The organism is Methanosarcina sp. 2.H.A.1B.4 (assembly GCF_000979385.1).
Lineage (GTDB): Archaea > Halobacteriota > Methanosarcinia > Methanosarcinales > Methanosarcinaceae > Methanosarcina.
Genome location: NZ_JJOV01000011.1, coordinates 1 through 57,671, shown reverse-complemented (window position 1 = coordinate 57,671; position 57,671 = coordinate 1). Strand labels below are relative to the sequence as shown.

The window sequence follows — 57,671 nt, the reverse complement described above, 5'->3', positions numbered from 1 at the left end:
CGCGTTTTGGCATCAGAGATCCCCTCCGAGGACCTTTACAACCTTGCCGAAGAATGTCTCCTCGGTATCCATGGGTCCCGCCTGGGCTTCAGGGTGGAACTGCACACTGAAAATGTCCAGGTCTTTGTGGGAGACCCCTTCAACGGTTTTGTCGTTTGCGTTCAGGTACTTCACATAGAGCCCTGTCCCTTCAAGGGAATCCGCATCCACGGCATACCCGTGGTTCTGGGAGCTTATGAAAATCTTGTTTTCAATAAGGTCCTTCACTGGCTGGTTTCCTCCCCTGTGCCCGAACTTAAGCTTGTAAGTCCTGGCTCCCATTGCAAGGGAAATAATCTGGTGTCCGAAACAGATACCGCAGACCGGAATTGTGCCTGCAAAAGCCTTTACGGCGTTGATCGCGTCTGTTGCTTTTTCCGGATCTCCCGGACCATTTGAGATAAAGAGAAGATCAGGCTCGTAGCCTGCAATTTCTGTGGGCTTTGTGGTTGCAGGGACCAGTGTAAGGTCAATTCCCCTTTTATGCAGGTTGTTTATGATGTTCCTTTTTATCCCAAGGTCAACTACAACTGCATGTTTGGGTTTACCGCTGCCCTTCCAGGCGCCTTCCGCTCCGGGGATAAAGCGGGGTTCCTTACATGTTACACTTGCGATAAGTTCTTCATCCGTCATCTGTGGAAAATTCCTTGCCACATCCACGGCTTCTTCCCCATCGTCACTGCCAGTGATCAGGGCTGCACGCATGGTCCCACGCTCCCTTGCCCCTATGGTGAGCATACGGGTGTCCACACCTTCGATTCCTGGTTTTCCTTCATCCTCTAAAAATTTGTGGATAGAACGGGCGGATTTGTAGTGATAGGGTTTTTTGCAGGCTTCCCGGACAACAAGCCCCTCCGCGTGGATGTTGTCGGACTGGAAACGCTCCCCGCTGACACCATAATTCCCTATAAGAGGGTAGGTGAACATTAAAATCTGGCCCTTGTAGGAAGGGTCAGTCAGAGCCTCCTCATATCCCGTGAATTGAGTGGTAAAAACAAGTTCGCCGCAAGCTGTGCCTTCGGCACCAAAACCGGTGCCCTTAATAATTGTTCCGTCTTCTAATCCTAGTACTGCTTTCATCATCTGAACCTGCGAGTAAATGACATAAGACATGTATAAGTGTTGCGATGATTTTTCTGATTACCTTATTTTTCTATTTTGTTCTATCTTTTAATATATAAATATTTCAATTAAATGTCTTCTTTCGAGACTCTGTCTTTCAAACTACAAATTAAAATCTCTCCCAGGAAACCCGGTATTCAGCAATAATATAATCAAAATGCATTAATGAAATGCCAGATAGTTTCTGAAAATTCATACTGTATTATCGTGGGAAAAATTCATTTTTATATAAAACGAGGTGTTACTTGAAACCATAATGTGCTAAAGTAAAGGTAAATTTCATACTTTTTGATCCTGAGTTTATATGTGATTTATGTCAGTTTATTCCGTGAAAATATTTGTGGTATATAAATATTCCGCAAAAATAGTATATATGATAGGGGCAACAGTATTGGTAAGAATAATAAGCTATTTAATCTATAAAAAATAGAAAGTTCTATTAAATCTATAGTATATCTATATTTTCAACTGTCTCAATTTACTTATATGGGCAGCGAATTAATTCGAGTAAAATATAGTTCTTATTAACCGGGTTTTTGTGGCAATTTTCTACATTTCTTAATTACTGTTAATAATTTTTTAAAAGCATTCGGTCAAACCGGGTATTATTATGAACAAAAATATAAAACTCGAAGTACGAAACATTACTAAAATTTTTGGCAAGGATCCCCAGAAAGTAATTTCTCTTCTAAATAAAGGTTTATCCAAAAATGAAATTTTTGAAAAGACAAAACAGACCATAGGGCTCAACAACGTTAACTTTGAGGTCTACGATGGAGAAATTTTCGTAATAATGGGGCTTTCGGGTTCCGGAAAATCCACCCTCCTTCGTTGCTTGAACCGCCTTATCGAACCAACGGGCGGAGATATTCTGATCGATGGGCAGAACATTACTGATATGGGCTCTGAGGAACTGAGAAGTGTCCGCAGGAGCAAGCTTGGAATGGTTTTTCAAAATTTTGCCCTGCTGCCTCACAGGTCTGTCCTGGATAACGTGGCTTATGGGCTTGAGATCCAGGGGATTCCTAAAGAAGAACGCTATTCGAAGGCGCTTGAAGCCATAGAAACCGTAGGGCTCAAAGGCCATGAAAATAGCAGGATAACACAGCTCAGCGGAGGCATGAAGCAGAGGGTAGGGCTTGCAAGAGCGCTTGCCAATGACCCTGACATCCTGCTTATGGACGAGGCTTTCAGTGCCCTTGACCCCCTTATCAGGAGCGATATGCAGGACGAGCTGCTTGCCCTTGAGGACAGGGTGCAAAAGACAATTATCTTTGTCTCCCACGACCTGGACGAAGCCCTGAAAATCGGGGACCGCATTGCACTCATGAAAGACGGGGAAGTTGTCCAGATAGGGACCCCTGAAGAGATCCTGACCGAACCTGCAGATTCCTATGTTTCGAAGTTCGTTGCAGGGGTCGACAGGTCAAAAATCCTTGTCGCTGAATCGGTTATGAAACGGCCTGAACCGCTCGTCCCCATCAATTCCGGGCCCAGGGTTGCCATTCAGTTGATGAAAGACCATGGGATCTCCTCGATTTATGTGGTTGAGGGGAAGAACAGGCGCCTGAAAGGCATACTTATGATAGGCGATGCCCTTGAAGCCCTGAAAACAGGAAAGAGCCTTGAAGCAGCGATGATTCCGGACATCCCCCGTGTGGCTCCGGATATGGCTCTTAACGAGGTAATCCCTCTGATTGCAGAAAGCCAGTACCCTCTTGCAGTAGTCAATGATTCAGGAAAGCTGCTCGGAATTATAGTCCGGGGCAGTGTGCTTGGCGCTCTTGCAATTTCCGGAGAGACCGGGCAGGACGAGGTTCCTGACGGAAAAGCTTCAGAAGAAAGAGACTCCAAAGAAAGAGACTCAGGAGAAAATATTCCTGAAGAGAAGCCTCCTGAAAAAATGGTCCTCATCGGCAAAAATGAAGGCGAAGCCGGACCTCCGCCCGCAGGCTCAGGTAGCCCTGGCAGTATAATTAACAACGGAATTGACAGTGGGCCTGTGCCTGTGGAGGCAGAAGCAAAGAACGAAGCCCCTGCCAAAGCCCCTGCCAGGTCTGATGCCCTGCCGGGTCCCGAGGTGAAAACATGCTGATTCCCCGGCTCCCCATCGGAGACACGGTCGAGTTTGCTGTTGACTGGATCGAAGGCAATTTCGGCACATTTCTTGACCTCACAAGCGATAAGCTTGATTTCCTTATCTCGGGTTTGAAAGACGCGCTTCTTTTCCTGCCTCCTGAACTTTTCATCCTCGGGATTTCCCTGATTGCCTACTTTGCGGGAAAGCGCAATATCAAGCTTGCAGCAGGGACTGCTTTCGGTTTTTTCCTTATCCATAATATGGGGCTCTGGGTGCTCTCGATAGAGACGCTCGCTCTCGTGCTCTCTTCTGCCCTGCTGACCCTGCTTATAGGGATTCCCGTGGGGATCCTTTCTGCAAAAAACACGACGCTTTACCATGTTGTAAAGCCCTTGCTTGACTTAATGCAGACCATGCCGTCTTTTGTGTACCTGATCCCCGCCCTGATCTTTTTCGGGCTCGGAAACGTCCCGGGCATGATCGCAACGGTTGTCTTTGCCATGCCTCCTGCAATCAGGCTCACTAACCTGGGGATCAAGCAGGTGCCAAAAGAGCTTATCGAAGTCGCAGACGCCTTCGGCTCCACGGGCTGGCAGAAGCTTGCAAAGGTGGAACTGCCTGTGGCTCTCCCGACCATAATGGCCGGGGTCAACCAGTGCATTATGCTCTCCCTTTCCATGGTCGTCATTGCAGCCATGATCGGAGCCAGAGGGCTCGGGTACCAGGTCCTTTTCGGGATCCAGCGGGTGGACATCAGCATGGGCTTCGAAGCAGGGCTTGCTATTGTCATAATAGCGGTTGTCCTGGACCGTATTACCCAGAAACTCAGCCCCAGGTAAAAACGTTCCACTCCTGATGCCTTCTTGAAACCGGCACTCTGGATTCAGAACTCTTCACTTTAACAGGGCCACTCCTTCCAGACAGCACCATACAGTGTAAAACAGTGTCTGGAAGAGGTGCATCACTCACTTCAATCCCCCTGAAATAATCCCAAAATAAGAATAAAAACCAAAAATAGAATGAAATTCAAAAATAGGTTGTAGATATTTTGACCAGTATAAAACTAAACCCTGAAGGAAAAAAGATCGGATCGATTTTTACAATTGTTCTGATCATAGGGCTTACCCTTTTTGCGGCAGGCTGTGCAGAACAAGGAGATGAAGCTGTAGAAGGAACAGAGGTATCAGAGTTAAGTGAACCTGTGAAAATAGGATATGTCTTATGGGACGGTGAGATTGCAAGTACCAATGTGATGCAGCAGGTGCTCGAACAGGCAGGGTATGAAGACGTGGAAATCATTGCAGTTGATGTAGGTCCCCTTTACCAGGGGCTCGCTGACGGGCAGTTTGATTTTACCACATCTGCCTGGCTTCCCTATACCCACCAGAATTACTGGGAAACTTACGGAGACCAGCTCGACTCTGTCCAGACAAACCTCGAAGACTGCAAGATAGGGCTTGTTGTGCCTTCCTATGTAACTATAGACTCCATTGAAGAGCTCAACTCCGAAAAGGACAAATTTGACGGTAAGATCATCGGCATTGATCCCGGAGCAGGCATCATGCAGGTATCCGAAAACGCAATTTCCGAGTATGACCTTGATATGGAGCTTGTTTCAGGCAGCAGTGCTGCGATGACCGCCTCCTTGAAAAAAGCCATTGACTCCGAAGAATGGGTAGCTGTGACCCTCTGGTCTCCCCACTGGGCTTTTAACCGCTGGGACCTCAAGTACCTTGATGACCCTAAAGGCGTTTACGGCGATGCTGACCACGTTGAAACCCTGGCAAGGCTCGGGCTCAAAGAAGAAAAGCCCAACCTCTACGGCATCCTTACTCGCTTCCAGTGGACCCATGAAGATATCCAGGCTGTCATGGTGGACATTGAAAACGGCATGACCCCTGAAGAAGCCGCAGCAAATTGGGTTGGAAACAACACGGAAACAGTTAACGGATGGATCGGAGAAGAGTAAATTTCTCTTCCATTTTCCATTTATCTTTTTTCGCCTAATTTTTCATTGTCTGTCTTTTCTTTCGATCTTTATTTTGTTTTATTTTCATCCTTTTCCAGGGTGGTTTGTTCGAATAGCTACAGGTCACAGCCGCCGTACAGTAGCAGTATAATATGGTATATTAGCAGTATAGTATAATGATACCGTATCATTGCACAGTATCATTGCACAGTATCATTGCACAGTATCATTACAATAGAATAGCAGCACAGTTAATAGCTTCAGAAAAAGCAAAAGACACGAATCCGGGGTCACTTTTATGGAAAAACCGAACTTCAGGACAGAGATGCTCAGAACCCTCGAAGGCAAAACTCCCGCTCAGATACCGGTTGGCACCTTCACAACCGCGCCTGTACTCGAGCTTATGGACATGAGCGGGGCAGCCAGGCCCGAGGCGGACAGCCAGCCTGAAAAGATGGCATTGCTTGCCTTTTCCCAGTACGTAAATGCCTCTTTTGAAACTCTCAGGTATCCCTTTGACGTAGTTGTGCTCGCAGAAGCTCTGGGTTGCACAATTGACCCAGGCACGAAAGCCAGGACCCCGGCTGTGCTTAAGGGCCCTATGGAATTTTCTCCCGCAGTTCCGAAACTGCCTGAAGACCTTCTGGAAAGGGGCAGGATCCCGGTTGTCCTGAAAGCTACTGAAATCCTCAGGGAAAAAGCCGGCTCAAACCTTCCCCTCATTGTAGGGATGGAAGGCCCTGCAGACCTTGCTAGCTCCCTTTGCGGAATCACCCGCTTCCTGAAATGGACTATAAATAAGCCTCATATTGTGAAAAGGCTTGTCGAACTCTGCACAGATGCCTGCATTGTGTACGGCAGGGAATGCCTGAAAAGAGGAGCCGATGTGGTAGTTATCGCAGATGCAGTCTCCTCCCCGGTCATGATTTCCCCGGATGCTTTCAGAGACCTGATAAAACCGGGCATGAGCAGGATCCCGAAAGCTCTCGGGAGCGGAAAAAGTGTGCTTCACATCTGCGGAGCTGCAGATCCCATAATTGCAGACATGGCAGAGTGCGGGTTTGACGGGCTCAGCCTTGAGGAAGGCATAAAGGACCTGAAAAGCGCCGTGCATATAGCCCATGAATCCGGTGTTGTGGTAATCGGTAGCGTTTCAACGTCTCGGACCCTATTTGCCGGAAAGCCGGAAGATGTAAAGAGAGAAGCTTTTGAGTGCCTGGGAAGCGGGGTGGATGTCCTTGCTCCGGGCTGCGGGCTTGCCCCGGAAACCCCACTTCGGAACCTGAAGGCTCTGGTGGAAGCAAGAAATGAGTTTTGCGGGAGAAACCGATGAGTTCAATCATCCGGATGCCCTTTTTAGTTATCTCAATATATGTTTTCAGTTATTCGGATGCCCTTTTTAGTCACTTCAATATATCTCACCAGTCATCCGGATGCCCTTTTTAGTCACCTAACTATATTTTTTCAGTTATTCGGATGCATATTTTAGGTATCCCGGTATACTTTATAGAAAAAGCCGCCGGCTTTGAGGCCGGAAATCAAAAATCAACCTTTTTCCGGAAGATTTCCCACTCCACCGGCCCGGAGAAGAGCCTCTGCCAGTTTTTTACCCGCTTCAAACGTTTTCCTTACAAGTTCTTCATCTCTAGAAACCGCTCCCCTATGGAAATACCCGGTCACCGGAAATTTTTCCACGACCTCATAACCCAGGGCTTCAAGGGGCATTCCGAGTGCTCCGAGCGTAAAACCCATTTCTTCGATTTCCAGCTGCTCGCAGACTGAAAAAACAATCGCCTTTCTCCCCTGCCCGGCAAGCCTGCTTGAATACCGCCTGGGGAGGTCGTTCGTGAAATTGTAGTAAGGGTAGAGCCGGTCGATGAAGGCTTTCATCTGGGCGGTTACGTTGTAGTTGTAAGTGGGAGAGCCGAGGATAAGGCCTTTTGCGGCTTCGATCTCGGGATAAAGGAATCCCATTCCGTCGTGGAACTTTATACAGGTCCCGGCTTTCCTGCACGCTTCGCAGCCGATGCAGGGTTCGATCGAATATTCCCTTAACAGGACTTTTTTCGTTTCAGCTCCTGCCGATTCCGCTCCTTTCAAAAAGCTGTCAAGCAGGATGTCGGTATTCCCTCCTTTCCGGGGGCTTCCTCCAACTCCGATAATTTTGATCTCATTCACCTTATTTCCCCATATTATATCGGGGCTGGCAGGTTAAATAGGTTCCAGAATGAAGTCCCATCCTGTTGTAGAAACTGAGTAGAAGTTCAAGTCAGGATTAATGAACCTGATTAAATCTCAGAACATTATTTATTATAAAACTCCAGATATTTATCTGGACAATTATCAGGTTTAAAAAACGAATTTTGAATGCAAATTCCGGATAATGCAGTTTCAGTTACGAATCCTAACTCCGGTGATTCTAATACTTATGGATGAGGCAAAAAATGGCAAAAATGGCAAACACACTCAGAGACCTTGACAGATTCGCCGAGGAGAGCTACGGCAAAGCCAGGGTCTTTTTCCAGATGGGCAAATATGAAGAGGCTCTTGCTGTTTATGGGAAAGCTGCTGATGCCTGGAATAAAATGGCAGACCTGCTTTTTGAAAAAGGGAAGGAGGACAGTGGACAAGAGTTCCTTGACAAGGTTATGGAGGTTCGGTCCTGTTGCGGAATGTCTCTTTTCAAGCTCGGAAAATATGAAGAAGCTCTTGAGATTGTTGATACTCTCCTGGAAGTAAAACCAGACAGCCCGACCGAATGGTCCAACAGGGGTTTTGTGCTCTCTGCCCTCGGCAGGAATGAAGAAGCTCTTGAATCCTTTGAAAAAGCGCTTTCCCTTGACCCTGCATCCCCCAAAATCCTGACCAGCAAGGGAGTTGTTTATTTCAGGATGGGGCTCCTGGAAAAAGCCCTGGAGACCTTCGATAAAGCCCTGGCAGCCGAACCCAAAAAAGCTTCTGATTGGGCATGCAAACTTCCAAGGTTCAGTTTCTTTTCCCGAAACAAGGCTCCCATCATGAGGCCTGACAATGCTGAGACCTGGTACTGGAAAGGCAATTTGTTTACGGAACTGGGGGAAAGAGAAAAAGCCCTGGACGCCTACAAACACGCTCTCGAAAGCGATCCTGATCACCTGAACTCCCTTTTCCGGGGCGGTGGACTCCTCTGCGAGATCGGGGAATATAAGGAAGCTTACAAATGCTATGCGCGGACCCTTAAGTTAAGCCCCGGAAACGAAGCTGCAAAACAGGGAAAAGAGTTCTGTGAAAAAAATATTACGTGAGCCTGGGAAGGAGGGAGAACTGTTATCCCGGAAAACATAGCTTCCTTTTTTCCGGGTTATCTGTTAGCAGAGTTTTTCCGCATCATTCTGTAAGCACGGATTTCTTTTTTCAGGAAGAATAAAGCTTCCTTTCCGGTGGAGGTTTCTTTTTATGGCAAAACCGCGGAAATAAAAGCAATTTTTTCTTCTATTTTTGACTGACCATCAGGCAAGCTGACTGAGGCGCTTATATGTACTGTGAATTGAAAAGTGGTTTCCGGGGGAAAGGAAAGTATTCTCTCAGACCGTGGGATTTTTTCAACATAATGCCTTTCTTAATTGCGGCACCGGTTTTTCGATTGTTTTTTCTAACCTGGCAGGCCGGCCCGGGTCTCGTGCAGCGCAGGAAGAGAATACTGAAAAATTCTCTCCCGGATTCCGGAATAGATCAACCAATTAATCAGGGACCACCATATTTTTTGATCAGTATTTTTTGATCAGTATTTTTAATCTGCATTGTCAGTACATTTTTCCGGACCTATCTGCTTTCCGGGCAGCGTCCCGTCTTAGACTGTATGGTGATGCACTGCCTGGATGGCAAAATAATAAATACAGGGCTGCGCTCGTGTATACCGGATAGAAATGACAGAAAAAAAGGTGTAATCATGTGCGGAATAGCAGGTTTGTTCGGAACCCCTGATAGTAATATAGATGTAAAGAAAATGCTTGCAGCCCTGGGGCACAGGGGGCCTGATGCCTGTGGAATCTATACGGCGGGAGACCTGAGCATAGGAAATACCCTGCTTAAAATAACAGGGGATATGCCCCAGCCCCTCACAGGGATAGGAGCTCTCGTACTCAATGGGGAGATATTCAATTTTCGTGAGCTTGCAGCTGAAATAGGGCTAAAAACCGATTCTGATACCGAACTGCTTTTTTCACTTATAGAAACAGGGGTAAAGGAGGGGAGCACGCCGATTAACGCTGTCTTTTCCGCACTTTCTAAAGTAAATGGGGACTATTCCCTTGCATATGCCTGCGGAGGAGAACTTGTACTTGCCAGGGACCCGTCGGGAGTAAAGCCTCTCTTTTACTGCTCTGGAAAAGAGGCAGAAAAGCCAGAAATAGCCTTTGCCTCCGAAAAAAAAGCCCTTACCTGTATTGGCAGAAAAGCAAGGCCCTTTCCTCAGGGAGGGATTCTGGGTTTCAATATCGAAAACGGGAAAATCTCAGAAAAAACCCCGGAAGGATACCTGAAGACAAAATCGCCTGAAAAGAGGATCCACGCCGAAAAAGAGGCTTTATTTCACCTGAAGGCAGCCCTTGAAAAGGCTGTGGAACTCAGGCTTACTCCAACTGCTGGAATTGCATTTTCAGGAGGAATCGACAGCACCTTCTTAGCAGCCCTTGCAAAGCGCATTGATCCTGATATATCTCTTTATGCGGTTGGGCTTCCGGATTCCCATGACGTTGCCCAGGCAGAGAGCGCAGCTGAGGCTATCGGCATGAAGAGAAACCTGAAAGTTCATTTCCTTTCGCCCGAAGAAATAGAAGCTGCAGTCTCTCAGGTAATTTATGCAACCGGATCCACTGATCCGATGACGGTTGCAATAGGGCTTCCTCTTTACATAGTTGCAAAAACTGCAAGAGAAGATGGGAAACGGGTCCTTCTGACCGGGCAGGGTGCAGATGAGCTCTTTGGAGGGTACAGGAGGCATGAAGGGTTTCTCGAGCAGGGCCCTGATGTACTTGACAGGGAGATCTACTCTGACCTTGAAAGCATCTCAACAATCAACCTTGAAAGAGATGATATGGTTACAATGGCAAATTCCGTGGAACTCAGGGTCCCCTTCCTGGATAAAGAAGTAATTAAAACAGGGCTTGCAATAAGTCCGGAACTTAAGGTCCTGAAAAAAGATGGCCTCTATACACGAAAATATATTCTCAGGAAGGCGGCAGAAGGCCTGGTCTCTCCGGAAGTTCTCTGGAAAGAGAAAAAAGCAATGCAGTACGGGACAGGAGTACAGAAGGTACTCGACTGGCTTGCCAGGGATTCGGGTTTTTCTAAAAAGCAGGGGAATCATATAGAAAAATACCTCATGCAAATTGCTTCGGAAAAAGCCGGTATAAATGAGTAAGTATAAACAGTTTGATGGTTATATCCGAATAGAAAATTATTACGTTTGATTTATAATCTTATTAAGTTTCATTTAGAATCAAAGTTTCATTTAGAACCAAAGTTTCATTTAGAACCAAAGTTTCATTTAGAACCAAAGTTTCAGGGGGAATTAAAATAAAAATAGCAATTACCGGAAAAGGCGGCGTTGGAAAAACTACTCTCTCAGGTACTCTGGCAAGACTGTTTGCAAGGGACGGATACGAAGTCCTGGCAATAGATGCAGACCCGGATATGAACCTGGCATCTTCCCTGGGGATAGAAAACCCCCCAAAGCCCCTCACTGATTTCAAAGACCTTATCCAGGAAAGGGCAGGTACCGAAGGCGGGGCTTTTATCTATAACCCGAAAGTGGACGACATTGCAGGCAAATACGGAGTAATAGGGCCTGATGGAGTCAGGATGCTTGTTATGGGTACTGTGGATAAGGGAGGAAGCGGGTGCATGTGTCCGGCATCAGCTTTCCTCAGGGCTCTCCTCAGGCACCTGATGCTTAAGGAAAAGAGTGCAGTTATCCTGGATATGGAAGCCGGAATCGAGCACCTGGGAAGAGGCACCACGCGCGGGATGGACCTTATGATTGTAGTGGTGGAGCCGGGAGCCAGGTCCCTTGAAACAGCCGAACGGATAAAAAAACTCTCTTCCGAGATCGGGATAAAACATATTGCTGCCGTAATTAACAAAGGAGGCGCCGGAAAAGTCAACTCCAGGCTTGAAGAGCTGGGCATCCCGGTACTGGGGGAAATTCCCTTTGACCAGCAGTTAATGCAGGCTGATCTGGAAAAAAGGGCTCCGATTGAAGCAGGCGGCGAAGCTGTTAATGCCATAGTGAAAATCAAAGAAAAACTAATGGAAACCGTTGAAGAGATAAGGAAGGAAGACGAGGCAAGTAAAAAGTAAAGGCTGAAAAACAGCCCTCTACACTTTTTTTACCCAATTTTCCTAATTTTCCTAATTTTCTCAAATTTTTCCTAATTTTCTCAAATTTTTCCTAATTTTCTCAAATTTTTTCATGCAATTTTTTTATATTTTTCAGGCTCAGTTAAAATTGCTGTCCGGGGAATCTGTTAGAGTTCCTTTTTTATAAATAAGCCCCAGAAGCCTCATCTGTTTCTCCCTGATAAGGACATCAGTAGGGTCTATTTCCAGAGCTCTTTCATAAGATTTCATAGCCTCTCCGTATCTTCCAAGATTTTCCAGGACCGAGCCTTTCTGGTACCAGGAAAAAACATCTTCGGAGTTGACCTTAAGGACTTCGTCATAACACTCTATGGCTTTTTCAAAATCCTTCAAGTTATTGTAGGCAAAACCCTTGAGGCACTTTATTCCCAGGTGATCGGGATCGATTTCAAGAGCCCTATTGTAACAGGTCAGAGCTTCCTCAGACCTCCCTATCCTATCCAGGACAAAACCTTTCTGGAGCCAGGCATCAAGGTACATAGGGTCCAGATTTAAGGCTTGATCATAGAGCCTGAGTTTGTCTTCATAATTCTCAACTTTGCCTGCTGTGATAAGGAGCTGCCTGGGGTCCTCGGTTTCTTCGGTTTTTCCTGCCGCTTCCAGCTCCTTTTGCTTCATCTTAGCGCTTTCGGTGGTATTTTTTTCCTCTGCCATTTCGGAATCCTCCGTTTTCAGATTAAGATTTATTCGGGCCCCTTTCGGAATCATGTCCCATCCTTATTTTTTCCATCTTATGTATGGAATCAGGGTTAAACTGGTATTGAGCACTTTCGTTTTCAATGAGATATACCTTTTCTGATTCGAATTTTACTGGATACAAAGCAAGACATAAGTTTATGCAGAAAAAAGTTATCAAGAGTCACTGGCTTTTTGCCGGCTGATTCTCGAAAGGATTTCGATCTTGATTTCAAGAGCAGGAACAAAGCCCGGTTTCAATTCGAGGGCTCTGTTGCAGCTTTTCAGGGCTTCTTCTTGTTTGTTCATTTCTAAAAGGACAAGTCCCCTGCCTGCCCAGAGGCCGGGATCTTCCGGGGTAGACTGAAGAGCCGTATCGTATGCTGCCAGAGCCTCCTCAAACCTGCCCAGCCTGGAAAACAGGCTGCTGATACATTTCAGGGCTTCCAGGTAATCAGGCCTGATTTTGAGGGCTGAACTGTATGCTTCAAGGGCTTCTTCTTTCCGGTCAAGTGCAGAAAGGATTGAGCCTTTTCCTGCCCAGGCTTCGGCATATTCGGGTTTTCTCTTGAGCACTTTTTCGTAGCCTTCAAGCGCTTCTTCAAGTCTGCCAAGCCTGGCAAGAATAACTCCTTTATTGTCCCATGCAATTTCAAAAGCCGGTTCAAGCTCAATTACCATGTCATAAGCACCTATTGCTTCTTCAAGCCGCCCCATTTCCGAGAGGATTACCCCCCTGTTGTACCAGACCCTGAAGTCATCAGGGACTATTTCAAGCACCTGCTCTGTAAGCTGCAGGGCAGCTTCAAACCTTCTTGCCTTATAGAGCAGTATGGCTTTCTGAAAGAGCGCTGTGGCGTTCTGAGAGTCCTTTTCAAGCATCTCAGTACAGGCCTGAAGTTCGTCGAAGAAAGGGAGGGAAGCATAAAGGTCCCTTACAGCCAGAAAAAGGGGGAGGAGTTCGTACTTTTTTTCCTCAACCGTCAAGGTTTTTGTTCCGGGATCGTATGAAAAAACCGCTGGCTCCTGCTGGCTGGGTTTTTCTTCCAGGAAATTTCCTTCTATTCTTTTACTTTCTCCTTCTATTCTTTTACTGTCCCCTTCTATTCTTTTACCTTCCAGTGTACGTTCCATTTCTTTAAACACTGTTTCCAGTCCTGAGAAGGCCGCAGGGTAAAAGGGAGAATCGTTTTTAATATAAAGTACTGATCTCAGATATTTCCTGATCTTTTTATTATTGCTGCTCCAGAGGACCTTTGAGATGTCTTCTGCTTCCTTCAAAAACTTCTGCAGACAGAGTCTCAAGGATAAGAGACTTTCTGAACGCTCAAGGGTGTTGAAAGCTGAAATCGCTGCTCTGGAATGTTCTCTGAGTTCGCTCAGATAATTCTCTGTTCTGGAGGGATTAACTTCCATCTTAAAGCCCTTCTTACCCTTTTCTTAATCGTTGTCGGAAATATAGCTGCATACCGATTTTCTGTCAAGGGAGGGCAAAGACTTACCTTTAGATGCAACAACCAGCTTTACGGCTGATCCTGGTGGCAGTTTTGTCCCTGGTTGTGGTTCCTGCCTGAGCACTTCCCCTGCCATAATTCCTATAGGTAAAACCTCTTTCTTTTCAACGACCTCTCCTGCTGAAAGCCCTGCCTCTTCCAGAGTTTTTCTGGCGTTTTCAAGGGGCTGCCTTATAACATTGGGAACCTCCACATTTCCTGTAAAAGTTCCGGGACTGGTTTTTATTTCCGGTCCCTGCGCACCTTCGCTTTCTCCGAGCACTTCTTCAAGCAAGTCGATTGCTCCACTGATTTTGAGAAGGGTTTCGCCCAGGGTGTTCTTCCTGTTTTCGAGTTCTGTAAGCTTTAAATCAATATCTGTGAGGATTTTCTGCCCGGATTCATATTCTGCTCTGAGCTCCACTAAACGCTTTTCAAGTTGTGCATCCATAGTGCTGTAAACCCCTTTAAATTTGTTATTTTTATAGTAAATGCGAATTGGTCTTCAGTTTTCAATCAGTTTTCAACTGTGGTTTATTATTGATATTTAGCTGTTTGCTTTCGACTTTTCCACTTTCTGCGGTTCTATATTCTCTTTTTCACGTTCTACGCTTCAATTAGTACTTAACCCATTTGTTTTATTCTCTTTACAATTTCAACCCAATACATTTTAAGTTTTATATTTTACACATGAGCGAGAATTTTAAGGAAGTTCGTCAATTTCACCGCATGAGTCAGCCATACCCTGAATGATTTATACGGAAACAACCCGGTCCAGAAAACGGATCATCCGGCTTTCTCTTCTTCTGCCACACAGGTTGTGGCCGGTCTGCTGCCAGGTAAGAAACAATGTCCGAACTTATTGGTAATACAATTAAGAGAACACGGATATCTTAAAAGAAGTAAAGGATTACAGGCAATAAAATAACGCCCATTGCATGGGATTTCCTTACTTTCATAAAAGACGGGAGCATGCCTATGGGGGTAGAAATTACAAAGAGGAAGAGCCCGAAAAACCCTGTAAAAAGAAAGACCGTTATTGCAAGCCCTGCAAGGACACCGGCACAGAGTTTTGTGTAGTCAAGTTTTTGAAGCATATGGTGGGCGTTATTCCCTATCCAGACTGTGGAAAAATACGAAAACAGGGAGGTAAGGAGGATAGCGGTAAAAAAGAGCAGTATTACCTGAAAACCAAGTGACCCGATACCCAGGATTTCATTCACAGCAGCCATTGCACCGCTTCGGGTCTTTCCTATAACCAGGAGGGCTACCAGCCCGAAAATAGCATTTGAAGTATTTACTCCGGAAACCGAGACAATGAACTCCTTTGAGCTTTCAAGAGTTTGGCGATCTGCATAGGGGTCGGAAAAAAGAGAGGATTTTTGTCCTCCGGGCACAGGTTCGGAAGTTTCTTTATTTATGGACCTTCTGTCGAAGTCAGACCTTACAAAGAGCCCTGCCAGAAGGGCAGCAATAGCAGAAGAAACTCCGGGCAGCCAGGCTACAAGGGAACCTGCAGTGCTGCCAGTAAATACTCCTCTCAGGATCCTTTTTCGAGAAAGTTCAAATCTTGAGACGGATTCTTTGGGAATCTCGGAGCTTGTGAGAAGGCTTATAATGAGCTGGGATGCCCCGAAAAGTCCGCTGAGGAGAGGGAGGAGCACGGATGCCTGCCCAAGGCTTATGAAGGGAACCAGCAGGCTTTCTCTGGAAAATGCAAAAAGCCCAAGAGCTCCTGTGATCAAAAACAGGAAGAGGGCAAAAGCTTTGGACCTGTATTTTGCAAGTGGACCCTGCCCCTCTACTTCCTCGCCTTTCTCGCTCGCAAGCATGATAAATACAATCGTGAGCAGAACCCATGCCATATACTCTTGCAGGTAAGGGTAAATAGCTCCGAAGAAAAGAGAAAAAGGCAATACAAAGAGCATGGATGCAACCACCGAGCCTGCACTTCCGAGGGCAGAGAGACGTACCGCTTCTGCACCTGCGCCTTCAAGTAAAAGCCTGTGTCCCGGGAGGACTGCAAGCGCTGTGTCTCCGTCAGGTGCTCCTAAAAACACAGACGGGATAATGTCATGAAACGTATGTGAGACAGCGTTTGAGAGGATTATAAGGGCAATGTAAAAAGGGGCAATTCCTTTCTCAGCCAGAAAAGGCGCAAGAGCTACAAGCGCAAGTGCAAAATTATTTGTATGTATGCCAGGCAAAAGCCCTGAAAATATGCCAAGCAGATAGCCTGCAAGAACAGAACAAAGGAGCAAGAATAAAGAAACTTCTTCCACTCAGCAGGCACCCCAGAAAATAATCTCTTTAAAATCCAATCAACTTCTTAGAAGAGTTTATACACTTACTATTAATACTTAATCTTGCTACGGAATATATTTTGTTTCAGAGAATGTATATTTAAAGTCTGAAACGGTTTATTTGAAACTGATATACATATTCATACCGCGAAGAAATCAGAATAAATAAATTGTAAGAGAACAGAACTAATAAATAGAAAGAGATTGAACAGAGAATGAGAAACATAGAACATAAGAAAGAGATGAAAGAAGAAACCGAAAAAATAACTTAAGTAAACTTGATCAAAATTTCAATTTAAGATCAGAAATTTTGGATTTAATTTTATAAATAGGTTTCCTTTATAATAATGCCCTTTTACTGGACGGATGGCTCTCCGGCGGAAGATATAAATAATAGGATTTGCCAGCGCAAACAATTTTAGTTTACCGATGCGATCAGCCACTTGAAAATTTTGAAGGTGCTTTATTACATCAAAGAAAAAGAAAAATCATTTCCACTTATGTTTTATATCTAACAGTTATACTATAACATGTAGTTCTAAATGCTAATATTGAATGGGGTTCATGAGAGCATTTAGCAAAAAACAGCAGATCAGGACAAATGAGGTTCGCCATTCCTCAATCCTGTTATGCGCAACCCGGAACCCTGCCCGTATGAGGTGACGATCGAGGTTTTTTGCCATTCCTCAGTCGCCGACACCGGGAGAGGTTTCACAGCCGGAAGCCGGATGGGGTTCGCCATTCCTCAACCGGCCCCCGCAGATATCAGAAGCAACGGAGAAGTGAGAGGCAAATCCCTCTCCAAAACTATTTTTACCTCTCACTTCACCCTGTTTTCTAAACTATCTCACTCTGTTTTCTAACTGCTTCTTTCTTTCAATCTTTACACCTTTAGGTCAGTCTTCTTTTTATTTTCTTTTATCTCCCTCTCTGATTACCTCTGCCTCTCCTGACTCTCCCCTGCCTGGATGATCCTCTATAATATCACTACCTCTCCCAGGCAGTTTCTCTTTTTTGTCACTTCCCCTTCCCAGTTGATTATGCCTCTTCTCATCCCCTCTTTTCGGTCTTTTTGCTTTATTCCCAGGATTTTTCCAATCTATTTTTTGTTCTATGATATTTTCTCTTACTCAAAAGAACTTATCCGGCTTCGATTCATGCCGCTGTTCCAGAGAGTGCTTCTCTTTACCTGAAAGAATCTCTTTTTTCAGCTGCTTTCACCTTTTTGCCTGTTTTTTGGACCCTTGCCGGGGAACATCAATAAGGAAAAATTCTGCAGGCGTGCCGGAAGAAACAGCTTCCATATGGATAGCCTGTTCCAGGTCAATGCGAGCCTGATCTCCCTGTCCTATCCTCTGGCCATTGACAGAGAGCTCACCGGCTGAAATGTAAATAAAAATGCAGCGTTTTTCCTGTGAATTAAAGTGGATAATGTTCCCCTTTTCGAGAAAGGATCGGAAAATTGTTGCATCGGCATTTATCTTCAGGGCGTGCTCAAAACCCTGACCTGAAGCAAGGGCAAGTAACTGGTTTTTCCACTCCGATTCCTCGAATTTTTTCTGCGAGTATGCAGGCTCAAGGCGGCTTCCTGAGGGTAAAATCCAGATCTTGTAAAAATGTAGAGGTTCCTTTCCTGTGTTCAGCTCAGAATGCTGTATTCCGGTACCTGCGGTAATGCACTGCACCTCTCCTTTCCCAAGGACTCCTTTATTCCCCATATTGTCTTCATGCGTTATCTCCCCTTCAAGCACAACCGATATAATTTCCATCTCGGAGTGCGGGTGAGTTGAAAAACCTTTGCCTTGCTGCACAGTGTCATCATTAAAAACGCGCAGGCTTCCGAACCGGACATTATCCGGATCATAATAATTTGAAAAAGAAAAAAGCATGTAACTCTTCAGCCATCCGGAATCCTCAAGATGCCTGGTTTCTGCCGGAATGATTCTTATTATAAAGAAGCCCCCTTTCCTATTTCCCCTGTAATTATTTGAATACTGAGTAATAAGTAAGGTTTGATTGCTGAAAAGGATATACCTTTTGGAAACATAGTTTAGGAATTAAGTTGATGAAGCTTTCTGAGGCAGATAAAAAATACTCAGGCTTCTCCAAAAGGCACGTAAAAAACCATATATACGAGGTGTCCCTTTCCTAAAGCAGCCTGTCACAATTAAAATTCTTCATGTCAACGAAAAATTATTTAAAATGCTCCTAAATATCTCTAAATACTCTTAAATCCCTCTAAATATTCTTAAATCTCTCTAAATCCCCCTAAATACTCTTAAATCTCTCTAAATCCCTCTAAATACATGCGACTACTTATAAATGTGCCCTGTACATATGTATTTCCCGTTTTTTCCAGATTATTCATAAGTAGAAAAAAAGGATTTCAAAAGGATTTCAAATGACAATTAAATGTAAAAAATGTAACCATGAAGCTGTTATTTTTCAAAAATACTCCGGTATGCATCTCTGCAAAAGACATTTTATAGAGGACGTTGAAAGGAAAATCAAGCTGACAATCCGGAAAGAGTACAACATCAAGAAAAATGATGTAATAGCCGTTGCTCTGAGCGGGGGAAAGGACAGCTCAGTTGCTCTCTATATAATGCATAAGATTCTGGGGGATAGGCCTGATATTCAGATTGTGGCAGTTTCAGTCGACGAGGGCATACACGGATATCGTCCCCACTCCCTTGAACTTGCAAAACAGCTTACAGAAACGCTCGGAGTCCGGCACATCATAAAGTCTTTTAGAGACGAACATGGGGTTACAATGGACGAACTGGCTGTAATGGATCGGGAAAAAGGTACATGCAGCTACTGCGGAGTTCTCAGGAAAAGCGTCCTTAACAGGGCAGCGCTTGAAATAGGGGCAACGAAACTGGTAACAGGGCACAACCTGGACGATGAAGCCCAGACCATTCTCCTCAACCACTTCAGGGGAGATATGGAACGAATGGTCAGGCTTGCTCCTTCTGCAGCAATCGAAGGGCTCGTAATGAGGGCAAAACCCCTGCGGAATATTCCTGAAAAGGAAGTGGCACTCTATGCCCTGATAAACTCCCTGCCTGTGGATTTCAGCGAGTGCCCGTATGCAGGAGAAGCCCTTCGAGGGGAAATCAGGGAACTGTTAAACAGCTTTGAGAAAAACCATCCCGGCACCAAGTATTCCCTTCTCCGCGGCTTTGACAAACTCGTAGGAGCCCTTGCAAAGGAGCTCCCTCCTGCAAAAATCGATAAGTGCAGGATCTGCGGGGATACCTGCACCGAAGATCTCTGCCAGGCGTGTAAACTGCTCGGCAGGACCTGAATAAAAGCAGAAAAGAAAAGAAAAGAAAGCAGAAAAGAAAGCAGAAAAGAACGCAGAAAAGAAAGCAGAAAATATAGGCAGCAGAATAAATAAAAAAGAAAATAGGAAAGAAATAAATCGAAAAAAGTGTGGATTTCAGGAGCCTTTTAGAACCCATCCGGATCGGAAAGCAGGTCATAATGATTATAAAGCTCCCTTTCCTCCCCGGCCAGGTAAAGGCGCGTCCACAGGACAGCAGTAAGCGGCTGCAGTACGAGCAGCGGGATGATATATGTAATTCCTGAGATCAGAGTGTTTTCCGAACCCAGAAGCTCCCCGAGAAGACCATTGGCTAAAGCCAGCCCGACGGTAATTATCCAGATTAAGAAAACATCGAGTTTATTCTTCTTGAAAAACCTGTATCCTGTTTTTAGAGCGTCAAGAGGATCAAGTTCGTCGATCACGAGGGCGTAAGGGGCAAGGGAAAGTACGATATTTATGGTCAGGCTATAGATTCCCCATACAAGTATTCCTATCGCGAGTGCTCCCATACCTTCCACAACTGCTTCCGGATTCATTATCAGACCGCTCAGGTCCCCGATTGTAAGGGCTCCAGGCACTATGAATACAATGCCCGCAAGAAGCATCATGGTGACCAGCAGGCTTGTGAGGAAAAGCCTGAAAGCGTTTTTCGAACCGGACCTGAACATATCGGATAGTACGGTATCTCCGGTTTCAGAAGCCTTTTTTGCCATCCCGATTGCCCCTGCTGTGAAAAATGCCTGTAAGAACATGCCAAGCAGGGAAAAAACGATAATTGCCAGCACCGAGATTGCCATGTTGTCCCTAAACCCTTCCCAGAGCATTTTATAAAGTTCTGCGGGAGGAAGAGTAGAAGGGTCAGCTATGCTTCCTGTGTTTGAGGCAAAGAGCAGGAAACCCATTAAACCAAAGAAAAAGACATAAACAATTAAACTAACAAAAAAATTAAGGATAAATGGAATACAAATGTTTAAATTCCTGGTCCAGGTCTTGAAGCCTCTATTAAGTGTTGTTCCAAAATCTTCATGCATGTGAAATGACCTTCCGCTTATAAAGGCAGTGTTCCTGCCTGCCTCCTGGAATTCCGCTTTTACTTATTGTAAAAATCGGGCTGGTATGAAGGCTTACAGATACCATTTTCGGATACATATGCAGAAGATAAATATATAATCTCTTATTCAGGAAAAAACTAAATAAACAAACGCAGTAAGTGATTATATGAAAAAACTGGAATATTACGAAATTTCACCTGTCCACGGAAAATCCGAAACAAGCGACACCATGGATGAAGTTGTTGTCGTTGGCCACTGTCTGCTTAACCCCCTTGCAAGGATCAAAGGCGTAAAACCGGCTACCCCTGTTGACGCAAAAGGAATGAACGTGATCCAGCTCCCCTGCCCCGAAGCCATGTACTTCGGAATGAGGCGCCGGGAAATCACGAAAGACCAGCTCGAACACCCCTCCTACAGGCGCTTCTGCCGGAAAATCTTCACTCCCCTTGCCGATCTCCTCGAAGACCTCGCAACAAACGGCACAAACGTCAGGATAATCGGCATCCCGAAAAGCCCCTCCTGCGCCGTGGAAATCACAAGCGTCGGCGGCGAGCCCGGAAAAGTAAAAGAATTCCACCACAGCCACGCCCCGGGACCGGGTGTGTTTATGGAAGAGATTATAAAAGAACTTGAAAAGCGCAATGTAAAGTTTGAGATAGAGGATGCCCACCAGTAAAGAAATTAAGTGAAAATGTCAGCATAAAAATAAGAATCCATTTTTTCGTCATTCAGCCAGAACCACCGGAGTGAATCGGCTCGAAACACCCCAGGCTCTCACCGGTCGTCGAAGGCGACCGGCTTTCTCAAAAAAATGCATAAACAAAAAAGTAAAAACCGGAACATTCCAACTTCGCGGTTAATCTAACTTTTTTTGTGTGACAGCAGCCCGAATTACCGTATTTTCAAGACTGCCGCCTTTTCCGTTTAAGATATAATTTAACAATTCCACCAAGGTCCAACCCCACACCACAAAATGTGGGATTCACTGAAACAACACTACGATTTTTTTTCTAGCAGAGTTTCTTCAGTATAGATTTTTCTTTGAAGTCCCTGCATAAAAAAATAATTGAATTTGAAAAATAGAGAGGGTTGTCAGCTAAATAATTTTCTATTTTGTAACATAAATCGCGGAAAAGCCGCGCAAAGCGCGGGAAATGAACGGTTTGAGATGCTAATCAGGCTATTTCGGTAATTAGAAAACAGATCAACAACGGTTAACTGGGATTTTATTACAATTTCACTTTTTCCATCGCAGATCCGATCATATTCTCAAGATCTTCAACCGTATTAATATTCGCAAAAGTCCTCAATTCAGGATCAAATTCCCGAATTTCCGAAACCTCAACAAAAACAACATCCTGCATTTCAAAAACCGGCGCAAGCACTGAATGTTTACCTCTTTCAAAGGCTTTTTTGATTTCAGGAATCAGTTTTCTGGAATAAACTGCATGCAGAGGCTCATACATTCTCTCCTCCTCCCACTTCGGGAGAGCAGCATCATTACCTTCTGCTTTTTCAAACAGCAGGTCTACAACCCTAACATTTACAAAGGGCATATCTCCGGCGCAGACAAAAGAGTACTCTGACCATGATTCAAGCAGCCCTGCCCGGATGCCTTCAAGGGGACCGGCATCCTCTTTGGAATCAAAACAGAAACGGATTTCACGGGAAGGGAATTTTTCAAGCACAGGGAGGAGTTTTTCTTTCTGAGCACTGTCTCGGACCGAGAGGATTACCTCGTCCACAACCCGGAAGAGGTTTTCAAGCAGGCGTTCGAGGATGGTTTTTCCTTCAAATTCGAGGAGGGCTTTTTCGACCATACCCATCCGGCGTCCCCTTCCGCCTGCAAGGACGATTGCACTTCTGGTTTTTGTTCTCCCCGGTTTAAGTTCTGTTTTTCCGCTCATTCAATTTCCGTCCCGGTTTTTGTTGCTCTTAGCTTCTCGTTTTTAATCGGCTCTTCTTTTCTTCTTTTTTTTCTGCTTTTTCTTTTTTTATTGTTATATTTTTTCCCTTCAGGCGTGTTCCCGGTCGTGGACCCAGAACTCTTCTTTTTCCGTGAACTCCTTTTTCCAGATCGGAGCTTCGGCTTTCACCCTCTCGATGGCTTCGCTGAGGGCCGGGAAAAGTTCGGTCCTGTGGGCGGATGCGATCACGATGTAGACTATGTCTTCTCCGGCTTCGATGACGCCTGTTTTGTGGTGGATCAGGACTTCGAGGATGCCTTCTTTTTGCTTTATTTCATCACGGATTTTGTCCAGGGCCTTTGAGGCTTCAGGCTCGTATTTCTCAAACTCGAGCCGGGCTGTCTTCTCCTCTCCTGCAAGCTCGCGGACGATGCCGGTAAATGTGCCGATTGCTCCTGCTTTCCGGATGGACGGATTTTTCCTGGCTTTCTTGATAAGCGCGTCCAGGGTGTAGCGGTCAGGCTGGGCAAGGGCCATTCCGACCAGAGAGGCTCTAAGTTCCTCATGAATATCGGAGTTTTCCGGAAGTCTCATAACGACGTTGGAGACTCCTTCAAGGTCGCCAAGTACGAATTTAGGGAGATTGCTTTCCTTAAACCCTTCCACAACCGCAAAATCAAGCCCCCGGTCGCAGAGCATATCAAGGGCATCTTCAAGGTCGGAGTCTCTGGAAAAACTGACAAGTTCAGAGCCTGTAATTCCTATTACCGTGTCAGCCCCAGCATCAAAGTGTCTGCCAGTATCGGTTTCCCCGGGGTTGAGGCGCTGTTCTCCCATGTGCTTTACAGTACCTACTGCCCCAAACCCGGAAAGTTCCCGGACCAGGGCTGAAACAAGGGCTGTCTTACCCGATTTCTTATACCCTACAACAGAAATGACCTTCATCAAAGAGCCTTATGGACTTACCGGTATAAGTAAGGGTCGGCATCTTTTCACCGTATCGGTTTAAAAATAACCATTTGAATGTCGAGAGATTATTCACGCGCTCCCAATTACTAATACACATTTGTTTTTTTAGACAAACTGGCCTATACCCGAAAAGATTCAAATATTAAAACGGTCAATAATAACTGTTACTAATATAACTTACTGTCAGCCCGAACAGTTACTGCCCATAAGGGCACAGTTTAATGCTCTGCACAGTTTAGTGCTCTGCACAGTTTAGTTGCTCTGCACAGTTTAGTGCTCTGCACAGTTTAGTGCTCTGCACAGTTTAATGCTCTGCACAGTTTAGTCGCTCTGTATACAACAGGAGTGCCAGTAATGAGTACCTGTTCGGTCAGGATGGAAGAGGGGGGATGGAATATGGAAGTTACAAAAATAAGGATTCATGACATTCCTGAGGAAGAGCGTCCCAGGGAGCGGCTCATTAAGAACGGGCCGGAGTCCCTTTCAAACGCTGAACTGCTGGGGATAGTCCTGAGGACAGGGTCAAGGGAAGAGAATGTTGTCAGCCTGTGCAACCGGATATTATCGGAATACAGCATCAAACAACTCAGCCTTGCAAATGTTTCAAAGCTTACACAGGTCAATGGGATTGGAAAAGCAAAGGCTACCCAGATAGCTGCAGTTTTCGAACTTGCAAGGCGGCTTGAGACTTTTGTGGAAGAGCCAAAAAGGAAAATTGGTTCTCCAAAGGACGTCTATACCCTGATGTATCCTAAAATGCGCGAACAAAAAAAAGAAAAATTTATAACACTGTATCTTGATACAAAAAACCAGATCCTTAAAGAAGAAGTAGTATCCATAGGCAGCCTGAACGCCAGCATCGTGCACCCGCGTGAGGTTTTTAAGTTGGCTCTTCTTGAATCCTCAGCATCGGTGATCATGGTCCATAACCATCCCTCAGGAGACCCCAGCCCGAGCAGGGAGGACATAATGGTTACTGAAAAACTTGTTGAAGGAGGAAAGCTCCTTGGGATCGACATCCTTGACCACATAATCATAGGAGACGGCAGGTACGTGAGCCTCAAAGATGAGGGCTTTGTAAGGTAAAAACAAAAATAAACAATGTGTCATTACAGATGATTTTTTTTAATGAGTTTTTTGCAAAAATGGCGGTTTCAGATGGAATTATTCCTGGTTCCCCAGTATTATTCTACAGGTGTGGCCTCTCAAATGAAAGCCTTAGTTGACCGGGCCAGTATGGTGCTGGCAGGAAATTATTGAAAAATTCATTGTAATTGAGATAATACAGTTAGATACTTGTATTGTTAGATGTTTATATTCGACTCCGGTTTACCCGGCAAACATCTATCTTATTCAACTTGCTAAACCTACGATACCTATATATATCTACAGGAAATGGGCATTTCGATCAAACAAATTAATCCTCCCACTTTCTATCCCCCGTAAAAAGGAGGTCTTCGGCATTACAAAACATATAAACGCCTGTGCACTGGATAACAGACAGACTGAGGAAATTACTCTAGACGACCCCTATACTGTGCCTTACCGGGGCATTTATGCGGTCTGTGACGCGAAAAACGAGTATGCGGAGATAATTGAACACTCCAACTGCTATAGCGGGGCAGCCTGGTCCCTTTACCATTATGCAAAAGCTCCTCTTATCCTGAAAGCCCGTTCAACGGGAAATATGATCCGCTATTTTATGAAAACCGGGACCTCAAAACTCGAACTCAAACCCTCGGTTGCAGCCGCAGGCATAGAATCCGTGATCGTGCAGGGGGACGAAGTGGAGATCACTTATGCAGGGCTGGGAGGCGGGGGTGTTGGTGCAACCCGCTGCAGAGCACTTGCAGACGGAGTTCTGAGCTACAGGATTTCCGAATCCGGAGGAGAGCGCTGTGCTAAGGGGGCAGTTGTGGTTCCCCGCAGGGACCGCGTCCTTATAGGCATAGATGACACCGATTCAAAGGATATCGGAGCCACCTGGACCCTGACCCACAACATCGCAAAGGAACTGGACTGCCAGGAAGCCGTTTACCTATCCCATGCCCTTGTCCAGCTCTTCCCTGTCCCGGAAAAGACCCAGAACTGTATGTCAACGGTCCTGGAATTCGGCTGTGTGGACGAAAAAGCGAAGTCAAAGCTCGTAGACTCTTTTAAAAAAGCCCTTGAAAAATACAGCGCGTCCAGAGAAACAGGGCTTGTAGTACTATCTGATTTTTATGCAAAAGGGCTTTATTCATACAGCAACCGCTGCCGGACCGAAAGGGTCTCGAAGGCAGACACCCTGCGCTGCGCTGAAGAAAATAATGTGGAAGTCCTGCTTGACGGCAACGGGGTAATAGGTGCTCTTGCCTCCCTGCCCTGGTTCGGAAGACCCGAAGAATCTATTGTCCCTGGAACCGAGATAAAGCCAATGAGCCTGGAAAAAACTAATTAAAAACTAATTAAAAACTAATTTAACGGTACCGGAATCTACCGAAACTCTTATAATTCCCGGACGGGGGGTCAACTTGAAAGAAGAAGCAGCACTATGTAACGGGTTTGAAGCCCTTTATCTTGCAGCCATTGACAGTGATGTTACACTTATAACAGGAGTCCCCGGATATCCTGTTACCTCCCTGATGGAACTTTTTTTGAAAACAGATAACCCATCAACCAACGCACACAGTCCAACTTATAGAGCCAGATGGCTTACAAACGAGAAAGTTGCGCTGGAGATAGCACTCGGAGCGTCGGTTTCAGGCAAAAGGGCTCTTGTGCTTGTAAAACACGTTGGGATGAATCTGCTTTCCGACCCCCTTATAACCTCGGTTACGCACACTATAGGCGCAGGTCTGGTAATCATTGCAGGAGACGACCCGGGTGTGAAAGGTTCTCAGAATGAGCAGGACTCCCGCTGGTATGGCCGGATAGCTGAAGTTGCGGTATTTGATCCGGCTGACCCCGATGCTGCATACAGGACTCTCAGGCGGGCTTACGAACTTTCTGAAGAAACCCGTGTTCCGGTAATTCTAAGGGTAACCGCAGGTCTGGAGAAGAGTAAAGGAAAAGTCCGGCGCCTTCCTGCGTCTTCAACTGTCCACCCCGGGTTTGACCGTTCTATCTGGGGACTCCGGATGGTGGAAAAACACCAGCATTTCCATTCTAAAGTTTATCCGGTACTTGAAGCAGAAGCCGAAAAGACTGACCTTAACGAAATTAAAGAAGGAACTCAAGAGATCGAAGCGGAAGCACAGACTTCTGAACAGAAAGGAGTCGAACGGATTAAAGGAGTCGAATGGATTGGAATTATCTCCTCGGGTTTTGCGGCTTCAATTGTGGAAGATACCCTGAAAAAATCAGGCTGCTATCCCGGAGTTTCTCATCTTGTCCTCAACCTTGTAAATCCCCTTCCTCTGCAGAAAATCGGAAATTTCCTTAAAAATAACCGGAGAGTACTGGTAGCTGAAGAGTCAGAACCCTTCATAGAAGAGCAGATCCGGATTTCAGGCAATGTCTGCGGCAAAAAGACGGGACACCTCCCATACGGGCAAATAATGCTTGAAGATATCGAGTTTGCCCTTGAGCATATCGAAGAAGATAAGGTTTCAAGACCTGCGGATTTCAAACTTATTGAATCCAGAAAGAAAGGCAGGGCTTCAATCTGCGAAGATTGCCCCTATCTCCCCCTTTACCATTTTCTCCGCATACTTGACATTCAGGTCGCCGGAGACATGGGATGTTCGGTCCGGAGCGCATCCGAACCCCTTGCTGCAGTTGATGTTAGCTTTGCCCTGGGCTCGGCAATCTCGGTTGCCTGCGGCTTTGAGAAAAAAGGCATAGCCGTAATCGGAGACTTTGCCCTTGCACATTCCGGCATCCTCGGGCTCTTAAATGCCGCAAGCGAAGGTTATGAAGTGCTTGTGCTTGTGCTCCAGAACGAAGTCGCAGCCATGACAGGAGGGCAGAAAGTCCCTGAACTCAGGAAAGTGGTGGAAGCTATAGTGCCTGATGTGTCTTTTTTTGATTTAGATGTAGAAGATGGAGAAGAAGGAAAAGAAAGCGGAGACAGAGAAAAAGAGGGTGAAAGTAATACCGGGCAGGAAACAGTAAAGGAGATGGAAAAGGAAGGAAAAAAGCTGACTCCCGGTTCAGAACTTTCGGACCTGATCCTGGAAAAACTCGCCCTTCCGGGAATTTCAGTTATTTTTATAAAAGGCCGGTGTAGAAAATATTGAGGCATAGGGCTCTTTAATTTTAACTAGCTTTAACTTTTGATGTACCTGAATCGATTAATAGATTCAAATACAGATTTTTCTGCCGGTTTTATTTTGCAGCTTTTCTCTTCTTGGCATGAAAGTACTTTCAACTTATTGGCATGAAAGTACTTTCAACTTATTTTAGAATCTGTGCCTGTTATTCTAAGAATTCATGTGTGTTTTTTTGTTTCTTCTTTTTTCGTTTCTTCTTCTTTTTTCGTAAGACCGCTCTCCTTCGTCGAGCGTGACAAAAACGACTCAAAACAGCGAATGATGCTTTATAGGTCAGAAAGCTCTCTAAATTAGTCTGCTTGAGCGAAGCGAAACAGACCTCGTGCTCCCGAAGCGAAACTCGGGAAGCGAAACTCGGGAAGCGAAACTCGGGTAGCTCAACGTTTGAGCGAATATACTTCGACCATGTGGTGCGGGTAGTATCGCATTTTTGCTTCTCTGAGGCCGCCGACGCCGAGGTCGCTCTCCCTGTTGATGTACTCCACCTCGCCAGCAAGAACCGCTGCAGTTTCCTCATTGATAGCCTTATAGATCCCTTCGCAGTCTGGCAGCCCTTTCTCGAAATGGATGAGCGCCGTATCCGCGTTGAGGAGTTCAAAGAGGGAGAAGGCGCCAATCTCTGAATCGACCCGGATCAAAAGGCCCCTCAGGGGAAGTTCGGAGAAATGCTCTACTGCATAGAGGGCTGCCTCTATTTCGTTGGCAAGGACTATATTTTTCTTGCACCCCTTCCACTCACACCACTTTTTCAGGAATTCCATCACCTCTTCCAGGTTTTGGGATGTTATCGGCTCGACAGTGTTCAGGCAATTTTTCCGGAACCTGTTGAGATGGCTGCGGATTTTGAGGTATTTCTTTCCCGGGAGTTCAGCAAGGTCGGCAGCTCTGTACACATACTCGAAGTTGTTCCGGTCCGGCACCAGCACGAGCCCGGGATCGAGCCCCTGCATCCACCTCGCAGTATCCGGATCGATGAGCACGAGGGGAGTATCGTCGCTCACATCCAGTGCCAGCCGTATAAGCGCACGCATAAGAGCAGGGTCCCGGGGGCCGATCGGCGGGTGGAACCGGGTAACTCCTTCGGTGGTGCACGAAATAATCACATTTCCGTTCACGTACGCGTACCTGTACGGTGTAAAATGGTTCCAGCAGACCATATTCGTGAACGTGTTGCTGCTGTGGGTTTGGGGGTAAAGCGCGTAATGACGCTCGAAAAAGCCCCTGTCGGTAAGAGTGACCGGTTTGAAATCTTCTTGACAAAGCATTTTAAACAAGACTCTGATTTGGCTTTAAATTTATTTGAATTAACAAAAACCATGTACGGCCAGTTAATTAATCTCCAAATAATAAAATTTTGCTAAATAATCTTTTATCCATTAGAATTTAAATGGATGAGGCTTGCTTCTATATTTACACTTACTTCTACAAATTACATTAAAATACTATCTTCAATCTAACAGGACTTACGCCCCTGAATAGTGAAATCGAGTAAATGAACCGCTTCAAACTTATTAGTATTATGTTAACTGATCAATTTAAAAAAAGTACTAAAATGGAAGGAATAAAAATGGCTGAAACTGAGATAAAACCCGGTTTGAATATCCGCACTGCACAAAAAGAGGACGCCTCTCTAATTCTTGAATTCATAAAAGGGATTGCCGAGTTCGAAAATCTCTCCTACCTGGTCACAGCCACCGAAGAGACCCTGACAGAGTCCCTGTTCGGGGAAAGGCCCTATGCCGAAGTTTTCTTTGCCGAACTCGATGGGGTGCCTGCGGGTTTTACGGTCTTTTTCCACAACTTCTCCACCTTTGTAGGAAAGCAGGGGCTCTATATTGAAGATATTTTTGTGAAACCCGAGTTCCGGGGAAAAGGAATCGGAAAAGCAATGTTTCTGCACTGCGTAAAGCTTGCAAAAGAAAGGAACTGCGGGAGAATGGAGTGGACAGTGCTTGACTGGAACCCTGCAAGGGAGTTCTACGAATACTTTGGGGCCGGGCCTGTTGACGGCTGGCACATTTACAGGATGGGTGCGGAAAAATTCGAAGATGCGCTTGAAAAATAAGCTTGAGAGAGTTTACTTACTCTCCTCTCCGCCCCTTTGATGCCCAGCTCTTGAAATATGACCCCCTTCCCCGATTACGCATCAGGGGTTCAGGTCGTGTCTTCTTGCTGGATAAAAGAGTGGTGTTCCAGGCGGTAGATTCTCTTTTCAAGGTTCTCTATTTGAGTCAGGATTTCTTCTCCTCCGGCTCCTTCCCCCAGTGCCGCAGCTTCAACTCCTTTCCCTCCCGATTTTTCAGCAAGTTCCTGGGCCATCTGCATGTACTTTTCTGCCTTCATGACCGGGAAGGTCTCGAACCTGCAGAGCCCTATAAATGGAAGGTTTGCAGCCGCATAAGCCTTCTCATCGTCAGCCTCATAAATCAGGAACATGCGGTAGCCTGTAAGGTCTACCCACTCGTCGATTACTTTCAAGCCCTTCGGGTATTCGTAGTTCATGTAGCAGTTCTTGACCTTTTCAGAGTCTTTCGGCTCCCAGGTTACGATATCCATCAATAACATTGTGCCTGACACCCCCTAGATTAAATATGGGTCCAAATCCTATTCAATCTAACTTGAAGCGGATTCAAAAATATATTTAGCAAAGTTTAGTATTGTTTCTCTTCAAATGGGCATAAACTTTCAGGAAGAAATGTTCAGAAAAAAAGGTTCGGAAAAAGACCTGAAATAGGATCTCTCCTGAAAAATCACGTAATTATCTGGAGAATTCCACCTTCCTGATCTAAAAGATAATCTTTTATGATACGGAGGCAATCATATTTTACAGAATTTTCGGTACGTTGCCGACCTGTCTATGGGGGAAAATTGTATGCAAATAACTCCATTTTTTGTGAGGGGCATAGCACACAGTTCATATATTCTTGCAGGGAAGCAAAGCTGTGCGGTCATTGACCCGCAAAGGGATATGGATGTCTATATCAAAGAGGCAAAATCCAGGGGCCTGAAAATTACTCACATCCTGGAGACCCATCTGCACGCAGATTTTGTCTCCGGGCATATGGATCTTGCTGAGCTTACGGGAGCACCTATCTACGCCCCGAAAGCTGCTAACTGTGAGTTTGAACATGTAGGGCTCGTTGAAGGGAATACGTTTGAAATCGAGGACACGATTGTAAGGATACTGGAAACGCCGGGGCATACCCCTGAACACATCTGCTATGTGGTTTCGGAGACTTCCCGAGGTCCTGATCCGGCTGCTGTTTTTTGCGGGGATGTACTTTTTGTCGGGGATGTGGGCAGACCAGACCTTTTCCCCGGAAAAGCCAGGGAACTGGCTTCCATGCTTTACGACAGCCTGCACAAAAAACTGCTTTCCCTTCCCGACTCCTGTGAGGTCTATCCTGCACATGGGGAAGGCTCTCTCTGCGGAAGGGCTATGGGAGCCAAACGTTCGAGTACAATCGGATATGAACGCAAATACAACTATGCTCTCCGGATCCCTGATAGGGAAGGGTTCATAGAAAACCTTACAACAAATATGCCTCCCGCGCCGGACCATTTTAGCCGTTGCACCGAAGTCAACCGGAAAGGGCCCACAAAACTCAAAGAAATTCCGCCTCTCAGGGAGATCCCCCCGGGGGAGTTTTTCAAATTTGCCGGAAGGGGGGATACAGCAATTCTTGACACCCGCCATTACGAAAGTTTCGGAGGAGAGCATGTCCCCGGTTCCTGGTGTATCGACCTCCGGAGCAACTTTGCTACCTACGCAGGCTGGCTCCTGCCTCCGGATAAGCAGATCCTGCTCGTCTCAGATAGTGAGGAAAATGCAAGGAAATCTGCGGTCTGGCTGTGCAGGGTTGGGCTTGACAGTATTGTCGGTTTTCTGTCAGGGGAAATGTTTGCCTGGGTAACTGCCGGATTAAGGGCCGCCCATGTGCCACAGCTATCGATTCCTGAGCTCTATGAAGGGGTCCAAAGTAAAAACCCTCCTGTAATTTTAGATGTCAGGGTTCCTTCCGAGTATGAGAGTTTCCATATAGAACATGCAGTAAATATTCCGGTTCAGGAACTGAGGGAAAGGCACATGGAACTTGACCCTGAAGCCGAATATGCAGTAATTTGCAGCACAGGCCACAGGTCAGGTATGGGGTGCAGCATTCTCAAAAAACACGGATTTTCCAGGGTGAATAACACTGCAGGCGGAATGACCGGATACAACGCTGCGGGTTTCGGACCTGAGTGTCCGATGTGTGCTCTTTCCTGGGCTGGAAAAGCAGGCCGGAAAGAGGCAGAGGTCTTCCAGAAAGTGAAGAATATATGAGCGTTATTTCCTTTATTAAGCCGCTCTTCCCGGTTCCTGTGGCGTCTGATGAAGAACTTTCTGAGACTTCCCTGCCGCGTATCCTGTAATTTTTGAGGGCAGGGCATCTGTTGAACTGTATAGCAAGTTAAAGGGCAAGCTCCTGAAAATAATAATTCATGGACTCCGGATTTTACCGGATGGTTTTAATTAATTCTCTCAATTGCGTTTTTTTCTTGTTTTTCCTCCTCAGGGAGGCTCACCGGAAGGTTTGAAGATCTCTTGATTCCGAATACTTCAGTCCTGTTTTTATTTCCTTTCCGATATTTACCTGTCACTTTTAGAATTAATATAAGGGGCTGAAAATAAATAAAACTGTCTAAAAATTAACGGGCGTGGTAGATAAATATTTATAATAAGTATAAGTAGTTTATAATGAGGTAAAAACAAAAAAGAACTTTATAGTGGGGGAAGACATAATGAAAATTAGAGTAGTTAGTTCCAGGGAAGAAATTTTTACACTTAACCCTAATGAGCGCGTTGTTCATCTTGCCTTCAGGCCTTCGAACAAGGACATCTTTGCACTGGTGGAAACCTGTCCGAAGATTGAGGTAATACAGCTTCCTAAATCTTACAGGCGCACAGTCTCAAAGTCCATAGAAATGTTCCTTGAGATGCAGAGAATCCAGCTTATCGAAGGAGATGTCTGGGGGCACAGGAAAGACATTAATGAATATTACAGTATCCCGTCCTCAGTGATTGAAAAGATAAGAGAACTGAAGATGGAGGGTACACCTGCTGAGAGAATCGAAGAAAAGGTTTCAAGGGAAAGCAAGCTGAACCCTGAAATGATTGCTTATATCCTGACCAAGGAAGCCCCTGCCTGAAAATCTTATCGGGACAGGATTTTCCTACAGGATTTTCCTACAGGATTTTCCTACAGGATTTTCGTATCCTCTTCAATGCAGATAAGGTAATGTTGAAATATTCAAAATTTTTCAAGAACCCTTGTTTGCGATACAATCTCCAGCTTAAAACTTTAAGTTTAAGGACTCTGGAAGGTACCCTGACTTGAGATAATAGTGAACATCTATCTAGCGAAAGCTATCAGGTCAGGGGGACTCCGGGGAGACTCCATCAGTTTTTCCTGTAAATGTTTAATTTTCAAAAATCTTTTTTAGGAGCAATAAGGGCTAATCCCCGCCATTTTAATGGTGGGATACAACCCGTCAACTTCGACACGTCAACTTCAACATAGTAATATTTATTTAACAGTTTTTTATAGTTTTTCTGAATCAAGTTTAAACTTTTTGCGAATGTTTTATCTAATTAATCCGGACTTATTAAAAGACTCTGCTTTTTTCCCAGGTAAGTTGGGCGAGGGAAGGTAATAACTTATATATTTTAGGCGGCTGTAATCTTTTTAGTCTTACCTGTAATTTTTTTTAGTTATTATAACACTAATAGGAGACTGAAGGGTGAAACTGGAACTTATAGAGCTGATTTTTCTTTCCGATAAGCGAAAAAAGTTATTGCTTTTTCTGAAAAGTGGACCCAAAAATATGGATGAAATTACGGAAGCCCTTCAGGCAACTTCCACTTCCATCCTTCCCCAGATTAAAAAATTAAAAGATATGTCCCTGGTTGTTCAGGAGGACAAAACCTATATTCTTTCTCTGATAGGAAAGGTTCTCGTTGAAAAAATGCAGCCCCTTGTCAGCACTATAGAACTTTTTGAAGATAACTTTGAGTACTGGTCGGAAAAGGACCTGCAGGGGACACCTTCTTCTTTTCGGAAGAGGCTGGGAGAACTTGGTAAATGTAAATTGATCCAGCCTGACATGGACCGCATGTTCGAACTCGACCCGGAAGTTGTGGAAAATCTGTCCAAGTCCAGCCATGTTCTTGAAGCCATAGCCTACTTTCATCAGCCTATGATTTATCTCTGCCAGGAGCTTGCAAAAAAGGGAGTTGAATTCTCTTTTCTAATGTCGGAGTCCGTTCTTCAGCGGTACTATACTGACTATATGGAGGACTTCCGAATTATGATGTCTCTTGATAATGTGAAATTTTTCCGGTATTCGGGAGAACTGAAGATTGCAAATCTTGCCGTTAGTGATAAGTTTTTCCTGATATCTCTTTTCCCGAAGAATCAGAAGCACTTTGAAAGAGAGAGCCTTATATGCTACGAACCCTCTTCCAGGCACCTGGGTACCGAACTTTTCAACGAGCTACTGCTGGATTCGACCCCTGTTACTGAAATTCCCCCGGAATAATTAAAACTCTGGCCATAAAAATATACTGTACAGGACTACTTATACAAATACCTCTACTACTTATACAAATACCTCTACTACTTATACAAATACCTCTACTACTTATACAAATACCTCTACTACTTATGCAAATACTTTATACCGAAAAACTCGGCATAGAAACATTGTAAATCCTTTCAAACAGGAGGTAGTATCATAATAGGTTTTTACGAACAGAGGGCAGCCTACGGTAAACAAATAAGATTGCTTAATTTTGCAGGTCTGTTGCTTATCCTGGTATTTTACATGTTTTCTCTCACAGGGCTTTTTGGCTTTGGTACTGATCCTGAGGAAAAGTACGCTCTGCCTCTTATCCTTCTCATTTACCTTGCTGCAATGTGGAGCTTTTTTGGCATGAGATTCCTGATAACTTCCGATAGCGTGGTTGCAGTTTTTCCACCATTCAGGTACAACATTCCCTTTTCAGATATCAGCTCTGTGGAGATCATGGACAAATTCCCCTGGTATATGGGGTGGGGCGTCAGAATACAGGGGCGCAGGCTAATTTTTGCGGGAAAACACGCAAAAGCTGTAGCAATCAGAAAAGATAATGGTTTTTTCAGGACTGTTGTACTGGTTTCTGAAAGCCCTGATGAATTCAGGAAACGAGTGGAAATGGCCATGAAATAATTCAGGCCACTCATTTTTTAACAGTCCAGGCTGGTTTATTTTATTGCTGCTTTTGTTACTCTGCCTTTTTGCTTTTATGCTTCAGTTTTTCTGCAATGTCAATTCCGAGCCGTTTGCATTCCTGCAGGTCCTTGTCTGTGGGCTTATGAAGGATCCGGAGTACGGGGTCCACAACACTCATTCCCATTTCCCGCATTTTTTCGGCTATCAATATGGGTGCTTCTCCGCTCCACCCGTAAGACCCGAAAGCAGCTCCGATCTTGCCCTGTGGGCTTGTGGAAACAAGGGTTTCATCCATGAACTTTTCCATGGGCAGCAGCATTTTGTAGTAAAACGTCGAAGAGCCAACTGCAATTGCTTCTGCTTCATTGAGCTCTTCGGGCTTTACATCATAGAAACTGACAACCTTTACATCCACATTCTTTGACTCAATCCCGTTCCCTATTGCCTCGGCCATAGCTTTTGTATTCCCTGAGGTACTGAGATAAACTACTATTGCTTTCAACCTGTATCCCCCTAGCGATCTAATAAAGTCTGATAAAGTCTGATAATGCAAACCCCGGAAAAATGAGAGCAAAAACCGGCAGTTGCGTATCTAAAGCTCAGAGCTTGAAGGCGTAACCCTGGGGCTTTCCTCGCTCCCCAATCCAGCATTATTTATAAAAATTATTTTAAATAAGGGTTTCGTCGTCCTGATATAGTTCGAGCTTCAGATTGGTTGCCTTTATAAAAGGTCTGCCTCTATGCGGATAGGGGCTATATGGGTAACTACCTGGAGGGCAACGCTCTCGAGAAAATCGCGGACGTTCTGGGGAATCGTGTCCACAGTATGGGAAGCAAAGTTCAGGCTGCCTATTATCTCTCCCCTGTGCTTCATAGGGATTACTGCAACTGTAGTGATCTTTTCTTTCCTTAGCAGATCTGCCATCTCTTCAGCAAAAAAGTCCAGTTTATAAATGGGTTTCTCGATCCAGACCTGCTTTGCTTCCGGGGAGTCTGCCCTGTATGCAGAAACACTTTTCACAAATTCGGAGGAGAGCCCTCTGTGCGCCACCAGGTTAATCTGGTCCAGAAGCTCGTCTTTCAGGTATATGCCTCCGGCATCGATCTCTTTTATTTTCAGGCAGGCATCAAGGATACGGGAAAGCATGGTCTGGAGGTTCCAGGTGTTACTCAGGGACATCCCGAGTTCTCGCTGAATCTCGAGCATTTCCTGTGCTTCTTTTCTTTCGGTAACATCAACAATTATTCCTTGAAAGTGAACCGGGATACCCTCCTTATTTCGCTTGATATACGTTCTCTCTTCAACCCAGCGAATATTGCCATCTGCGGTGAAAATTCTATACTCCATCTCAAAAGAGTCACACCCTTCTCGAATTGAGTGTGCAAGGTTTTCAGAGACCGAATTGATGTCCTCTTTATGAATTATGTCTCCGTAAAGGATTCTACCCGATGTGAAGTCTTCTACAGTATATCCAAACTGCGTTACATTTTCTGAAACGAACTCTACAGGCCAGTTTTCCACAGTTTTCCACAGGAAAGCTACTGCTGAGCTTTTGTTGATTATCGTTTTCAGCAGTTTCTGCATTTCGAGAGATTTTCTCAGGGCTTCTTCAATTTTTTTCCGGGGGGTTATGTCCAGCACTATCCCCTGAAAACCGGTTACGTTTCCATCTCCTTCTCTCTGGATAAAAGTCCTTTCGTTTACCCAGCGCAGGTCTCCGGCTTTTGTAAAAATCCTGTATTCTGAATTAAAGCTTACTTCCCCTTTCTGGACGTGTCTTTCGAGTTCTTCTTCAACCTTTTTCAGGTCATCGGGATGTATTATCTTTCCGTACAGGATTTTCTGTGATAGAAAATCGTCAACTGTATATCCAAACTGTATCACATTCTCCGAGACAAAAGCTGCAGGCCAGTAGTTTTCATCCCTCCACAGAAATACCACTGCCGGGCTGTTGTTGATTATTGTTTTCAACAGTTTCTGAATCTTAAGGACTTTATCCAGTTTTTCTTCACTTTTCTTCCGCTCGGTAATGTCGAGAACCACTCCCTGAAAGTGGGTTACCTCTCCTTCCGGGTTTCTCTGGATGAAGGTCCTTTCGTTTACCCAGCGCAGGTCTCCGGCTTTTGTAATTATCCTGTATTCCATATTGAAATCCGGAGCTCCATTCTTAATTCTTTTTTCAAGTTCCTCTTCAACTTTTCCAAGGTCATTAGGGTGTATAATGTCCCCGTACAGTACCCTGCCCGAGATAAAATCCTCTACCGTATACCCAAAGTTCCCCACATTTTTGGAAACAAATTCCGCAGGCCACTTTTCTTCGTTTTTCCAGAGAAATACCACTGCAGGGCTGTTATTGATTATAGTTTTCAGGGCTTCTTCTCTTTCCAGAGCTGCATGAAGAGCTTTTCCCCTTTCGCCATTTGCAGCATCTGCTACATGGGGATAAGTATCCGGTTCTTCTCTGTTTTCAGAAGTCTCGCTGTCCATTATCTTCTAACCGCCTGCACAGGGATGTTTTCAATAGCTTCTTCCGGGATAATGCGTTGGAAACTGTCGGTATGCCTGATCGCAAATTCGTCTGCATTCGAATTTACCGATCTGTAGATTTGCCGTCGACAAGTTTGCCTGTAATTTTCTGTCCGCTTTCTATTCTATAATTGTGTTTTTATCGAATATCAGTCTTTTTGATCCCGGAATCTCTTTTTCCAGTTTAGCTGCACTCTGTAAAGTTGAAAACTATTCATTCATAAATCTCCTGGTTCTCTCAAAACTGTCTTTGCCAGCCAGTAGAACTCCATCACCACATCACCAAAAATGATCGGCTGGAGAAAACTGTGAACCCGCGTGATCTGAAATAAAACTGTGGGTTTTAAAAGAAAGGAAAAAGAAAGGAAAAAGAAAGGAAAAAGGATGTATAAGTGAGAAAAATAATCTGGTGAACGGGTGCGACCCTGTTGTAGTTAAATTTTTTGTGGTGTGTTGCTTGGATGTGATCTTGTAGATGTAGTTTTTTGTGGTGTGTTGCTTGGATGTGATCTTATAGATGTAGTCCAGGGCAGATCCGTTCACTATGCTAAATTCAAAATCCCTGACCGGCTATATAAATATTTGGATACTATTATATAAATTGCCTTTTTGTGATATTATCTCTCGGTTTTAATGGTTCAAACGGAGATTTTTTTCCAGATTTTATCCTTCTATTGCCAGAAGGCAGGTATCATTCTTTCCAGAAAACACTTTTACCGATGTTTTTTGCTCCATCCTTCTTCAGTTGCCGTTTTCTGAACTTTTATTACCAACCCTTCTATAAGTTTTATAGATTTTCAGTATTTTTCTCTGTGACTTTTTTACAGCTTTTTCTTCCCCAACCTGTTTATACTATGAAGTTTTTTCCTATCTATACATTATAACGAATTACACTGATAGTTTTCAATATCGAGATCATAAGGAGACTTGCAATGAGAAGCGACATCATCAAAGAGGGGCCTGAACGCGCCGCCAACCGTTCCCTCCTCAAAGCAACGGGGGTTACGGATTCTGAAATGAAGAAGCCGTTCATAGCAGTTGTTAATTCCTGGAATGACATCATTCCTGGCCACATTCACCTGAATAAACTTGCTGAGGCTGTGAAAGCCGGAATCAGGAATGCTGGGGGAGTTCCTTTTGAGTTCCATACCATAGGGGTCTGCGACGGGATTGCAATGGGGCATGAGGGTATGAAATATTCCCTCCCAAGCAGGGAGGTTATAGAGGACACGATCGAACTGATGGTCAGAGCCCACCAGTTTGACGGTATGGTCCTAATCCCTACCTGTGATAAGATCGTACCAGGACACCTTATGGCAGCAGGCAGGCTTGATATCCCTGCCATTGTTGTGACCGGAGGGCCAATGCTTCCGGGATACGTGGACGATAAATACACTGACCTTATCTCAGTCTTTGAAGGGGTCGGAGCCTACAGGGCAGGCAAAATTTCCGAAGCCGAGCTTAAAAGGCTTGAAGATCTTTCCTGTGCAGGGGCAGGGTCCTGTGCCGGAATGTTTACTGCAAACACAATGGCGTGCATGACTGAAGCCCTCGGGCTGAGCCTTCCTGGCTGCGCAACTGCCCATGCGGTGGATGCAAAAAAGACGCGCATTGCCAAGGAATCCGGAGAGCGCATTGTAGAGCTTGTAAAAGAGAACATCACCCCAAGAAAGATTGTTACTCAAAGGTCCTTTGAGAACGCCATAATGGTTGATATGGCAGTCGGAGGAAGCACAAATACTACCCTGCACCTTCCTGCCCTTGCCCATGAGTTCGGGCTTGAGCTGCCCCTTGAGGCCTTCGACGAATTGAGCAGGACAACCCCCCATCTGATTTCCCTCAGACCCGGCGGCCCGAATTTCATGCTGCACTTTGACAGGGCAGGCGGGGTCGAGGCAGTCATGCAGAGGCTTGCTTCAAAACTCCACCTTGACCAGCTTACAGTTAACGGTAAAACTATCGGGGAAAACCTGAATGAGCTTGACATAGTTAACCCGAAGCTGAATAAGGAGATCATTACAACCCTTGAGAATCCAGTCCATGCCGAAGGAGGAATTGTAGTTCTCAAAGGCAGCCTTGCCCCTGATGGCTCGGTTGTAAAGCAAACCGCAGTTGACCCCAGGATGCGTGTCCATACAGGCCCTGCAAGAGTGTATGATTGTGAAGAAGACGCCATGCAGAGCATTCTTGCAGGGGATGTGAAGCCCGGAGACATTATCGTTATCCGTTATGAAGGCCCCAAAGGAGGACCCGGAATGCGCGAAATGCTTGCAGCCACAGCCGCAATTGGAGGTATGGGTCTGCTCGAGTCCGTGGCTCTGATCACTGATGGGCGTTTCTCTGGAGGGACTCGCGGACCATGTATAGGGCACGTCTCTCCTGAAGCCAGTGAAGGGGGACCAATAGGTCTCGTAAAAGAGGGGGACCTTATAGAAATCAACATTCCTGAAAGGGTCCTGAACCTGAAAGTCTCTGAAGAAGAGCTCCAGAAGCGGAAAGCTGCCTTTGTGCCCCCGAAAAAGGAAGTCACAGGTTACCTTGCCAGGTACCAGCGTTCCGTCCATTCCGCAAACACTGGCGGGATAGTGGACTGAAACCGTTTAATACTCTATTTTCAAGGAGGTCTTTTCCTCCTTTTTCTTCTTTGTTTGGATTCAGGTATTTTCTTTCAGGATTTCATTGTTTTCCCTATCTTTGACCTGCACCTGCTGGAAGAGCATCCTTAGAAGTATCCAGATACAGCCCTCCGGGAAACGTTTATAGTGCCCCAAAACTATCTTTTATGCAGCCTTAATTACTCAAAACCATTTATTCAGAACCATTTATTCAAAACCATTTACTCAAAACTATTTTTTTATTGAGAAATTCAGGAGGCTGAAATTCTGGAAGTAGAGGGTTTATGTTCAATCTGCGGGCGCCCGGCTAAACTTCATACCTGCCATTTATGCGGAAAACTTGTATGCGACCAGTGTATGGACCGTAGAAAAGGTGTCTGTGTCAGGTGTGCAGGTGGGAGGGAAGGTTCTGCACCAGGTTCAGGGGACACCGGGTTATTTAAGTAAATCAATCAAAAGTAAATCAATCAAAAGTAAATAAATCAAAAGTAAATCAATCAAAAGTAAATAAGTCAAAAAAATAGATTTTCGAAAGGAGTAGCCTGAAATCTTGACGTTTTTCCGGCTTACAAGCTTACTCATATTAGCTTACGCTTACCAGCCGTGGATTTCTCCTTCAGGTTCATCCTCATCAAGGTAAAAACGAAACTCTTTTTTTTCGGTATCTTCCACGAACACAAACTTCTCTTCAACCCCCACTTTAGCAAAAGAAAGGGCGTCATCCCCGTCCCTTACAGCCGGCAGGATGTCTACATCTACATGGTCATAGATCTCGCTCTCCGGCAGAAATGCTGTGATGATGAACCAGTCAATGTCCCCTGCATAATCCTTACTTACATAGCGGCTCTGGTCAGGTGGAATTTTGGTAGCTTTCTGGTGCATCTGGGCTCCGTCAGCCCTGTAAGCTACAAAACGGACGGTATGTCTTGTTTTATTTTTGATTATAGCCAGTATCTCACTCCCCTATCTTTTAAATTTTTTAAAATAACCCCATTTCAAGGAAATTTATATTATGGATTAAATTCTGCCGAGTAAATACTTTTGGAAGCAGAGTTTCTGAAAAGTGTTTTGTTGCTTAAAAGTGGATGCCGTTTTCACCTGTTAATAAATTATTAATGACATGGATGTTAATTGCAAGTTAAAGTCTACTAAAGCCATAGATGTTAACTTTGAATGGAAATCTTCTGGATAAAAGCTGGAAATGAAACCCGAAAATGAAACCCGAAAATGAAACCCGAAAATGAAACCCGAAAATGGGGGTCTGAAAACAGGAGTCTGAAAATGTGGGTCTGAAAATGACTGAAAACAGGACTCTGATAATAAGGGTTGAAGTGAAATAAGGGTTAAAATAGGGCTGGAAGCAAGAAGCTCTACGAATCAAATTTTTAAAAGGCAACCCGAAGGCTGCCATAATTTCGCTTAAACTGGTGGTTTCTTAAATAGTAAAAGGCGAAACCTGCAGTTTTGAAGAAATCAGACCAGCAGGTTAATCGGGTGCCTGGCTGCAGGTTCGATATCAAGGTCAGCTACTGACTCTGCAATCATTATGTCGCTCATGGCAGCCATGGGAAAAACGTATGGGGCATATTCTATGGGGCCGTAGAGAATAAAATCCCCGCCTGCCGCCTGTTGCAGGCAGGTTGAGCCTATATCGCAGATTTTATACAGGACCGGGTCTTTTTCTTTCTGCCGGGTCAGCCAGTTCCAGGCTGAGGGAGCGTTATGAATTCCAGAGCCTGTAGGATGCCCCCATTTTGCTTTTGCGGTAATGGTCATTCGGAGAGCTATTCCGGCCCCGTTTCCCATAGGGGTGATGCTCGGGTCGATAAGCTTGTTAACTATTCCACACCTGTCTGCAATTGAGAGAAGGCCCTCTTCTAACAGGCCTGCACCTGTTTCGAGCATTTCCATCCTGCCCTGGAGGGAGGAGTCCATTGCATTAAAACCCAGGATAATAGAACTGTCAATATCGGACTGCGCAAGAGCTTCTATTTCAGAAGCATTTATGCTCATGTTTATGGAGTTATAGACTGCTCTATCTGCAAGCCCTATTTCACTCACATACTGTGCTGCATGTGCACGCACGGTCCCTTCGGGGGAATCGATGAGAAAAGGAGAATCCGAGATCTCTGCAATAAAATCAATATAGTGCATGATGCTTTCGTTGGTAGTGCCAAAGATATGGACTATATGGGGATTTCCGGTAGTATCCGAACTCGACTCCTGCAGGTTTACGAGTTTTTCGGCAGCGGCCCTATCAAAAAGTCCTTTTGCCGCGTCTTCTACGATTTCGTGTTTATTATAAAAAATAGTCCCTGCAAGTACGGTAGGTAGTTCTCCAGGCTGTCCGCCTACCTTTACCCCCGCAATGTTAACAATTTCCTGTTCTTTCTGGAACTTAAACATCTTTACGCCCTCAAAATCCACACTTTTCAAAATTCACTTACTTCTTATGATCAATTCACTTACTTCTTATGATTAATTCACTTACTTCTTATGATTAATTCACTTATTTCTTATGATTAATTCACTTACTTCTTATGGTTTCAGGATTCGAATTGAATCTCTTAATTATGAAACATCCATATAAAACATACTAATTCTAAATATATTTTCAAATCAATATATCCCCGGATTGAAGGATCAAAGGCTTTCTGCCAGGCAGATAATTCCTGCCATTGAATCCATTACGAATTCTCCTGAGATTATTACATCCCCTGAAGTGGGAACTGCAAAAGAGGACTGCCTCTTTTTCGGGGCACAGACAACCATGGGCTCTTCAGGGTATGCTTCTTCCCTGTCCTTATAATCTTCAACGAGCTTCCGGATCTCTTCAGGGTCGTTTAACCCTATTCTGTCCAGGAGTGTAACCTGCTGCTGGAAACGGTCGACTGCGTCTCTGGAGATATTTTCTATAAAGGGAATTGCACCCTGCGAACCTATAATCCTGCCTTTTTCGTCGATCCCATTTGCGTGGATTGCAAGCAGGGAGTGGCCTGCCAGATGTCCCCTTGACTCGGTCCCGCAGATCAGGACATACCGGATATTGGAGTTTGAAATTACATTTACAATTATTTTTTCGACGCCCAGGTTTTCGGTCTTTGAACTCCCCCAGATGGCAGCATCAGGGCAGGCATCAAAGTGGCTTGCAAGGGTTACGACTGCGATCCTGGAATCCGGTTTTCCTGTGACGTAGTCCCCTTTTAAAGGGGGCCAGCTTTCTGCAATGGTCTTCAGTGAATCACCTTTTTTCTTTCCTTGTGAAGGTAGGATAGTGCACTTGCAAGCATGATGGCTTTTGTGAAATGCCCGCCTACCCTTGACGTGTCTACAAACACATAATCGTCCATTAATACCGGAGCTCCGAGTCCGTCACCTCCGCCAAGGAAGGCAATGGTCCGGAAAATAAGGTTGCCGGATATCCCGTCAGGGGCAATAATGAAGTTCGATTCCTTTATGGCGTCTTCAATAAGAATTGTATAGTGTCTGGCATTAATCCCGAGTTCCAGAGCTCTTCCTGTTACAAACTCCCCATCTGCGAGGGTTCTGTCCACGCGCCTGTCCCTTCCTATATCTCCCATCCTGCCTCCGGAAAGCACTCCTACTACGGGCTCGACTCCCAGCCTCCTTATATGCTCTGCACCAAGGGTAATCATACGGAGCTTATCTGCGATCGTGTTTCCTTCATCGATTCCAACAGGGGCGAGGAAGAAAGGTGTGCCGTCCGCTGTCAGAAGGAGGGCAAGTCTGCAAACCCTTTTCATGCCAAGGGCTTCTTTCAGGTTTGAGATCGTTCCTGATGCCTTTGCAGTGCCTCTTATAGCTGCATCCACCTTTCTTGAAACCAGGAGTTCCGAAAGGACTTTTTCGGGGTCGTCGGTATCCACAACCTCAAGTTCAGTCCCGATCTCGTCAATTTCTTTTTTGTTCCCTACAAGGACAACCTGTGCATATCCCAGTTCCTGGGCTTTCCAGGCACTCTCAAGAGTTTTGGGATTCGGTTCCCTTATTCCCATAGCTACCCTTGCCCTGTTCGTCCGGGCTCTTGCTTCGATAGCTTCAAGGAGGGCGTACATGCCGTTCTTTTCCATATCCATCCAGACTTTTATGTAAGATTTGAAGTAGTTCAAAGAAAAACAAACACACACATTAATTAATTTTGCCCTTCCCGAGTTGCGCCACCCGAATTGCGCCTCGGGATCACAGGAAATCGGAGATTTCCTGGGAGTTGCGATGTAATCGCAACAGTACGCGGTCCTTTTCGCTGCGCTCAAGAGGACTACTTGATGGGCAATTAACATTGTTTAGGTAGGAGGACTGAATTATAAGTTATGCTTTATTCTAAAAAGGGGTGCCGGGAATAATTGTAGGAGTACATGCGGGGAACTTGTCCAAAAAATTAGAACATATAAAGTTAATAATGAGTTCCTTTTTTATTGGTATGGTTTAAGATGATGTCGGCGATCGAATGGGCTGAAAAATACCGCCCCCGGACCCTTGGAGATGTCGTGGGGAACAAGAAGGCAGTGCAGGATTTCAGGGCATGGGCTGAGGAATGGCAATCCGGGATCCCTGAGAGAAGGGCAGTTATTCTCTATGGACCTGCAGGGATAGGGAAGACTTCAAGTGCTCATGCACTTGGCAGGGATCTGGACTGGGAGGTTATTGAACTCAATGCAAGCGACCAGAGGACTGCAGGTGTTATTGAGAAGGTTGCTGGCTCTGCAGCGTCAATGAATACGTTTTTTGGTGGAAAGCGTCTTATTATCCTTGATGAGGCGGACAATATACATGGGACTTCGGACAGGGGCGGAATGAGGGCTATTGCCGGGATCATAAAGGCCACACTCCAGCCGATCGTGCTTATTGCAAATGACATTTACGGGTTAACACCCACAATCAGGAACCTGTGCCTGGAAATTAAGTTCGGGTCCGTGCAGAGCCGTTCAATGGTCCCTGCTTTGAAGAAGGTTTGTGAGGCTGAGGGAATTTATTGTAGCTCGGAAGCTGTCCTGCAGATTGCAGAAAATGCGGGTGGAGACTTCAGGAGCGCCATGAATGACCTCCAGGCTGCAGCGAGCGGGAAAGAAGCGCTTGAAGTTGAGGATATCGGTACTGCAGGCAGGGATGTCAAGGAGAACATCTTTAAGGCGATGCAGAAGATCTTTAAAAGCACTGACTGTAAAAGGGCTCTTGAATCTGCACGCGGGCTTGATGAAAGCCCTGAAGATCTCGTGCACTGGATCGATGAAAACCTGCCTATCCAGTATGCCCGTAAGGACGGTGACCTCGAAGATATAAGGACGGGTTTTGAATATATTTCAAAGGCTGACCTTTATCTGGGGCGTGTAAAAAAGCGCCAGAATTACAGGATGTGGAGGTATGCCAGCATGCTTATGGTCTGCGGGGCTGCCCTTTCAAAGACAAGACCGTATCCCGGCTTTATCAAATACCAGCAGCCTTCACTCTGGAGAAGGCTCGGGCAGACGCGGTCGAAGCGGGACATGCGGGACAATATTGCTTCAAAAATCGGGGAGCACAGCTTTGAATCAATGCATTATTCGAGGAACAACCTTCTAGGGTTTTACTCGCGAATGCTGAAGGATGAGGGATCTGCAGTTGAAGTTACTGCAAATCTCGGGCTTGAGCTTGAAGAGCTGATGTACCTCTCAGGAAGCGCAAAGGCAAGTAAAAAACTGCAGAAAATTTACGACGACGCGCAGAAACTTCTTGATGAAAGAAAAGATAAAACCGAAGAACCGGAATTTTTTAAGGCTCCTGCTCCTACAGTAGACAATAAGCAGAGAACCCTCAGCTGCCCTGTTATAATTTCGGAGGACGAAAAGGAGACTCAAAAGGAGACTCAAAAGGAGGCTCAAAAGGAGGCTCAAAAGGAGGCTCAAAAGGAGGCTCAAAAGGAGACTCAAAAGGAGGTTCCCGCCTGCAAATCTGAAGCTTCTGATTCTCATCCTTCGGAAGACAAGCAGAAAACCCTTATCATGGGATTTGACACACCGCCGGAGATTCCCGAAAAAAAAGAGACTTCAGGAAAGATACTGCCTGGTGGGCCGGAACCTGTAGATAATAATTTATTTTCTTTTTCCGTCCCCTTGCCTGAAAATAAATCCCTTTCTGAATCTGTAGAGAAGAAAGCTTCTCCTATACCTTCAAAAAAGAAAGTTCCGACTAACAGCGACCTGTCAAAACAAAGTATATCTGACGAAGCTTCGCCCTCCGCAGGCACTCAGGATAATACAGGAGAAGTTTTGAAAAAAGCTGAGCCTAAAACCCAGAAAACACTTTTCGACTTTTAAATTTTTTAGAGCGCAAATCGTTCATTTTTTTCCATTCTGGATTCCCCAATCCAGAAAAATTCTTCTTTATTTTCCTTAAACTTTTTCTAAATCTTCAGGTTTTCTGACAGTCGGTTTATGTATGCCGCATTTTCGTACTTTACCTCGTTCAGTTTCAAAAGATGACGATATATGTTTTTTGTGGGTTTGACAGCATGTGTATTTGAAACTATTATACACAAATAAGCAACCATACACAAATAAGCAACCATACACAAATAAACAATCCGACTAAACAAATACACAATCCTCGCTGCTGCAAAAGAGGAACTGAGGTTTTATGTGAGCGGAACCAACTGGGTTGACTTTGAATTAAAGAAGAAGTTGTTGGTGTGTTTGGGAAGTTTGGATTGGAATCCGCTCACAAATGCAAGTATACAACTTTAGTTATAAATACTTATTTAATATATTTAGTATATTCTCTTACCTACCTGATTTAATGTTTCTTTACATGTAAAACTCTTTTTGTTTTATTATTTCGAGTTACAGTTATTTCAAAAGGTTCCCAGGAATTAAACCTGTAATCCGTATGATAACAGTTAAGATTAGTTAAGATAAGTTGAGATAAATTGCGATAAATTGAGAGAAGTTGAGATAAATTGAGATAAATTGAGATAAATTGAGATAAGTTGAAATTCTGCAGGTCTAATTGAGGTAACATATGGTAAAGTTGAGACAAGTCTGAAAAAAGTTAAGAAATGTTAAGATTATAATATTATTTTTAAATAAAGTTGAGAAAAAAAAGCCGTGAGAAAAGTTTGTGAGCGGGCTTGGGGAGTTGGGGGAATAGTTGGGGGAATAGTTGGGGGATATGGGTTTGGGGTTATACTATGGAAAAGAGGCCCGCTCACTTAGCATGAGTAATATTACATCCTATAAATAGCTTTCTATAATATGCATTATAATTTATAATTACAATTTTATAGTTCTTATTTTCTCAAACAGTTCTTCACAATAATGTTTTTCTGGAACCTGTGCAGTCAGATAATGGATCTCAGGGTTTTTAATAACACTGGAAGAAGCACGGATAAGAAGGAATAGCACTTACTTGATAGTCTGGTGGCGGCTCTCCTCACTGAAGAGGGCTGTTTGATTATTCAATTTCAGGACAAAAATATGTGCATTATTATCTTATTTCCGTGACAGCATTTCCATTATTATCTTATTTCCGTGACAGCATTTCCATTATTAATAGAGTTTAAAATAGAGTATTACCTGGTATTATCCTGAAATACGCCTGAATAACCCTGCAAAACTAGCTTGACTTCTAGAGTCATTTTTTACAAGCCTATCAATAGTATCCTGATAATAGTATCTTATTGACAGTATCCTGATGACAGCATTATATTATAAGATCACGTAAAAAGGTAGCAATAGAATTCTTATGAGCGGGTTGGGGAGTATGAATTGGGGTGTTGGGGGGTTGGGGTTATCTTACAAAAGAGAGACCCGCTCACATATTACACCATGTTAATCTCGTATAAATATATTTTGCTTGTATGAATTCTGATACAAAAAATACCGAAAGAATACCTGCAAAAGGCGGGGATTTTCATACTTTCAAAGCAGTAATTTTATATTTCCTTTTCAGTTGTTTCCAGTTGTTTTCAGTTGTTTCCAGTTGTTTTCAGTTGTTTCCAGTTATCTATCCGAAAGATGTAGGTCAATAACCCCAACTAAAGTGGGAGGCTTGTTTCGGCAAGCCTTGATTAATCAGTCAAAGTCTAATTGACTCCGTCGGATATGTCATGATACGTTTGGATGCTTCTTCAGTCCACTTCCCTATCATGTAGCATCAAAAGTCCTGAGAGGTAGGGGGCGGTGTGTTACATACGATAAGCATTTCCAACATTGGCAAGAGGAGGCGGTTTTCCAGAACCGTGTTACCTGCTAAGGAAATTCGTTTCCAAAGCAGAGTGGAGAAATCCAATAAAGTGGAAGGAATGCCAGAAAGTTGATTGTATTCCTTCCTCACTGAAGTAACGGGCATCCTGCCTTAGAGATCGTGAAATTATATGTGTATATAAATACCATCAGTTTAAATAAACTTACAATCCCTTTTCCGAACAAAAGACATATATATTACTAGTGACTTGTTGACTCTGCATTTCAAGCAATTGCTTGTAAAGCAAGCATCTAAGAAATGCGACTTATAGCAAACTGGGCTCGTGGTCTAGTCGGTCATGACATCGCCTTTACACGGCGGGGATCCTGAGTTCGAATCTCAGCGGGCCCACTCTCTGTTTCTTCCTTCTTTTCTGATTTAGAGGTTTTATAGACCTCCTTTTCTAAAGCTTCTATTCTTGCTTCAAGGTCAGATTTCACTTCTGATTGTGTAACTTTAAGTTCACAGTTCAGCTCTTCATCCAAAGAAATCACATAAACAGGCTTACCGTTTAATTCCGTTTTGAAAACATAAGCTGTTTCTCCGGCAAGGTTTATTTCAGATTGTGGGAGCCTTACTAAAGGATATGTAATCTCTGGTTTAACCCTATGTTTCATAACTTTGGACTTACCTAAAAGCTTCATTCTTCCACCTCTATAATATCAAACAAAAGGTTACTAAATATTTATGTAACTTTGCATTTTTTGATATATGATTAGAATTTGGAGGTGAAAAACTAATTTTTAACAACCAAGCCTATTGATAGTTAGGTATCAATCTGTATGGTCAGACACCCGTTCCCTGCGGTCACTCCAACGCACAACCTACAGGGTAAGGGCTGGAAAGTGTCGGATAAGTGCCGGGAAGAGGGAGTCAATAAACTCCACACTTCCAGAAGTTCGGGCAGTCCTCACAGCCTATAAAGTTGTTAACCTTCTCATAAACAGTGTGGCAGGGTATAGGGGGATAATCCTTTTTCATTATCTGCCCGATGTGGTACAGGGTTTTTTCTTTGTTATAGTCCGGCTGAGTTTCAAAGAACTTGCAGATATCTCCGGGTTGCATCCCTGCGCTTATTAGCTCCCTTGCTATGAATAAGCGGGTGAAGTTTCCTGCATCTCCCTTACCGTGTAACAGCATCTTAGAAGCTGTTAAAACGCAGGGCTTAACCTTGTACTCTCCTATGCTTACGGTGCTTACTGAGGGATTCTCTGTGGTTCTGGCGGCTTTCTTCCGGGCTTTCTTTGCTTCGTCTACATAAGCCTTGTAACCTGAAATATCAATGAATTTTATCTCAAGGTTTGAAATCTTCCGAAGAAACTTTCCTTCCTGCATTATCTTTGATTTCTGCCCGCTTTTGATTCCGAGGGGAAGCTTAACAAAGTTCCCGAACTCGTCCGGGTTTATGTGCTCCTGCTTCGGGAATACCTCTATATCTGTGTTCGGTTTATATCCCAATTCCCTTATAATGTCCCTGCCAAAAGCATAAGCGGCAGACGCATCAACCGGCTTAAGGAATATCCAGAAGTGGTAAGAGTGTTCCCTTCCTGAAAGTTCCAGAACAAAAGGAATGTTCAACTTATTCAGGAATTCCTCAAGCTGTCCTTTCTGCTTCTCTGCTTCCTCTATACAGGCTTTTATCTCTTCCTTTGTTGCTTCCGGCTTAGGGTGTGCATCCACATCGAAACATAACCATTTTACAAGATTGGTCTTGTTGTCGATCTGGTAGCCTCCTATAGTCATTTTCCCGGAAAGGTGGTCTTTAATGTCTTTGCTGGAAATGCTCTTTTTTACATCAAAATATCGAGTTGTTACAGGGTTATAAAGTTTATAAAGATCTTCCCTGTTAATGATTAATTTAAGGAATTCCTCGTTAACTGTGTAAACTTTGCTCTCCAAATCGGAAAAACCGTCTATAATATTACATAGACGGTTCTTTGAATTTAGAAAGACTTTTTTAGACAGTTTTCTATGATTTCCAGCATGTGTAAGCATCTCTTCAAAGTTTTTGCAGTGAATTGTTTTTGGTTGAGTAATTCCTGAACCTTCATATTCTATGGTTAATTTGTTCCTGCATCCGTTCCGGTGTTCCTCTATCCCGGTTATCTGCCTGTTAAATCCCCACTTAACACAGGCTCTTACATCGTCTATACAGCATCCAAGGGCGAATACTACAGAGGGGTTCTTTCCGTTTGGGTCTTTCACTCTGCTCCAAGCCTGCCATGTGTCGCAGTGTACCGACTCGTATAAAAGTTTTTTAGACTCTTCTACTGTTTCGGTGATTGAGTCGAAGGCGTTTAAGGGTTTGTTTGCTATTCCTATAGCAATCATTATTCGGGCTTCCGAGGTAACGCCGATAGTTTCCGAGCCTTTATAATAAATTACAGGGTGTGGTCTTCCTGCCTGCTTAAGTCCCCTCTCTATACTCCGGGCTTCCTCCTTGCTAAGTGCAATTATAAGTACTTCCTCTTCCTCGTAGGATTCCAGAATATCAATACATCGGCTGATAATCTCCGGGCGCATCTTATAGCGTGACCTGTCGCCTATGGCGTTGTATTTCTTGTTATCTGCAAGAATTAACATTTTCTCGTTGTTGTTTGTGGGGTCGCCATGTTGCCCGAATGTTGTTTTAAGGGGTGAAACCTTCCCCATAAAAAAGTCTGAATAGTCCTTACTGCAAAAAGTGGCAGTAGTTAATATTATTCGCCTGCCTTCTCCCTGCATGCTCATAGTAAATTTTCTTATAGTGTCCACATACAAGAAATCGAGAGCGGATACTTTTATCTGAATAATCCCTCTATCCTTGATAGCATTGATAGACAGCTTAAAGCTTTTCCCGATTGCGTTAAATTGGAGAAGGGCTTTAACTTCCTCCATACTTAGATTATAGTCCTCTCTGTGCTTCGTAAGCTCGATCAGTTCTTTAATAAAGCCTGCTGTTTCCTTTCCTCTTGCGTCTCTCTCCTGTCCTGTGAAAGCTGGATTCTGATAATCAAGGCTAAGGCGGTGATTCCAGTATTTCGGACTCTCCGCGCCTCCGAGGACTTCATGAACTTTTATCTTAAAAGTGTCGTCCTCTGCTATTGCTTTCATTTGCTCTATAACGTTCTTGATATATTCGAAGTCCTGACAGGCAGAGCTATATTTATTAAAGTCTGTCCTGTATCCGTTTTTACTATCATAGACTATGTATTCCTGTTGTCTTCCGTATTGGAGTTCGTGGACTTCATCGAGAATAATATTCCGGCTTCCCGCGATACTGTTTAATATCTTCTCTGCCGTTGTCCCTTCCCTGAACATAACTGCAAGCTGTAAGGCGGCGACCTTCGCATAAGTCAATACAAAACCGTCCGCGTTAGGTCTTCTTAGTGGGGCTGTAATCGGGCAGGTGTCGTAATGTTCGCAGTCCTCGCACTTGTCAGCAAGTGGCAGGTATTGAAGTTCCTTAAGGTCGGGGTATTCCTCGCATAGTTCCTGATTCTTAATACAGTTCATGTTAGATTTTACGTGTATAACATCGAGTCCCGGCTTCTCACAGAAGTTTATAGAGTCCCTTACAATCGTCTCATCTGCAATTTTGTTAGTAGGTACTATACAAGTAAACCGTTCTTTCCTGTTTCCTGACTCTGCATTTAAGGAAGTGGTCGCGCCTGCCCTTGTAGTTTTATATACCTCTATGTGTCCCTGTTGGAACATCTCGTATATTTCCCAAGCTGAAACCGTTCTCCTGTCCTGACTCTTCCGGGGACAGCCTTCTATAGGTTTCTGTGTTGGTTTTCTTTCACTTAATCTCTTCATTCTTATCTTTTTTTCCCGAAAACAAAGACAGAAGGCTCTCCACCAACAGCGAAAAGACTATATAGAATAGAGTAATAAATATTCCATTGTGAGATGGTTTTTAACTTACTCTTACTATTGAGTCAGTCAGCAGGAAGCAGTTTTAGGGTCGCCAAACTATAAAACTGTCTTCTGCCTTTGTTTTCTTTTCTTTTTCTTTTGTTACTCTCAGTTATATCTTCGTTATAAAATATTACTTTTAGTAATAATCGTTACTTCTTGACTTCTTTTAATTCTTCTGTTTGGTCTTATATGTGGTGCTTTCTTCCGGGGCTGGTCATAATTGTAATTATGGCAGTTCGGGCAGGTCTTCGGCGTTCTGTTTGCGAACCTCTGCGGCCAGGAGTAATTACAGTGTAAACATTTTTTCATTACTGGAGTTCTGTCTTCAGTCATCAAACTAATTAAACATTCAGGGCATAAAAAGTATATGCTCTTTTGAAAGAATTTAATACTCTGTGCATGTATAGCAATGTTAGAAATAGTTATCAAAATATAAAGTTTCTTTTACATTCTTTTAAACAGTTAGAAAAGAATTATTAAATTATATTAATATGCATGCCGTGACATTATAAAAGAGATAATTTAAATATATTGATACTGCTTCTATATTTGCTATTTACTTATCAGATAAGGTCTTAAAATCCTGCTTGGCTGTCAGTTGGGCAGGGTTTAGAGACATATATACACTGTCCCAGTTTAAACGAAGCCTTTAGGATTCTTTTAGGAAGCTTATAAGAATTTTGTTAAGCACTTCTCCTAGATTCGTTTCTCCTAGAATAATCACTGGATCAGTGTTTGATATAATTTAATCCATTTCTCAGCCTCTTAAACGTTTTAAAAAGGTTTATTTAAGGAAGGTAGTAAAATCTTGTTATTATCGGGAATATTTGTTTGAATTTAGAATGGTCTTAAAATTAACGGAGAGATTATTATTAAAACTGGCATAATTGTTATCGGTATGATAATTTGCACTCTAGCCTTAGGCGGGACTATCTATGCGATGGGAGTAGGAGGAGGAGGTGCGGCGGTAGATGTGTTAATGATTTCTCAACACGATGTATTTGGCCCACAACCTGAGAACATTACGCAAGATGTACAGGAAAGGGCCCAGCGGGTAGAAAACTCAGTGTATAATGCATTATCAGGTCAAATAGGAACTGAAGGAGTTAGTATAAGCATTGAAAGCGAGATAGTACGGTCTTCAGCATACAGCATTTCATATAAGGGAGACGATTTTGAAATCCATAAAAGATATAGAAACTTTTTAAGGGAAGCCAAGGACGTCGTTTCTATTACGGAAAGTGGTAATCTAACAAACCAAACAACCATCAATAAAATTGATAAAGAACTTGCTCAGATGGAAGAAGCAAAGCAAGAATTATACTAATTTTCTTTTTTTTCTTTTTTCCGTACTTCTCTCTTTTCCAGACAATTTCTGCAATCTGAAGTCTGAATAAAGGAAACTTATTTACTATTTTTATACAATACTATTTTACATCCTGCTTTCGGCAGGTCGACATAAAAATCCATTCTATATTTTTATTGATATCGTTTTTTTCAGAACTTTTGAAATTCAATTTAAATCAAATTTTGCTAAATGTTAACCATGATATCATTAATATATATTTATACTAAATTAGATAATTGGAAAATTTGATTACATATATAGTTCACATGACACTGATTTTTAAATTAACCTACAAAAAACAACACTCGAAAATGTTTAAATGTTGAGATGTGCTTACTGCCGAATGTAGGTTACATACCTGTTATTGACCAATTCAGCCGGATAAGTAAAGTCAAAACTATTACGCATTATTATTATTTGCGAAATAAAGAAACTGATCAGGATGATCATCAGAGGCAAACGGAAATATAGACTAAGATGGTTAGGTCTTGGTTAAAAGATCATCCGGTGAAAGATGTTAAAAGGCCTATACGTGAATTTGTTCCTTACAGTGTTCTGGAAAATGATTATGTAACGCTGTGTGTAGCTTATAGATATCGTATACATTCAGGACATATCTTGTAACGGCGTGGTGTTCTTTGAGTTACTGTTTTTTTGAGACGATCGAATAGTATTTTGAATAAAATCCGAAGTTTAATATAGATTGCGATAAATTGAAAATAGTAATGAGGAAGTGCAAGTTAAAAAAAGTAGATACAGTCGATGACTCAAACTTAAAAAGATCACGATTGGTTGAATTTACAGTTAAATATGAAATTAAAAATAATGGCAATGATATAGAATTACATGAAATCGATGCTAATGAACTTGCAACCTCTTTATTAGGAATATCTAATTTATTAGAAGAGGCAAATTCTGTTCTTGATGTTGGTTCTAAATTATCTATAAAAGTGCGTGGCTCTTTTAAACCTGGATCTTTTATTGTAGATATTGCATCTTTTTACAGCACAAACATTATTCAAACCGTTTTTAATTCAGGTTACGAAATTGGAGTTATTGCTAGTGTTGTTGGGATTGTGGGGTTTGTTCATTCGGCTGGTAATGGTATAGTTAATACACTTATTTGGTTTTGTAGGCTTACAAAAGGTAAGAAAATACTTACTAAAAAACCAGTTGGAAATGATACTAGTGAAGTATATGTGGAAGGTTGTAATAGTCCAATAATAGTGAATAATCTTGTTCTTAATTTATATGAGGATAAAAGATCAAGGCAAGAATTAGAAAAAACAGTTTCACCTCTTAATAATGAGAAAATATTGGATATAACTTTTATAGTGGATGGGAAAGAACAAGAAAAAATTTTAAGAGAAGAAAGAGATTATTTTTCTTATATAAGCAATGAAACCATTGAAGAGAGTGAAGATATTTCATCTTTTTATATAACGCAAGCTAATTTTGATGGTAAAAATATAGGGTGGCGTTTTAGTTTTGGTGACTCTTCAATATCACAAAACAAATCAAGTGATTTTCCAGTTAAAATATTAGATGAGAAGTTTCTAAAGAATGTTTCAACAAAAAAGGAGATAATAAGCAATGATGGTACGGCAATAATAAAAGCCAGATATAAAAGAACAACTCATATATCTGAAAAGTTAGTTACAAATTGGGAGATATTAGAAGTTTTGGGAACTGTTGATTCTCCAAAGAAATATGTTAAATTGGAATTAGATGATTTCAATTAAATAAGAATTATAGAGTATTGTTGACTGTTTTAATGCTTTTAATGTTTTTTTAAATTCCCTGCTGGCAGGACTTCTCTTTTCTGCATGTGTCCCTCCTATCTACAGAGAAGCTTGGTATACTGCATTTCCTGTAAGTCCTGGAGTACCTTAAAACCTGGGAGTTCCTAGAAACAGCAAATCCCTGGAAAACTGGGCTTTATCTAAGGCTCTGTAAAAGGTCAAAAGGTTAAGATTGGTACTACAGGCTTATACTATTGTTGCTTTTCCTGGGCAGGAATTCGGGGATACAATACTTTTAGGGACTATGTGTTTCTTACTATTTTTTTACTTTAAAGTTTAGGGGTATCGAAGGCTAAAATATAACCCTCTTTATTTTAATGCCTATTGATAGCGTTTTTAACCATACTTAAAATTTGTTCCTATAGTCTCTTACACGCTTCTTAACTCAAACACATAGGCAGGCTTTCCTGCTTGCGTTTATTTTTTCGAGTTAACAAGTCATAGGAAAAATACTCTATTTTCAGGTTTCACGCTTTCCAGTGGAAACCGAGGTATAGTATATAAGTGAGTAACACAAACGCTTAAATTCTTCATACTAAGCGTGTGACCATAGAGTGTTCAATTTTTTGTTAATTCTCATAAGGTGCTCTTCCCGTGGAACATCTTCAAGGTCAAAAGGAAATTCAGGCAGTACTCAATGCCGAAAACAGTCCAAGTTGCTCCATGAAGTTATAGTATAGTGTATACAAACTACTAAGCTTATATAGTATGTATACATAATACTACTTGCACAACAAACATGGAGCATAACAAACATGGTTTACAAAAATATAAAGACTGCGACGGCTCAAGAATTAGGTAGAATCGCAGGTGTACAGCATCATGCATGGGGAATAAGAAACACAAGCGGCGAAAAGTCAAGATATTCAAGACCAAAGCCCTTTGAAATTTGGTTTAATCAGGGTATAGTTTTCTATGAATCGAAAGGATACAAATTTCAATGGCTAAACCTGATTACTCTTAAAGTGACTCTCCCGAATGGGAAAACAGGCACAAGAGACTTAAGCGACTTCGAAAACGAATACGAAAACGAATATAAAAAGCAGTTCCCCAACTGCTATTGATTTTTTAAGGAGTGATTGAATGATGGATACTAAAAAACACTATCAAGGACAGAAAAAGGCAGAGGGAGAATATTATAATAAACGCAAGCTGTGCCCTCTCTGTAATGCGATTTTAAAGAACGTGTACATAAGGGAGACAATTCCAGATACCAAAAAGAAAACATTTACTGTTGTTGGTCTTGCCTGTCCTGACTGTGACCACATGGAAAGACTCAAACCGGAAAATATTGGAGATTCCTGCAAGGATCAATAATCCTGAAATTCTCAAATCCCGGAGGTGCTAACATTGAGTATAATAAAGCGTGTCCTCAGTTTTGCATTCTTGATATTTCTGCTCAGGCTGATTATCAAGGGCTTCTTAATTCTGGTAAAGGCGTTTTGGTTCGTGTTTTATTGGCTTTGTTGGTATCCTCTGTTTATCGCCTTCTATATCGGGCTGTACCCTCTTATCTGGCTTTATAAGCGTGTCTTCTGAGATATGCCTATGTTCCCTTTCCCTTTTTTAATAATGGCTCATATGGGCTTATAGTGCCCTTATACGTGCCCTCTCTGGCAGGCTGTGCGGGTGCTCTATGCCCTACACATAAAGGTAATGATATATCTTTAATACGGGTCTATGCATGTTACTGTATAGGTTTACTGTATAGGTGATATATATTCAGCATATCCCATTCATTTTAATTTTTCGCGATCAAACATATTTACTACTCCTACATATTCTACCGATAGTGATTACTATCAATTCGCAATGCTTATAATATAGATCTTCTTTTATTTAACTGGTGATAATTTGTCTTTAATAAAAACAGTATTGAAAGGCATTCTTGGAATGTTTGTTTTATTAATAGTATTAGGAGCTGTATTCGGAGGTTCATCTGATGATACAAAAGACGTTTCTACAGAAGATGATACAGAAGATGTTTCGGTAAATGATGAAAGTAGCGATACAGAAGATGTTTCTACAGAAGATGTTTCGGCAGATGATGAAGCGGTAAGTGACGAACCCGAAGTAGTTAGTACTTCTTTCTCAGATTTTACTTATCTCGATCCAGATTCAACTCAACTACAGAAAGAGAGCTTTTTCGATGAAAATTTTAAAGATAAATATGTAACATGGTCGGGTACTGTATCGACAGTAACTGAGAGTTCTGGCTCATATGCAGTTCAAGTGGTACACAAATCCAGTACATTGATATCGGACGTTCGTGTTGAATTTAGGGCTGACCAAAAAGATAAATTAATACAGTTAAAAGAAGGAGATCCAATAACTTACACCGCTAAAATGACCAGATATGGTGAAATATTAGGAATGTCTGCTGAAGACGGTGTGGTTG

46 protein-coding genes and 1 tRNA gene (1 of these 47 running past the window's edge) are annotated in these 57,671 nt (G+C 43.5%); 26 read left to right on the top strand and 21 right to left on the bottom strand.

Features of this window, described 5'->3' with window-relative positions; translation table 11 throughout:
* Positions 1 to 13, bottom strand: the 5' end (the start) of a protein-coding gene (gene carB, locus EO92_RS02435) for a carbamoyl-phosphate synthase large subunit (protein ID WP_048169015.1). 3,200 nt of this gene lie to the left of the window's left edge; only the first 13 of its 3,213 coding nucleotides appear in the window; the start codon lies at positions 11 to 13; its stop codon lies off the left edge, out of view.
* Entirely contained in the window at positions 13 to 1,119 is a 1,107-nt protein-coding gene (carA, locus tag EO92_RS02430; RefSeq protein WP_048169013.1) for a glutamine-hydrolyzing carbamoyl-phosphate synthase small subunit, read from the bottom strand. The genes carB and carA overlap by 1 nt, the downstream gene beginning before the upstream one ends.
* Positions 1,120 to 1,771: 652 nt before the next feature.
* Here carA and EO92_RS02425 point away from each other — a divergent pair.
* From EO92_RS02425 to mtaA, 4 genes are all read left to right on the top strand, one after another.
* A complete protein-coding gene (locus EO92_RS02425) occupies positions 1,772 to 3,256 on the top strand; it encodes a glycine betaine/L-proline ABC transporter ATP-binding protein (RefSeq protein ID WP_048169011.1) in 1,485 nt (494 codons plus the stop codon).
* On the top strand, positions 3,250 to 4,080 hold the full coding sequence (locus tag EO92_RS02420) for a proline/glycine betaine ABC transporter permease (protein WP_048161419.1): 831 nt from the start codon (positions 3,250 to 3,252) through the stop codon (positions 4,078 to 4,080). Before EO92_RS02425 ends, EO92_RS02420 begins: the two co-directional genes overlap by 7 nt.
* Positions 4,081 to 4,289: 209 nt before the next feature.
* Positions 4,290 to 5,210 carry a glycine betaine ABC transporter substrate-binding protein gene (locus tag EO92_RS02415; RefSeq protein WP_200896724.1) on the top strand — a complete coding sequence of 307 codons (921 nt, stop codon included), beginning with the start codon at positions 4,290 to 4,292 and terminating at the stop codon, positions 5,208 to 5,210.
* 298 nt (positions 5,211 to 5,508) lie between these two features.
* Positions 5,509 to 6,543 (top strand): methylcobamide:CoM methyltransferase MtaA, encoded by a 1,035-nt coding sequence (gene mtaA, locus EO92_RS02410; RefSeq protein WP_048169009.1) that lies wholly within the window; start codon positions 5,509 to 5,511, stop codon positions 6,541 to 6,543.
* A 212-nt stretch (positions 6,544 to 6,755) separates the two neighbouring features.
* On the opposite strand, the gene EO92_RS02405 is transcribed toward mtaA, so the two are convergent.
* On the bottom strand, positions 6,756 to 7,388 hold the full coding sequence (locus tag EO92_RS02405; protein ID WP_082107919.1) for a flavodoxin family protein: 633 nt from the start codon (positions 7,386 to 7,388) through the stop codon (positions 6,756 to 6,758).
* 266 nt (positions 7,389 to 7,654) lie between these two features.
* Between EO92_RS02405 and EO92_RS02400 the strand changes: the two genes are divergently transcribed.
* From EO92_RS02400 to EO92_RS02385, 3 genes are all read left to right on the top strand, one after another.
* Positions 7,655 to 8,494: a tetratricopeptide repeat protein gene (locus tag EO92_RS02400; protein WP_048169036.1), complete on the top strand. Its 840-nt coding sequence runs from the start codon at positions 7,655 to 7,657 to the stop codon at positions 8,492 to 8,494.
* A gap of 644 nt (positions 8,495 to 9,138) precedes the next feature.
* On the top strand, positions 9,139 to 10,611 hold the full coding sequence (locus EO92_RS02390) for an asparagine synthetase B (RefSeq protein ID WP_048169034.1): 1,473 nt from the start codon (positions 9,139 to 9,141) through the stop codon (positions 10,609 to 10,611).
* A gap of 149 nt (positions 10,612 to 10,760) precedes the next feature.
* Entirely contained in the window at positions 10,761 to 11,549 is a 789-nt protein-coding gene (locus EO92_RS02385) for an AAA family ATPase (protein WP_082107690.1), read from the top strand.
* Between the two features lie 138 nt (positions 11,550 to 11,687).
* Here the strand turns inward: EO92_RS02385 and EO92_RS02380 are convergent, their stop codons facing one another.
* The 6 genes from EO92_RS02380 to EO92_RS02355 form a co-directional block, all read right to left on the bottom strand.
* Positions 11,688 to 12,263: a tetratricopeptide repeat protein gene (locus tag EO92_RS02380; RefSeq protein ID WP_048132342.1), complete on the bottom strand. Its 576-nt coding sequence runs from the start codon at positions 12,261 to 12,263 to the stop codon at positions 11,688 to 11,690.
* Positions 12,264 to 12,461: 198 nt separating this feature from the next.
* On the bottom strand, positions 12,462 to 13,700 hold the full coding sequence (locus EO92_RS02375; RefSeq protein ID WP_048163513.1) for a tetratricopeptide repeat protein: 1,239 nt from the start codon (positions 13,698 to 13,700) through the stop codon (positions 12,462 to 12,464).
* 24 nt (positions 13,701 to 13,724) lie between these two features.
* Positions 13,725 to 14,228, bottom strand: coding sequence for a PASTA domain-containing protein (locus EO92_RS02370; RefSeq protein WP_048163511.1), 504 nt, complete (start codon positions 14,226 to 14,228; stop codon positions 13,725 to 13,727).
* Positions 14,229 to 14,670: 442 nt separating this feature from the next.
* A complete protein-coding gene (locus tag EO92_RS02365; RefSeq protein ID WP_048163510.1) occupies positions 14,671 to 16,059 on the bottom strand; it encodes a tripartite tricarboxylate transporter permease in 1,389 nt (462 codons plus the stop codon).
* A 707-nt stretch (positions 16,060 to 16,766) separates the two neighbouring features.
* Positions 16,767 to 16,904: a hypothetical protein gene (locus EO92_RS17410; RefSeq protein ID WP_156161356.1), complete on the bottom strand. Its 138-nt coding sequence runs from the start codon at positions 16,902 to 16,904 to the stop codon at positions 16,767 to 16,769.
* A gap of 393 nt (positions 16,905 to 17,297) precedes the next feature.
* Complete coding sequence (locus EO92_RS02355) at positions 17,298 to 17,969, bottom strand: pirin-like bicupin family protein (RefSeq protein ID WP_052734241.1); 672 nt, start codon at positions 17,967 to 17,969, stop codon at positions 17,298 to 17,300.
* A 512-nt stretch (positions 17,970 to 18,481) separates the two neighbouring features.
* On the opposite strand from EO92_RS02355, the gene EO92_RS02350 reads away from it, so the two are divergent.
* Positions 18,482 to 19,390: a TIGR00269 family protein gene (locus EO92_RS02350; protein ID WP_048169003.1), complete on the top strand. Its 909-nt coding sequence runs from the start codon at positions 18,482 to 18,484 to the stop codon at positions 19,388 to 19,390.
* 146 nt (positions 19,391 to 19,536) lie between these two features.
* Here EO92_RS02350 and EO92_RS02345 read toward each other — a convergent pair whose 3' ends face one another.
* Positions 19,537 to 20,442: a hypothetical protein gene (locus EO92_RS02345; protein ID WP_048169001.1), complete on the bottom strand. Its 906-nt coding sequence runs from the start codon at positions 20,440 to 20,442 to the stop codon at positions 19,537 to 19,539.
* A gap of 187 nt (positions 20,443 to 20,629) precedes the next feature.
* Between EO92_RS02345 and EO92_RS02340 the strand changes: the two genes are divergently transcribed.
* On the top strand, positions 20,630 to 21,139 hold the full coding sequence (locus EO92_RS02340; protein ID WP_052734240.1) for a hypothetical protein: 510 nt from the start codon (positions 20,630 to 20,632) through the stop codon (positions 21,137 to 21,139).
* 553 nt (positions 21,140 to 21,692) lie between these two features.
* On the opposite strand, the gene EO92_RS02335 is transcribed toward EO92_RS02340, so the two are convergent.
* Both EO92_RS02335 and EO92_RS02330 read right to left on the bottom strand, forming a co-directional pair.
* Positions 21,693 to 22,370: a molybdenum cofactor guanylyltransferase gene (locus tag EO92_RS02335; protein ID WP_048163505.1), complete on the bottom strand. Its 678-nt coding sequence runs from the start codon at positions 22,368 to 22,370 to the stop codon at positions 21,693 to 21,695.
* A gap of 108 nt (positions 22,371 to 22,478) precedes the next feature.
* The gene (locus tag EO92_RS02330) at positions 22,479 to 23,315 is read right to left on the bottom strand and encodes a molybdopterin synthase (protein ID WP_048169000.1); all 837 of its coding nucleotides are present in this window, start codon (positions 23,313 to 23,315) and stop codon (positions 22,479 to 22,481) included.
* A 420-nt stretch (positions 23,316 to 23,735) separates the two neighbouring features.
* Here EO92_RS02330 and radC point away from each other — a divergent pair, with 420 nt between their 5' ends.
* From radC to EO92_RS02315, 3 genes are all read left to right on the top strand, one after another.
* Positions 23,736 to 24,425: a DNA repair protein RadC gene (radC, locus tag EO92_RS02325; RefSeq protein WP_048163534.1), complete on the top strand. Its 690-nt coding sequence runs from the start codon at positions 23,736 to 23,738 to the stop codon at positions 24,423 to 24,425.
* Positions 24,426 to 24,813: 388 nt separating this feature from the next.
* A complete protein-coding gene (mmp11, locus tag EO92_RS02320) occupies positions 24,814 to 25,779 on the top strand; it encodes a methanogenesis marker protein 11 (RefSeq protein WP_369793106.1) in 966 nt (321 codons plus the stop codon).
* 73 nt (positions 25,780 to 25,852) lie between these two features.
* Entirely contained in the window at positions 25,853 to 27,559 is a 1,707-nt protein-coding gene (locus EO92_RS02315) for an indolepyruvate ferredoxin oxidoreductase subunit alpha (RefSeq protein WP_048168997.1), read from the top strand.
* Between the two features lie 410 nt (positions 27,560 to 27,969).
* Here EO92_RS02315 and EO92_RS02310 read toward each other — a convergent pair whose 3' ends face one another.
* Positions 27,970 to 28,749, bottom strand: coding sequence for a DUF2156 domain-containing protein (locus EO92_RS02310; RefSeq protein WP_235283134.1), 780 nt, complete (start codon positions 28,747 to 28,749; stop codon positions 27,970 to 27,972).
* Between EO92_RS02310 and EO92_RS18395 the strand changes: the two genes are divergently transcribed.
* Positions 28,732 to 28,953: a hypothetical protein gene (locus EO92_RS18395; RefSeq protein WP_235283137.1), complete on the top strand. Its 222-nt coding sequence runs from the start codon at positions 28,732 to 28,734 to the stop codon at positions 28,951 to 28,953. The genes EO92_RS02310 and EO92_RS18395 overlap by 18 nt on opposite strands.
* Positions 28,954 to 29,159: 206 nt before the next feature.
* The gene (locus EO92_RS02305) at positions 29,160 to 29,657 is read left to right on the top strand and encodes a GNAT family N-acetyltransferase (protein WP_048163499.1); all 498 of its coding nucleotides are present in this window, start codon (positions 29,160 to 29,162) and stop codon (positions 29,655 to 29,657) included.
* 89 nt (positions 29,658 to 29,746) lie between these two features.
* Here EO92_RS02305 and EO92_RS02300 read toward each other — a convergent pair whose 3' ends face one another.
* Entirely contained in the window at positions 29,747 to 30,157 is a 411-nt protein-coding gene (locus EO92_RS02300; RefSeq protein ID WP_048168993.1) for a DUF3303 domain-containing protein, read from the bottom strand.
* 307 nt (positions 30,158 to 30,464) lie between these two features.
* Between EO92_RS02300 and EO92_RS02295 the strand changes: the two genes are divergently transcribed.
* The 4 genes from EO92_RS02295 to EO92_RS02280 all read left to right on the top strand — a co-directional run bounded on the left by EO92_RS02295 (position 30,465) and on the right by EO92_RS02280 (position 34,840).
* Positions 30,465 to 31,916 carry a rhodanese-like domain-containing protein gene (locus EO92_RS02295; protein WP_048168991.1) on the top strand — a complete coding sequence of 484 codons (1,452 nt, stop codon included), beginning with the start codon at positions 30,465 to 30,467 and terminating at the stop codon, positions 31,914 to 31,916.
* A 458-nt stretch (positions 31,917 to 32,374) separates the two neighbouring features.
* Positions 32,375 to 32,782 (top strand): DUF1699 family protein, encoded by a 408-nt coding sequence (locus tag EO92_RS02290; protein WP_048134979.1) that lies wholly within the window; start codon positions 32,375 to 32,377, stop codon positions 32,780 to 32,782.
* A gap of 675 nt (positions 32,783 to 33,457) precedes the next feature.
* Positions 33,458 to 34,171 (top strand): winged helix-turn-helix domain-containing protein, encoded by a 714-nt coding sequence (locus EO92_RS02285; RefSeq protein WP_235283133.1) that lies wholly within the window; start codon positions 33,458 to 33,460, stop codon positions 34,169 to 34,171.
* Between the two features lie 264 nt (positions 34,172 to 34,435).
* Entirely contained in the window at positions 34,436 to 34,840 is a 405-nt protein-coding gene (locus tag EO92_RS02280) for a hypothetical protein (RefSeq protein WP_156161355.1), read from the top strand.
* 55 nt (positions 34,841 to 34,895) lie between these two features.
* Here the strand turns inward: EO92_RS02280 and EO92_RS02275 are convergent, their stop codons facing one another.
* Positions 34,896 to 35,345, bottom strand: a complete 450-nt coding sequence (locus EO92_RS02275) for a flavodoxin domain-containing protein (protein ID WP_048163492.1) — start codon at positions 35,343 to 35,345, stop codon at positions 34,896 to 34,898.
* Positions 35,346 to 35,564: 219 nt separating this feature from the next.
* Positions 35,565 to 37,331 (bottom strand): PAS domain-containing protein, encoded by a 1,767-nt coding sequence (locus EO92_RS02270; protein WP_048168989.1) that lies wholly within the window; start codon positions 37,329 to 37,331, stop codon positions 35,565 to 35,567.
* Positions 37,332 to 38,302: 971 nt separating this feature from the next.
* Between EO92_RS02270 and ilvD the strand changes: the two genes are divergently transcribed.
* Entirely contained in the window at positions 38,303 to 39,964 is a 1,662-nt protein-coding gene (gene ilvD / locus EO92_RS02265) for a dihydroxy-acid dehydratase (protein ID WP_048168987.1), read from the top strand.
* A gap of 615 nt (positions 39,965 to 40,579) precedes the next feature.
* Here the strand turns inward: ilvD and EO92_RS02260 are convergent.
* The 4 genes from EO92_RS02260 to mtxX all read right to left on the bottom strand — a co-directional run bounded on the left by EO92_RS02260 (position 40,580) and on the right by mtxX (position 44,076).
* Positions 40,580 to 40,867, bottom strand: coding sequence for a hypothetical protein (locus tag EO92_RS02260; RefSeq protein ID WP_048134989.1), 288 nt, complete (start codon positions 40,865 to 40,867; stop codon positions 40,580 to 40,582).
* Between the two features lie 591 nt (positions 40,868 to 41,458).
* On the bottom strand, positions 41,459 to 42,391 hold the full coding sequence (gene mtrH / locus EO92_RS02255) for a tetrahydromethanopterin S-methyltransferase subunit H (RefSeq protein ID WP_048169032.1): 933 nt from the start codon (positions 42,389 to 42,391) through the stop codon (positions 41,459 to 41,461).
* 237 nt (positions 42,392 to 42,628) lie between these two features.
* On the bottom strand, positions 42,629 to 43,222 hold the full coding sequence (locus tag EO92_RS02250; protein WP_082107917.1) for a tetrahydromethanopterin S-methyltransferase subunit A: 594 nt from the start codon (positions 43,220 to 43,222) through the stop codon (positions 42,629 to 42,631).
* Positions 43,219 to 44,076 (bottom strand): methanogenesis marker protein Mmp4/MtxX, encoded by an 858-nt coding sequence (gene mtxX / locus EO92_RS02245; RefSeq protein WP_048163485.1) that lies wholly within the window; start codon positions 44,074 to 44,076, stop codon positions 43,219 to 43,221. Before mtxX ends, EO92_RS02250 begins: the two co-directional genes overlap by 4 nt.
* 360 nt (positions 44,077 to 44,436) lie before the next feature.
* On the opposite strand from mtxX, the gene EO92_RS02240 reads away from it, so the two are divergent.
* Entirely contained in the window at positions 44,437 to 46,299 is a 1,863-nt protein-coding gene (locus EO92_RS02240) for a replication factor C large subunit (RefSeq protein ID WP_048168983.1), read from the top strand.
* A gap of 2,201 nt (positions 46,300 to 48,500) precedes the next feature.
* Positions 48,501 to 48,574: transfer RNA gene (locus EO92_RS02235), tRNA-Val, on the top strand.
* A 522-nt stretch (positions 48,575 to 49,096) separates the two neighbouring features.
* Here the strand turns inward: EO92_RS02235 and EO92_RS02230 are convergent.
* Positions 49,097 to 52,021, bottom strand: coding sequence for a hypothetical protein (locus EO92_RS02230; protein WP_156165705.1), 2,925 nt, complete (start codon positions 52,019 to 52,021; stop codon positions 49,097 to 49,099).
* Positions 52,022 to 53,063: 1,042 nt separating this feature from the next.
* On the opposite strand from EO92_RS02230, the gene EO92_RS02225 reads away from it, so the two are divergent.
* The 5 genes from EO92_RS02225 to EO92_RS02200 form a co-directional block, all read left to right on the top strand.
* On the top strand, positions 53,064 to 53,450 hold the full coding sequence (locus tag EO92_RS02225) for a hypothetical protein (protein WP_156165704.1): 387 nt from the start codon (positions 53,064 to 53,066) through the stop codon (positions 53,448 to 53,450).
* Positions 53,451 to 54,259: 809 nt separating this feature from the next.
* Positions 54,260 to 55,213, top strand: coding sequence for a hypothetical protein (locus tag EO92_RS02220; protein WP_162197438.1), 954 nt, complete (start codon positions 54,260 to 54,262; stop codon positions 55,211 to 55,213).
* 815 nt (positions 55,214 to 56,028) lie between these two features.
* Positions 56,029 to 56,337 carry a hypothetical protein gene (locus tag EO92_RS02215; RefSeq protein WP_048168978.1) on the top strand — a complete coding sequence of 103 codons (309 nt, stop codon included), beginning with the start codon at positions 56,029 to 56,031 and terminating at the stop codon, positions 56,335 to 56,337.
* A gap of 19 nt (positions 56,338 to 56,356) precedes the next feature.
* Positions 56,357 to 56,590, top strand: a complete 234-nt coding sequence (locus EO92_RS02210; protein ID WP_048168977.1) for a hypothetical protein — start codon at positions 56,357 to 56,359, stop codon at positions 56,588 to 56,590.
* 537 nt (positions 56,591 to 57,127) lie between these two features.
* Positions 57,128 to 57,671 (top strand): hypothetical protein (locus tag EO92_RS02200; RefSeq protein ID WP_048168973.1); only part of this gene is annotated, 544 nt, incomplete at its 3' end.

What these genes read in the sequence shown, in the direction of transcription:
- EO92_RS02340 (WP_052734240.1), top strand. Translation starts at nt 20,630, where the DNA reads ATGAAAAAACTGGAATATTACGAAATTTCACCTGTCCACGGAAAATCC.
- mtaA (WP_048169009.1), top strand. Translation starts at nt 5,509, where the DNA reads ATGGAAAAACCGAACTTCAGGACAGAGATGCTCAGAACCCTCGAAGGC.
- EO92_RS02350 (WP_048169003.1), top strand. Translation starts at nt 18,482, where the DNA reads ATGACAATTAAATGTAAAAAATGTAACCATGAAGCTGTTATTTTTCAA.
- EO92_RS02210 (WP_048168977.1), top strand. Translation starts at nt 56,357, where the DNA reads ATGATGGATACTAAAAAACACTATCAAGGACAGAAAAAGGCAGAGGGA.
- EO92_RS02380 (WP_048132342.1), bottom strand. Translation starts at nt 12,263, where the DNA reads ATGGCAGAGGAAAAAAATACCACCGAAAGCGCTAAGATGAAGCAAAAG.
- EO92_RS02400 (WP_048169036.1), top strand. Translation starts at nt 7,655, where the DNA reads ATGGCAAAAATGGCAAACACACTCAGAGACCTTGACAGATTCGCCGAG.
- EO92_RS02345 (WP_048169001.1), bottom strand. Translation starts at nt 20,442, where the DNA reads ATGCATGAAGATTTTGGAACAACACTTAATAGAGGCTTCAAGACCTGG.
- mtrH (WP_048169032.1), bottom strand. Translation starts at nt 42,391, where the DNA reads ATGTTTAAGTTCCAGAAAGAACAGGAAATTGTTAACATTGCGGGGGTA.
- EO92_RS02375 (WP_048163513.1), bottom strand. Translation starts at nt 13,700, where the DNA reads ATGGAAGTTAATCCCTCCAGAACAGAGAATTATCTGAGCGAACTCAGA.
- EO92_RS02425 (WP_048169011.1), top strand. Translation starts at nt 1,772, where the DNA reads ATGAACAAAAATATAAAACTCGAAGTACGAAACATTACTAAAATTTTT.
- ilvD (WP_048168987.1), top strand. Translation starts at nt 38,303, where the DNA reads ATGAGAAGCGACATCATCAAAGAGGGGCCTGAACGCGCCGCCAACCGT.
- EO92_RS02285 (WP_235283133.1), top strand. Translation starts at nt 33,458, where the DNA reads ATGGATGAAATTACGGAAGCCCTTCAGGCAACTTCCACTTCCATCCTT.
- EO92_RS02305 (WP_048163499.1), top strand. Translation starts at nt 29,160, where the DNA reads ATGGCTGAAACTGAGATAAAACCCGGTTTGAATATCCGCACTGCACAA.
- EO92_RS02225 (WP_156165704.1), top strand. Translation starts at nt 53,064, where the DNA reads ATGGGAGTAGGAGGAGGAGGTGCGGCGGTAGATGTGTTAATGATTTCT.
- EO92_RS02390 (WP_048169034.1), top strand. Translation starts at nt 9,139, where the DNA reads ATGTGCGGAATAGCAGGTTTGTTCGGAACCCCTGATAGTAATATAGAT.
- EO92_RS02230 (WP_156165705.1), bottom strand. Translation starts at nt 52,021, where the DNA reads ATGAAGAGATTAAGTGAAAGAAAACCAACACAGAAACCTATAGAAGGC.
- mtxX (WP_048163485.1), bottom strand. Translation starts at nt 44,076, where the DNA reads ATGGAAAAGAACGGCATGTACGCCCTCCTTGAAGCTATCGAAGCAAGA.
- EO92_RS02370 (WP_048163511.1), bottom strand. Translation starts at nt 14,228, where the DNA reads ATGGATGCACAACTTGAAAAGCGTTTAGTGGAGCTCAGAGCAGAATAT.
- carA (WP_048169013.1), bottom strand. Translation starts at nt 1,119, where the DNA reads ATGAAAGCAGTACTAGGATTAGAAGACGGAACAATTATTAAGGGCACC.
- EO92_RS02330 (WP_048169000.1), bottom strand. Translation starts at nt 23,315, where the DNA reads ATGAAGGTCATTTCTGTTGTAGGGTATAAGAAATCGGGTAAGACAGCC.
- EO92_RS02290 (WP_048134979.1), top strand. Translation starts at nt 32,375, where the DNA reads ATGAAAATTAGAGTAGTTAGTTCCAGGGAAGAAATTTTTACACTTAAC.
- EO92_RS02295 (WP_048168991.1), top strand. Translation starts at nt 30,465, where the DNA reads ATGCAAATAACTCCATTTTTTGTGAGGGGCATAGCACACAGTTCATAT.
- EO92_RS02270 (WP_048168989.1), bottom strand. Translation starts at nt 37,331, where the DNA reads ATGGACAGCGAGACTTCTGAAAACAGAGAAGAACCGGATACTTATCCC.
- EO92_RS02335 (WP_048163505.1), bottom strand. Translation starts at nt 22,370, where the DNA reads ATGAGCGGAAAAACAGAACTTAAACCGGGGAGAACAAAAACCAGAAGT.
- EO92_RS02215 (WP_048168978.1), top strand. Translation starts at nt 56,029, where the DNA reads ATGGTTTACAAAAATATAAAGACTGCGACGGCTCAAGAATTAGGTAGA.
- EO92_RS02310 (WP_235283134.1), bottom strand. Translation starts at nt 28,749, where the DNA reads ATGGTCTGCTGGAACCATTTTACACCGTACAGGTACGCGTACGTGAAC.
- EO92_RS02420 (WP_048161419.1), top strand. Translation starts at nt 3,250, where the DNA reads ATGCTGATTCCCCGGCTCCCCATCGGAGACACGGTCGAGTTTGCTGTT.
- EO92_RS02260 (WP_048134989.1), bottom strand. Translation starts at nt 40,867, where the DNA reads ATGCACCAGAAAGCTACCAAAATTCCACCTGACCAGAGCCGCTATGTA.
- radC (WP_048163534.1), top strand. Translation starts at nt 23,736, where the DNA reads ATGGAAGTTACAAAAATAAGGATTCATGACATTCCTGAGGAAGAGCGT.
- EO92_RS18395 (WP_235283137.1), top strand. Translation starts at nt 28,732, where the DNA reads ATGGTTCCAGCAGACCATATTCGTGAACGTGTTGCTGCTGTGGGTTTG.
- EO92_RS02240 (WP_048168983.1), top strand. Translation starts at nt 44,437, where the DNA reads ATGATGTCGGCGATCGAATGGGCTGAAAAATACCGCCCCCGGACCCTT.
- EO92_RS02355 (WP_052734241.1), bottom strand. Translation starts at nt 17,969, where the DNA reads ATGCTTTTTTCTTTTTCAAATTATTATGATCCGGATAATGTCCGGTTC.
- EO92_RS02300 (WP_048168993.1), bottom strand. Translation starts at nt 30,157, where the DNA reads ATGTTATTGATGGATATCGTAACCTGGGAGCCGAAAGACTCTGAAAAG.